49 protein-coding genes, 1 other RNA gene and 3 pseudogenes (2 of these 53 running past the window's edge) are annotated in these 57,158 nt (G+C 65.1%); 13 read left to right on the top strand and 40 right to left on the bottom strand.

Features of this window, described 5'->3' with window-relative positions; all coding sequences use genetic code 11:
- From ligD to OKW37_RS12950, 3 genes are all read right to left on the bottom strand, one after another.
- A protein-coding gene (gene ligD / locus OKW37_RS12960; protein WP_429406112.1) for a DNA ligase D crosses the window boundary here: on the bottom strand, positions 1 to 1,528 show its 5' portion. Its footprint begins 1,289 nt before the window's first position; the window shows 1,528 of its 2,817 coding nt (coding positions 1–1,528); its start codon is at positions 1,526 to 1,528; its stop codon lies beyond the left edge, outside the window.
- Positions 1,529 to 1,576: 48 nt separating this feature from the next.
- On the bottom strand, positions 1,577 to 2,587 hold the full coding sequence (locus tag OKW37_RS12955; RefSeq protein ID WP_429406116.1) for a Ku protein: 1,011 nt from the start codon (positions 2,585 to 2,587) through the stop codon (positions 1,577 to 1,579).
- Between the two features lie 201 nt (positions 2,588 to 2,788).
- Positions 2,789 to 4,024 (bottom strand): cytochrome P450, encoded by a 1,236-nt coding sequence (locus OKW37_RS12950; protein WP_429406118.1) that lies wholly within the window; start codon positions 4,022 to 4,024, stop codon positions 2,789 to 2,791.
- A 217-nt stretch (positions 4,025 to 4,241) separates the two neighbouring features.
- Here OKW37_RS12950 and serB point away from each other — a divergent pair, with 217 nt between their 5' ends.
- A complete protein-coding gene (serB, locus tag OKW37_RS12945) occupies positions 4,242 to 5,081 on the top strand; it encodes a phosphoserine phosphatase SerB (RefSeq protein ID WP_429406123.1) in 840 nt (279 codons plus the stop codon).
- Positions 5,082 to 5,159: 78 nt separating this feature from the next.
- On the opposite strand, the gene OKW37_RS12940 is transcribed toward serB, so the two are convergent.
- The 14 genes and pseudogenes from OKW37_RS12940 to OKW37_RS12875 form a co-directional block, all read right to left on the bottom strand.
- The gene (locus tag OKW37_RS12940; RefSeq protein WP_260321381.1) at positions 5,160 to 5,291 is read right to left on the bottom strand and encodes a hypothetical protein; all 132 of its coding nucleotides are present in this window, start codon (positions 5,289 to 5,291) and stop codon (positions 5,160 to 5,162) included.
- Positions 5,292 to 5,342: 51 nt separating this feature from the next.
- Positions 5,343 to 5,519 carry a hypothetical protein gene (locus OKW37_RS12935; RefSeq protein WP_184065081.1) on the bottom strand — a complete coding sequence of 59 codons (177 nt, stop codon included), beginning with the start codon at positions 5,517 to 5,519 and terminating at the stop codon, positions 5,343 to 5,345.
- 171 nt (positions 5,520 to 5,690) lie between these two features.
- Positions 5,691 to 6,875, bottom strand: a complete 1,185-nt coding sequence (locus OKW37_RS12930) for a cystathionine beta-lyase (protein ID WP_429406131.1) — start codon at positions 6,873 to 6,875, stop codon at positions 5,691 to 5,693.
- An 84-nt stretch (positions 6,876 to 6,959) separates the two neighbouring features.
- Entirely contained in the window at positions 6,960 to 7,640 is a 681-nt protein-coding gene (locus tag OKW37_RS12925) for a hypothetical protein (protein ID WP_429406134.1), read from the bottom strand.
- A 63-nt stretch (positions 7,641 to 7,703) separates the two neighbouring features.
- The gene (gene bktB / locus OKW37_RS12920; protein WP_184064952.1) at positions 7,704 to 8,888 is read right to left on the bottom strand and encodes a beta-ketothiolase BktB; all 1,185 of its coding nucleotides are present in this window, start codon (positions 8,886 to 8,888) and stop codon (positions 7,704 to 7,706) included.
- A gap of 87 nt (positions 8,889 to 8,975) precedes the next feature.
- Entirely contained in the window at positions 8,976 to 9,926 is a 951-nt protein-coding gene (locus OKW37_RS12915) for a sugar kinase (RefSeq protein ID WP_090804664.1), read from the bottom strand.
- 3 nt (positions 9,927 to 9,929) lie between these two features.
- Complete coding sequence (gene rimO, locus OKW37_RS12910; protein WP_184043864.1) at positions 9,930 to 11,324, bottom strand: 30S ribosomal protein S12 methylthiotransferase RimO; 1,395 nt, start codon at positions 11,322 to 11,324, stop codon at positions 9,930 to 9,932.
- A gap of 81 nt (positions 11,325 to 11,405) precedes the next feature.
- Entirely contained in the window at positions 11,406 to 12,449 is a 1,044-nt protein-coding gene (locus tag OKW37_RS12905; RefSeq protein WP_429406139.1) for a tRNA dihydrouridine synthase, read from the bottom strand.
- A gap of 275 nt (positions 12,450 to 12,724) precedes the next feature.
- Positions 12,725 to 13,371: pseudogene (phaR, locus tag OKW37_RS12900) on the bottom strand (polyhydroxyalkanoate synthesis repressor PhaR).
- 137 nt (positions 13,372 to 13,508) lie between these two features.
- A complete protein-coding gene (locus OKW37_RS12895; protein WP_187618774.1) occupies positions 13,509 to 14,249 on the bottom strand; it encodes a 3-ketoacyl-ACP reductase in 741 nt (246 codons plus the stop codon).
- 227 nt (positions 14,250 to 14,476) lie between these two features.
- Positions 14,477 to 15,658: an acetyl-CoA C-acetyltransferase gene (locus OKW37_RS12890; RefSeq protein WP_184043870.1), complete on the bottom strand. Its 1,182-nt coding sequence runs from the start codon at positions 15,656 to 15,658 to the stop codon at positions 14,477 to 14,479.
- Between the two features lie 196 nt (positions 15,659 to 15,854).
- Positions 15,855 to 17,669, bottom strand: coding sequence for a class I poly(R)-hydroxyalkanoic acid synthase (gene phaC / locus OKW37_RS12885; protein ID WP_429408413.1), 1,815 nt, complete (start codon positions 17,667 to 17,669; stop codon positions 15,855 to 15,857).
- A gap of 606 nt (positions 17,670 to 18,275) precedes the next feature.
- Positions 18,276 to 19,139 (bottom strand): peptidoglycan editing factor PgeF, encoded by an 864-nt coding sequence (gene pgeF / locus OKW37_RS12880; RefSeq protein ID WP_429406146.1) that lies wholly within the window; start codon positions 19,137 to 19,139, stop codon positions 18,276 to 18,278.
- Positions 19,136 to 20,386, bottom strand: a complete 1,251-nt coding sequence (locus tag OKW37_RS12875; RefSeq protein WP_429406148.1) for an RluA family pseudouridine synthase — start codon at positions 20,384 to 20,386, stop codon at positions 19,136 to 19,138. Before OKW37_RS12875 ends, pgeF begins: the two co-directional genes overlap by 4 nt.
- Before the next feature lie 38 nt (positions 20,387 to 20,424).
- On the opposite strand from OKW37_RS12875, the gene OKW37_RS12870 reads away from it, so the two are divergent.
- On the top strand, positions 20,425 to 21,285 hold the full coding sequence (locus OKW37_RS12870) for an outer membrane protein assembly factor BamD (RefSeq protein ID WP_090804648.1): 861 nt from the start codon (positions 20,425 to 20,427) through the stop codon (positions 21,283 to 21,285).
- Positions 21,286 to 21,378: 93 nt separating this feature from the next.
- Here the strand turns inward: OKW37_RS12870 and rlmD are convergent, their stop codons facing one another.
- The 6 genes from rlmD to surE all read right to left on the bottom strand — a co-directional run bounded on the left by rlmD (position 21,379) and on the right by surE (position 27,765).
- Positions 21,379 to 22,809: a 23S rRNA (uracil(1939)-C(5))-methyltransferase RlmD gene (rlmD, locus tag OKW37_RS12865; protein WP_429406150.1), complete on the bottom strand. Its 1,431-nt coding sequence runs from the start codon at positions 22,807 to 22,809 to the stop codon at positions 21,379 to 21,381.
- A 149-nt stretch (positions 22,810 to 22,958) separates the two neighbouring features.
- Positions 22,959 to 23,735: a 3'-5' exonuclease gene (locus OKW37_RS12860; RefSeq protein WP_429336387.1), complete on the bottom strand. Its 777-nt coding sequence runs from the start codon at positions 23,733 to 23,735 to the stop codon at positions 22,959 to 22,961.
- A gap of 4 nt (positions 23,736 to 23,739) precedes the next feature.
- Positions 23,740 to 24,828: an RNA polymerase sigma factor RpoS gene (gene rpoS / locus OKW37_RS12855; RefSeq protein ID WP_018418126.1), complete on the bottom strand. Its 1,089-nt coding sequence runs from the start codon at positions 24,826 to 24,828 to the stop codon at positions 23,740 to 23,742.
- Between the two features lie 11 nt (positions 24,829 to 24,839).
- Positions 24,840 to 25,790, bottom strand: coding sequence for a peptidoglycan DD-metalloendopeptidase family protein (locus tag OKW37_RS12850; RefSeq protein WP_184028933.1), 951 nt, complete (start codon positions 25,788 to 25,790; stop codon positions 24,840 to 24,842).
- 5 nt (positions 25,791 to 25,795) lie between these two features.
- Entirely contained in the window at positions 25,796 to 27,010 is a 1,215-nt protein-coding gene (locus OKW37_RS12845; protein ID WP_429406153.1) for a protein-L-isoaspartate(D-aspartate) O-methyltransferase, read from the bottom strand.
- Entirely contained in the window at positions 27,007 to 27,765 is a 759-nt protein-coding gene (surE, locus tag OKW37_RS12840) for a 5'/3'-nucleotidase SurE (RefSeq protein WP_184063695.1), read from the bottom strand. The genes OKW37_RS12845 and surE overlap by 4 nt, the downstream gene beginning before the upstream one ends.
- Before the next feature lie 344 nt (positions 27,766 to 28,109).
- Here surE and OKW37_RS12835 point away from each other — a divergent pair, with 344 nt between their 5' ends.
- Entirely contained in the window at positions 28,110 to 29,084 is a 975-nt protein-coding gene (locus OKW37_RS12835) for an NADPH:quinone oxidoreductase family protein (protein ID WP_090804634.1), read from the top strand.
- A 78-nt stretch (positions 29,085 to 29,162) separates the two neighbouring features.
- Here OKW37_RS12835 and OKW37_RS12830 read toward each other — a convergent pair.
- The 8 genes and pseudogenes from OKW37_RS12830 to ffs all read right to left on the bottom strand — a co-directional run bounded on the left by OKW37_RS12830 (position 29,163) and on the right by ffs (position 37,611).
- A pseudogene (locus tag OKW37_RS12830) lies at positions 29,163 to 29,988 on the bottom strand (ABC transporter permease).
- 71 nt (positions 29,989 to 30,059) lie between these two features.
- Positions 30,060 to 30,872 carry an ABC transporter ATP-binding protein gene (locus OKW37_RS12825; RefSeq protein ID WP_429355467.1) on the bottom strand — a complete coding sequence of 271 codons (813 nt, stop codon included), beginning with the start codon at positions 30,870 to 30,872 and terminating at the stop codon, positions 30,060 to 30,062.
- Between the two features lie 127 nt (positions 30,873 to 30,999).
- Positions 31,000 to 32,037 carry an ABC transporter substrate-binding protein gene (locus tag OKW37_RS12820; RefSeq protein WP_184064905.1) on the bottom strand — a complete coding sequence of 346 codons (1,038 nt, stop codon included), beginning with the start codon at positions 32,035 to 32,037 and terminating at the stop codon, positions 31,000 to 31,002.
- Between the two features lie 160 nt (positions 32,038 to 32,197).
- A complete protein-coding gene (locus OKW37_RS12815) occupies positions 32,198 to 33,439 on the bottom strand; it encodes a CaiB/BaiF CoA transferase family protein (RefSeq protein WP_429406156.1) in 1,242 nt (413 codons plus the stop codon).
- A gap of 108 nt (positions 33,440 to 33,547) precedes the next feature.
- Positions 33,548 to 34,144 (bottom strand): recombination mediator RecR, encoded by a 597-nt coding sequence (gene recR / locus OKW37_RS12810; RefSeq protein ID WP_018418135.1) that lies wholly within the window; start codon positions 34,142 to 34,144, stop codon positions 33,548 to 33,550.
- A 227-nt stretch (positions 34,145 to 34,371) separates the two neighbouring features.
- Positions 34,372 to 34,698, bottom strand: a complete 327-nt coding sequence (locus tag OKW37_RS12805) for a YbaB/EbfC family nucleoid-associated protein (RefSeq protein WP_008923976.1) — start codon at positions 34,696 to 34,698, stop codon at positions 34,372 to 34,374.
- Positions 34,699 to 34,771: 73 nt separating this feature from the next.
- Positions 34,772 to 37,330, bottom strand: coding sequence for a DNA polymerase III subunit gamma/tau (locus tag OKW37_RS12800; RefSeq protein ID WP_429406158.1), 2,559 nt, complete (start codon positions 37,328 to 37,330; stop codon positions 34,772 to 34,774).
- Positions 37,331 to 37,512: 182 nt separating this feature from the next.
- An RNA gene (gene ffs / locus OKW37_RS12795) (signal recognition particle sRNA small type) lies at positions 37,513 to 37,611 on the bottom strand.
- Positions 37,612 to 38,108: 497 nt separating this feature from the next.
- On the opposite strand from ffs, the gene trxA reads away from it, so the two are divergent.
- The 7 genes and pseudogenes from trxA (at position 38,109) to OKW37_RS12760 (ending at position 45,521) form a co-directional block, all read left to right on the top strand.
- Positions 38,109 to 38,435 (top strand): thioredoxin TrxA, encoded by a 327-nt coding sequence (gene trxA, locus OKW37_RS12790; RefSeq protein ID WP_013089343.1) that lies wholly within the window; start codon positions 38,109 to 38,111, stop codon positions 38,433 to 38,435.
- Positions 38,436 to 38,717: 282 nt separating this feature from the next.
- On the top strand, positions 38,718 to 39,986 hold the full coding sequence (rho, locus tag OKW37_RS12785) for a transcription termination factor Rho (protein WP_026225411.1): 1,269 nt from the start codon (positions 38,718 to 38,720) through the stop codon (positions 39,984 to 39,986).
- A 150-nt stretch (positions 39,987 to 40,136) separates the two neighbouring features.
- A pseudogene (locus OKW37_RS12780) lies at positions 40,137 to 40,763 on the top strand (MFS transporter); the annotation flags it as partial.
- Positions 40,764 to 40,796: 33 nt separating this feature from the next.
- Positions 40,797 to 41,630, top strand: coding sequence for a zinc-dependent peptidase (locus OKW37_RS12775; protein WP_429406160.1), 834 nt, complete (start codon positions 40,797 to 40,799; stop codon positions 41,628 to 41,630).
- A 180-nt stretch (positions 41,631 to 41,810) separates the two neighbouring features.
- Positions 41,811 to 42,074 carry a type B 50S ribosomal protein L31 gene (locus OKW37_RS12770; protein ID WP_090804621.1) on the top strand — a complete coding sequence of 88 codons (264 nt, stop codon included), beginning with the start codon at positions 41,811 to 41,813 and terminating at the stop codon, positions 42,072 to 42,074.
- Positions 42,075 to 42,381: 307 nt separating this feature from the next.
- Entirely contained in the window at positions 42,382 to 44,139 is a 1,758-nt protein-coding gene (locus tag OKW37_RS12765) for an ArnT family glycosyltransferase (RefSeq protein WP_429406162.1), read from the top strand.
- A gap of 2 nt (positions 44,140 to 44,141) precedes the next feature.
- Positions 44,142 to 45,521, top strand: coding sequence for an MATE family efflux transporter (locus OKW37_RS12760; protein WP_429406164.1), 1,380 nt, complete (start codon positions 44,142 to 44,144; stop codon positions 45,519 to 45,521).
- Between the two features lie 120 nt (positions 45,522 to 45,641).
- On the opposite strand, the gene OKW37_RS12755 is transcribed toward OKW37_RS12760, so the two are convergent.
- A complete protein-coding gene (locus OKW37_RS12755) occupies positions 45,642 to 46,052 on the bottom strand; it encodes a carboxymuconolactone decarboxylase family protein (RefSeq protein WP_429406166.1) in 411 nt (136 codons plus the stop codon).
- Positions 45,971 to 46,498, bottom strand: coding sequence for a MerR family transcriptional regulator (locus OKW37_RS12750; RefSeq protein ID WP_184028972.1), 528 nt, complete (start codon positions 46,496 to 46,498; stop codon positions 45,971 to 45,973). The genes OKW37_RS12755 and OKW37_RS12750 overlap by 82 nt, the downstream gene beginning before the upstream one ends.
- Positions 46,499 to 46,808: 310 nt before the next feature.
- Between OKW37_RS12750 and OKW37_RS12745 the strand changes: the two genes are divergently transcribed.
- Positions 46,809 to 47,384 carry a ComEA family DNA-binding protein gene (locus OKW37_RS12745; RefSeq protein ID WP_184064883.1) on the top strand — a complete coding sequence of 192 codons (576 nt, stop codon included), beginning with the start codon at positions 46,809 to 46,811 and terminating at the stop codon, positions 47,382 to 47,384.
- 102 nt (positions 47,385 to 47,486) lie between these two features.
- Positions 47,487 to 47,918, top strand: a complete 432-nt coding sequence (locus OKW37_RS12740; protein WP_018418148.1) for a YidB family protein — start codon at positions 47,487 to 47,489, stop codon at positions 47,916 to 47,918.
- A 179-nt stretch (positions 47,919 to 48,097) separates the two neighbouring features.
- Here OKW37_RS12740 and clpB read toward each other — a convergent pair whose 3' ends face one another.
- Positions 48,098 to 50,695, bottom strand: a complete 2,598-nt coding sequence (gene clpB / locus OKW37_RS12735) for an ATP-dependent chaperone ClpB (protein WP_090804607.1) — start codon at positions 50,693 to 50,695, stop codon at positions 48,098 to 48,100.
- Positions 50,696 to 50,865: 170 nt separating this feature from the next.
- Positions 50,866 to 51,396, bottom strand: coding sequence for an Rrf2 family transcriptional regulator (locus tag OKW37_RS12730; RefSeq protein ID WP_429406169.1), 531 nt, complete (start codon positions 51,394 to 51,396; stop codon positions 50,866 to 50,868).
- Between the two features lie 266 nt (positions 51,397 to 51,662).
- On the opposite strand from OKW37_RS12730, the gene OKW37_RS12725 reads away from it, so the two are divergent.
- Positions 51,663 to 52,217, top strand: a complete 555-nt coding sequence (locus OKW37_RS12725; RefSeq protein WP_429406171.1) for a group III truncated hemoglobin — start codon at positions 51,663 to 51,665, stop codon at positions 52,215 to 52,217.
- 72 nt (positions 52,218 to 52,289) lie between these two features.
- Here OKW37_RS12725 and OKW37_RS12720 read toward each other — a convergent pair whose 3' ends face one another.
- The 5 genes from OKW37_RS12720 to OKW37_RS12700 all read right to left on the bottom strand — a co-directional run.
- Complete coding sequence (locus OKW37_RS12720) at positions 52,290 to 52,766, bottom strand: molybdenum cofactor biosynthesis protein MoaE (protein ID WP_090804601.1); 477 nt, start codon at positions 52,764 to 52,766, stop codon at positions 52,290 to 52,292.
- Between the two features lie 56 nt (positions 52,767 to 52,822).
- Positions 52,823 to 53,080, bottom strand: a complete 258-nt coding sequence (gene moaD / locus OKW37_RS12715; protein ID WP_429406173.1) for a molybdopterin converting factor subunit 1 — start codon at positions 53,078 to 53,080, stop codon at positions 52,823 to 52,825.
- Between the two features lie 45 nt (positions 53,081 to 53,125).
- Entirely contained in the window at positions 53,126 to 54,361 is a 1,236-nt protein-coding gene (locus OKW37_RS12710) for a molybdopterin molybdotransferase MoeA (protein WP_429406175.1), read from the bottom strand.
- 210 nt (positions 54,362 to 54,571) lie between these two features.
- Positions 54,572 to 56,023 carry a threonine synthase gene (thrC, locus tag OKW37_RS12705; RefSeq protein ID WP_429406177.1) on the bottom strand — a complete coding sequence of 484 codons (1,452 nt, stop codon included), beginning with the start codon at positions 56,021 to 56,023 and terminating at the stop codon, positions 54,572 to 54,574.
- A gap of 8 nt (positions 56,024 to 56,031) precedes the next feature.
- A protein-coding gene (locus OKW37_RS12700; protein WP_184064867.1) for a homoserine dehydrogenase crosses the window boundary here: on the bottom strand, positions 56,032 to 57,158 show its 3' portion. It continues 205 nt past the right edge of the window; the window shows 1,127 of its 1,332 coding nt (coding positions 206–1,332); the start codon falls outside the window, past its right edge; it ends in the stop codon at positions 56,032 to 56,034.

The following is a 57,158-nucleotide window of genomic DNA, read 5'->3' as shown; positions in this document are numbered from 1 at the left end:
AGCCAGTGCCGACGCGGCCCGCGTACTGCAGCCGGCCATCGGCGTCGTAGACGCCGAGCAGCAGCGCGCCGAACGCCGAACGGCTGCCGCCTGGCTCCGAATAGCCGCCGATCACGAACTCCTGGCGGCGCCGGCACTTCAGCTTGATCCACGACGGCGAGCGGCCCGACACATAGCTGCTGTCACGCCGCTTGCCGATGATGCCTTCGAGCGCCATGTCGCACGCGCTCCTGAGCAGCTCGTCGGCGCTGAACGCGAAGTCGTTCGAAAAGCGCAGCACACGATCATCGACGCCTTCGAGCAGCGCCCGCAAAATCGCGCGGCGCTGTTCGAGCGGCACGTCGCGCAGGTCGTAGCCGTTCAGAAACGGCAGATCGAACAGATAGATCACGATGTCCTGCGGGCGATGCGCATCGAACGCGTTTTGCAGCAACTGGAAGTTCGGCACGTCGCGTTCATCGAGCACGACCGCTTCGCCGTCGAGCCACGCGCTTTGCACATCGAGTGCCGCGAGCGCCTGGACCTGCTTGCTGAACTTTGCGGTCCAATCGTTGCCGTTGCGCGTGAAAACGCTGACGGCATCGCCCTTCGCTTTCGAGGCGTGGTCGATGCGCGCGAGCACGCGGTAGCCGTCGAACTTGACTTCGTAGAGCCAGTCATCGCCTGGCGGCGCGCTGTCGACGAGCGTCGCCAGCTCCGGCTTCAGGCTCGCGGGCAAGGCCGCTGCGACCGCGCCTTCGATCGATGGCGACGCGGCGAGTTCGCGTAGCGACTGCGCGCTGCGCGTCGCGACGATGTCGGGGCGTTTTGGATCGGCTGCGCGGCGCAAGGATGCGGATTTCGCCGGCTTGCCCGCGCTCGTGGCCTTGCCGTTGCGCGAGGTTTTCGTCTGCGCTTTCGATTGCTTCGTTTTCCTGCCTTTCGAAGCCCCGTCGGCCAGCACGCTGCCCGGCAGCTTCTTCAGCACGTCGTAGTCGCTTTCGTCGCGCGCTTCCTCGTCGCGCTCCTTGATCAGCAGCCATTGTTCCTTGTCACCGCTGCCGCGCATGTGGCTCCGTACGAGCGTCCAGCCGCCATGCAGCTTCTCGCCGTGCAAATGAAACTTGAGCTTGCCGGCCGCGTACGACCGCGCGGCTTCGGCCGCGCCGCCCGCCGGCTCCCACGTGCCGCGATCCCACACGATCACGGTTCCCGCGCCGTAGTTGCCGGGCGGAATCTCGCCCTCGAAGGTACCGTATTCGACCGGATGGTCCTCGACGTGCACCGCGAGCCGCTTGACCGACGGGTCGAGGCTCGGCCCCTTCGGAACCGCCCACGACAGCAGCGCGCCGTTCAGTTCGAGCCGGAAATCGTAGTGCAGACGCCGCGCGTCGTGCTCCTGGATCACGTAGGAGAGCGTATCGGGCGCAGCACGCGTTGCGCGCTTGCCGGTCTTGCTCGCGGCGCGCTTGCGGGTCGTCGCGCCGGCCGGCTCCGGCGTGTCCTCGAAGCGGCGCTTGCGATGATAGTGCTCGAGCCGGTCGTTCATGGCGATGACTCCGGTGCGTTTGGTGCCATAGACGGCTCGGCCGCGCGCTCAGGCCGCCGCGCGCCGTTTGCGGGACGTTGCGGCGGTTTTCGACGTCGCGCGCCCGCTGCCGCCGCTACCGCTGCGACTGCGCGCCGTGCTTGCCGCGCGCGGCTTTTTGCGCGCGGGCGCGGCCGCCTCTTCATCGGACTCGGCCTCGCTATCGCTCTGATCCTCGTCCTCGTCGGCGGCGCGCTTGCGGCCCGCGGTGGCCTGCTTGCCCTTGCCGCGGCCAAGACTGCGGCGCAGCAGATCGGACAGGTCGAGAATGTCGGCGGACTTGCGCGACTCGTGCGGCGTTTCGACCTCGACGACCTCCTCGGTCTTGCCCGCCTGGATCTTGCGCTCGACGAGCGCCATGATGTCGTCGCGAAACGTATCGTGATACTGCATCGGGTCCCACGTCTCGCTCATGTCGTCGATCAGCTTTTTCGCCATGTCGAGTTCTTTCGCCGACACGCCGGCGGCCTTCATGCCTTCGGGCGGCACGTTGAATTCGTCGAAATTGCGCACCTCGTCGGCCCAGCGCAGTGTGTTCAGCGCGAGCATCGGACCGAGCGGAATCAGCGCCGCCAGATGCTGCTTGTTGTGCAGCACGACACTCGCGACGCCGATCTTGCCCGACGCCGTCATCGCCTCGCGCAACAGCGCATAGACTTTTTCACCCTTGCGGTCGGGCGTCAGGAAATACGGCGTATCGAGATAGAGAAACGAGATGTCGGGCGCGTCGACGAACGCGAGGATGTCGACCGTCTGCGTCGACTCGGGGTTCGCCGAGCGGATTTCGTCGTCCGACAGCACGACGTAGTGATCCTTCTCGTACTCGAAGCCGCGCACGATGTTGTCGCGGGTCACGTCCTTGCCGGTCCGCTTGTTGAACTGCTTGTAGCCGATCGGATCGATCGTGCGCTTGTCGAGCAGATTGAAGCCGACCTTCTCCGACTGCGTCGCCGGATAAAGCTGCACCGGTACGTGGACGAGCCCGAAACTGATTGCGCCCTTCCAGATCATGTGTGCCATCGCGCGCTCCCCTGTCCCATGGCCCTGAGATATCAGGCGAAGCAGCAAGCGTGCCCGCGTTTCGGCGCGCTCGACACTGCTGCCACGCGTAAAGCAGGAGCGGGTCGGCTCGGCGGCGTGCTGTCATGGGGTTGTAAGTCTTGCGACGAGGCGGCAAAACCTACGGTTTTCCTCGTGCGCGCGGTCTACGCGGCGCCCGCATCAAGGCTCGAGCAGGACCGGTACCGACGCAAACCCGCGAAACCGCACGCGAGCGCCCCGCGTCGGCTCACCATCGACGCGATACGCCGGGAAGCGCTGCACGAAGCGCCCGATCGCAATCCGCGCCTCCAGCCGCGCCAGCGACAGACCCGCGCACTGATGAATCCCGAACCCGAACGCGAGATGCCGGTTCGGGTCGCGGCGGATATCGAAGCGGTCCGGCTCGGCAAACTGCTCGGGATCGCGATTGGCCGCGCCGATGCACAGCGTGACCGGCGTGCCGCGCGCGAGCGCGACGCCGCCGATCTCGGTATCGACGGTGGCCATGCGATTGCCGAGCTGGTTCGAACTCTCGAAGCGCAAGCACTCCTCGACCGCGGTGCCGATCAACTCCGGCTCGCGCAGCAGCGCGGCACGCTCGTCAGGCCACTCGCTCAGCGTGACGAGACCGTTGCCGATCAGGTTGGTGGTCGTTTCGTGCCCGGCGTTCAGGATGAAAATGCAGTTCTGCAGCAGTTCGGCTTCAGATAGCTGCTCGTGCGGCCCCTCCCCCTGGATCAGCCGCGTCAGCACGTCGTGCTGCGGATCGCCCGGCTCGCGGCGGCGCCGTGCGACGAGGCCGCGCAGATAGTCGACGAATTCGCTGACCGCGCGATTGCCGCGCTCGAACTGCGCGTCGGTCAGCGACGGCTCGAGCGCGCCCAGTATCGCGAGCGACCAGTCGCGCAGCGGCGCGCGTTCATCGTGCGGCACGTCGAGCAGATTGCCGATGACCTCGACCGGAATCGTCGACGCGAATTCGCCGATCAGATCGATACGCCCGCGCTGCGCGGCCGCATCGAGCAAGCCGTCGACGAGCCGGATCAGCGCGGACTCCATCGCCGCGATCGCGCGCGCGGTCAGCGCGCCGGCGATCAGCTTGCGCACCCGCGTATGGCGCGGTGGATCGTTGAACACGAGACTCGTGGTGTGATGCGCGTAGAGCAGAGAGTCACCGTATTTCGGGCGGAACTCGACGGTCTTGTCGGAGCTGAAGGTCTTGGGGTCGCGGTAGACCGCCTGCACGTCGCGAAAGCGCGTCAGGAACAGCGAGCCGTCGGGCATGCGCCGGATTGGCTCATAGCTGCGCAGTGCGTGATAGACCGGATAGGGATCGGCGTAGAACGCCGGGCTCAGATGACGCAGATCGAAGTCGCGGGCAAGGGAGGATGCCTCGCTGGCGGTTGCCGGGGTCATGCGTTGTCTCCGTGGGGCGTCTTGTTGCGCCAGTGTGGGGTGGTGGGTTCGTGTGACCGTATTCGTTCGGCCTGCTCCGTTACGGCGATGCGCCGAACGCCCGCTTCAGCCAACGCGACGGCCAGCCGCCTGCGACGGGCCAACGCACAGAACCGATACAATAGCGGGATTTTCCGCGCGCCACGCGCCTCTTTTCTTCCCGCGTCACCGGTCGTCCATGAACCTCGTCATTCAAAGCGTCGCCCCCCTTTCCGCCGACCACCACAAAACGCTCGTCGCGCTCGCACGCGGCTCGCACGCCGCCGTCATCGACGAGCACGCGATTCGCATCGCCGGCGCGAACCTCGCGCAACGCGCCGACGTCGAAGCGTATTGCTATGCGCATCGACTCGACTACGCGTTTGTCGAAACCGGCCGCCAGTTGAGCGACTTCGGCCTCGTCGCGATGGACATGGATTCGACGCTGATCACGATCGAGTGCATCGACGAAATCGCCGATTTCTGCGGGCTCAAAGCCGAAGTCGCGGCGATCACCGAGGCTGCGATGCGCGGCGAGATCAAGGACTTCAACGAGAGCCTGATTCGTCGGGTCGCGCTGCTGAAAGGGCTCGACGCCAGCGCGCTCGAGCGCGTGTACGAGGAGCGGCTGCGGTTGTCGCCGGGCGCCGAACGCATGCTGGCCGGCGCGAAACAGGCGGGCCTGAAAACGCTGCTCGTGTCGGGCGGCTTCACGTTCTTCACCGCGAAGCTGAAGACGCGCCTTGGGCTCGATTTCACGCGCGCGAACACGCTTGAAATCATCGACGGCAAGCTGACCGGCAATGTGATGGGCGAGATCGTCAATGCCGAGGTGAAAGCGCGCACGCTGCGCGAAACCTGCGCGACGCTTGGCATCGAACCGTCGCGCGCAATTGCGATGGGCGACGGCTCGAACGATCTGAAAATGATGGCCGAAGCGGGACTCTCCGTTGCATTCCGGGCGAAGCCGGTGGTGCGGGAAGCAGCCAGCGTGTCGTTCAATTTCGTTGGACTGGACGGTTTGCTGCGGTTGGTTTGAGGCTGGCGCTCGAGGGATCCGTTATCGCTCGCGCCGGCACAACGACCGACGCGCTAGCGAGCCGCGCGAACCGTTGCGTTATCTGTTGAAAATGGCCGGCAGGAACAGCGCGAACATGCCGATGGAAATCAGGATGCTGAAGATCAACACGCCCTTCATGATGCGATCGTGATTTTTGCCTATTTCCAATGACAGGATAAATTGTTTCATAAGCTCCTCCACAAGACAGAACAAGTATAAGAGCTGCACTATCCAATAAAACTAATTGAGGTAAATGTGCAGGGCCGCGGATAGAAGCGCCGCCAGGCAGGTCATGAAAATTGACGTGCCTATCGCCCCACGTGATAGCGCGCCAACCACGGATTCGGTCTGCCGGTGATCGATAACGGCGGCAATCGGCACCGCAAGGTTCAGCAACAGCCAGAAGAAAAGATTCATCCAAGCCCCTCCCCCGAGCGCCGCAACGTTATCCGGCAAGCACACGATCGTAGCGTCGCGAAGCGGCATCGAACATTCGGGTCTGCCTGATACTCAGGGCAATAAAGAAGCCCGCCGTGAACACATCCCGGCGGGCTTCTCGAACAACGTGTCGAACAGGGCTAACGCGTGTTAAGCCAGCTTGGCCAGGCTCTGCTCGATATCCGCACGCAGGTCCGCCTCGTCTTCCAGACCGATATAGAAGCGCACCAACGTGCCGCGACGCGGCCACTGCGCGGCAGTGCGCATCGACGCGATGTCGTACGGCATCGCGAGGCTATGCGCGCCGCCCCAGCTCCAGCCGAGCGAAAACAGTTCGAGCGACTCGCAAAACGTGTCGATCCGCGCCGCGCTGTACCGTTCGTCGAACACCACCGAGAACAGTCCGCCCGCGCCGCTGAAATCGCGCTTGTACACTTCGTGCCCCGGACAGTCGGCGAGCGCCGGATGCAACACCGCGACGATTTCCGGCCGGCTCTTCAACCACGTCGCGAGCGACAGCGCCACGCGATCGTGCTGCGCGAAACGCAACTGCATGCTCGGCAGGCTGCGCAGGATCAGCGAGCAGTCGTCCGAGGACACGCCGATGCCCATGCGCATGCGCGCCGCCTTCAGCTTCACATGCACGTCGCGCTCGACCGTGATCGTCGCGCCCATCAGCACGTCGCCGCCGCCCGACTGGTATTTGGTCAGCGCCTGCACCGAGATGTCGACGCCATGGTCGAACGGCCGGAACGCGAGGCCCGCGGACCACGTGTTGTCGATCGCGGTGACGACCTTGCGCGCGCGCGCCGCCGCCGTGATGGCCGGTACGTCGGGCACTTCCATCGTCACCGAGCCGGGCGCCTCGATCCAGATCAGGCGCGTGTTCGGCTGGATCAGACTGGCGATGCCCGCGCCGATCAGCGGATCGTAGTAGCGCGCCGTGATACCGAAATCGCGCGCGAGCCAGTCGCCGTGGTCGCGGTTCGGCGAGTACACGTTATCGGGAATCAGCACGTCGTCGCCGGCCTTCACGAGCCCGAAGTAGACGTTCGAGATCGACGACAGCCCCGACGGCTGCAGCAGCGCATGATTGCCGCCCTCGATCGCGGCGAGGCGCTGAGCGAGCGCGATCTGCGTCGGCGTCGCATGCAGGCCGTAGCGCCATTGCGCGTCGTTTTTCCAGTCGAGCGCGCGCATCGCGGCGAGGTCGGGAAACACCACCGTCGACGCGCGCGTGACGGGCGTCGAGAACGATTCGAAGCCCGGCGTGATCTGGTCCTCGGCACGCACGATGCGGGTCTGCAGGCCATGTTTGAATTTGGATTCAGTCATGTGAAGCTCGATGAAAAACATAGTGAAGCGAGCCTGAAGCAACGGCCGCGCTGCGCGATTCCGGATGCCCGGCGCGCGTGCGCATCAGTAGCCCGTTTGCAGGTTGCTGACGCCGCCCACTGGGTGCCCCCCGGCAGCGGATGCCGGCGCGGGAGCCGCCGCTGCGCCGTTGGCCGCGGCCGGTTGCGGTGAGGGGGCTGCAGGCCTCGCCGCCGCACCGCCGGCCGAACCGGTCACCGGCACCGCCTGCCCTGCCGCCAGCGGCTTCAGGTTGAATTCCTGCGGGTTCGAATCGTCGACGTTCATGCGGTCGCCTTCGAGCGAGCCGTCCGCCGCGAACTTGCCGACCCAGTTGCCGGTGATATGCGTGCCGTCGTTCGATTCCTCGACTTCGAGCGTATCGCCGTCGCGATCGCCGGCGATCAGAATCACCTCGCCGCTATCCGTGTACTGATACTCGCCGTGCACGCCAGATGGATCGTCGGTCTTGGGCCCGAGCCGCAGCACGATCGGCCGCGCGCCGAGCGTGCCCACATAGCGCGGAAACTTCGCGAACTCGGGGCTCGGTTTCAGCGGCAGCTGGATCGGCGGCGGCGCGGCTAGTGCCTTGACCGCATCGCTTTCGGCCCACGCCTGCGACGGCATCCACAGCACCGTGCCCGTGCACAACAGCGCGGCGGCACTCACCACCATGCCGGCGCGCCGGCGCAAGGCGTGCGTTGCCGTGCGGGTTGCCGAACCCTTCGTCACTTTCGCTTCCTGCATCCCGTCGATCCTTGTTGCTGGTTCCTGCTTGCTACCTATGTCGCGCCGGCCTGCCGTGCGCGCTCACAGACGCTCGAAAATCGCCGCGATCCCCTGCCCGCCGCCGATGCACATCGTGACGAGCGCATAGCGCCCGCCGATGCGCTGCAGCTCGTACAGCGCCTTCACGGTGATCAGCGCGCCGGTCGCGCCGATCGGATGGCCGAGCGAAATGCCCGAGCCGTTCGGATTGACCTTGGCCGGATCGAAGCCGAGCTCCTTGCTGACCGCGCAGGCCTGCGCGGCGAATGCCTCGTTGGCCTCGATCACGTCGAGATCGGCGACCGTGAGACCCGCCCGCTCGAGCGCCTTGCGACTCGCCGGCACCGGGCCGATGCCCATATACGCCGGATCGACGCCCGCATGCGCGTACGACACGAGTCGCGCCAACGGCTTCACGCCGCGCCGCTCGGCGACGCTACGCTCCATCAGTACGACGGCCGCGGCCGCGTCGTTGATGCCCGAGGCGTTGCCCGCCGTCACCGTGCCGTTTTCCTTCGCGAACACCGGCTTCAACTTCGCGAAGTCGTCCGCTGTTGCGTTCAGCCTCGCGTGCTCGTCGGTGTCGAACACGACGTCGCCTTTCTTCGACGCAATCGTGATCGGCAGAATCTGTTCCTTGAAGTAGCCGCTCGTGATCGCGTGGGCCGCGCGACGATGCGACTCGAGCGCGAGCGCGTCCTGGGCGTCGCGCGAGATCTCGTACTTGCGCGCGACGTTCTCGGCGGTCACGCCCATGTGGATCGACTGGAAAGGATCGTTGAGCGCGCCGACCATCATGTCGACGAGACGCGCGTCGCCCATGCGCTGTCCGAAGCGCGCGGCCGGCATCGAGTAAGGCGCGCGGCTCATGTTTTCAGCGCCTCCGCCGATCGCGATATCGGCGTCGCCGAGCAGCACGCTTTGCGCGGCCGACACGATGGCCTGCAAGCCCGAGCCGCACAGCCGGTTCACGGTCAGCGCGGGCGTATGCTGCGCGACCCCGCCGTTGATCGCCGCGACGCGCGCGAGATACATGTCTTTCGGCTCGGTGTGCACGACGTTGCCGAACACGACGTGTTCGACTTCGTCGCCCGACACGCTCGCGCGCTCGAGCACTTCGCGCACCACGCGCGCGCCGAGATCGGTCGGCGCGAAATCCTTCAGGCTGCCGCCGAACGTGCCGATTGCCGTGCGCACACCACTTACCACCACTACGTCCCGTTGCATCGCTTGTCCCTCCTGTTGTCTCTCCAGTCTTCCTGGATGATTGCACCAGCGCGGGCCATGCTGCGCCGCGCGCGGCTTACGTAAAACCTAGTTCGCCAGCCGCCGCTCGACTGTCTCGCGCGACGGAATCGGCGCGACCGCGCCATAACCTTGCGTGGACAGCGCGGCGGCAACGTTCGCGTAGCGCGCGGCGGCAAATGGATCGTCGCCCGCGACGATGCGCGCGATAAAGGCGCCGCCGAAGCAGTCGCCGGCGCCGGTCGCATCGACCGCGTCGACGACATGGCCCGGCACGACGCGCCGCTCGTTCGGCGTCGCGATATACGAGCCGTCCTTGCCGAGCTTCAGCGCGACCACGCCCGGACCATGCGACAGCAGAAAATCGACGATCTCGTCACGGCCGGTCAGCCCCGTCAGTTCGGTCACATCGTCCCAGCTCGGCAGGCAGATGTCAGTCTGGCGGATCGCCTCGAGCATCACCGCGCGCGCCCGCGCCAGCGGCCACAGCTTAAGACGCAGATTGGTGTCGAAGCTCACGCGCGCGCCATTCGCGCGCGCATGCGCGATCGCTTCGAGCGCGGCGTCGCAGGCGCTGACGCTGATCGCGAGACTGATGCCGGACAGATGGACGACCTTCGCCGCCGCGAGCGCGTCGCGCGGCAGATCGGCGGGTGCATAGCGGCTCGCCGCCGAGCCCGCGCGCAGATAGTCGAACGCGTGGCCGTTGGGGCCGTGAGACACGAAATAGACGCCGGTCGACGCCTGCGCATCGATGCGCACGAACGACGTGTCGACCTGCTCGCGCTCCCACAGATCGACCAGCAGGCGTCCGAAATGATCGGCGCCGACCGCCGACACGAAACCGGTCCTCGCACCCTGGCGCGCGGCCGCAATGCAGAAGTTCGACGTGTCGCCGCCGAAGCCTTGCAGGTAGTTCGGTTGATCCTTCGCCGACTGGTTGAATTCGATCATCGCCTCGCCGAGCGCGAGGATGTCCGGTGTGTGAGCTTCAGGCTGTGCGGCCGCGCTGTGCGTCATCGCTTAGACCTCGCCCCACAAATCGTGGCCGTCCGCGCCGGTGATCTTCACCGATACGAAATCGCCGACCTTGTAGCGCTTCGACGCCTTGGCGGACGGCGCGATATAGACGACGCCGTCGATCTCCGGCGCATCCGCCGCGGTGCGGCCGATGCCGCCGTCCGCGTTGATTTCGTCGACGAGCACCTTCAACGTCTTGCCGACCTTCCTCGCGATGCGCTTGGCCGACACCTGCTCGGCCACTTCCATGAAGCGCGCGCGACGTTCCTCACGCACTTCATCGGGCAGCGCGCCGTCGAGTTCATTCGCGCTCGCGCCTTCGACCGGCGAATACGCGAAACAGCCGACGCGATCGAGCTCCGCCTCGCGGATGAAATCGAGCAGCGTCTCGAACTGCTCTTCGGTCTCGCCCGGAAAGCCGGCGATGAACGTGCTGCGGATCGTCAGATCGGGGCAGATCTCGCGCCAGGCCTTGACGCGCTCCATCACCTTCCCGGCGTTGGCCGGGCGCTTCATGCGCTTCAGCACTTCCGGATGCGCGTGCTGGAACGGCACGTCGAGATACGGCAGCACGTGGCCCTTGTACGGACCCTCGGCCATCATCGGAATCACTTCGTCGACGCTCGGATACGGATACACGTAATGCAGACGCACCCACGCACCGTATTGCGCGGCGAGTTCGCCGAGCGCGGCGACCAGATCCGTCATGCGCGTCTTGATCGGCTTGCCGTTCCAGAAACCGGTGCGGTATTTGACGTCGACGCCATATGCGCTCGTGTCCTGCGAGATCACGAGCAGTTCCTTCACGCCGGACTTGAACAGGTTCTCCGCCTCGAGCATCACTTCCGCGACCGGGCGCGACACCAGATCGCCGCGCATCGACGGGATGATGCAGAACGTGCAGCGGTGATTGCAGCCTTCGGAAATCTTCAGGTACGCGTAGTGGCGCGGCGTGAGCTTGACGCCCGCGGCGGGCACCAGATCGACGAACGGATCGTGCGGCTTCGGCAGATGGCTGTGCACCGCCTGCATCACCTCGCCGAGCGCGTGCGGGCCGGTCACCGCGAGCACCTTCGGATGCACTTCCTCGATCAGCCCCGAACCGCTCGCGCTCTTCTTCGCACCGAGGCAACCGGTGACGATCACCTTGCCGTTTTCGTTGAGCGCTTCGCCGATCGCGTCGAGGCTTTCCTGCACGGCTTCGTCGATGAAGCCGCAGGTGTTGACGACCACGAGGTCTGCGCCGTCGTAGGTGCCGGAGATTTCGTAGCCTTCGGCGCGCAACTGGGTGATGATCTGCTCGGAATCGACGAGGGCCTTGGGGCAGCCGAGAGAGACGAAGCCGACTTTCGGCGTGGCGCCCGGCACGGCCGGAGCGTTCGAGGGGGTGGAAGACATGGGGAACCGCTTGAAGACGTTAAACCCTGAATTGTAGCGGTTCGCCACCGCCACCGCTCGTAAGTCTTTGAATTCTAGTCTTCAAACGGGGATGGGTTCGGCAGGACCAGGTTGATTCAGCTCGCTATTTTCGTCGCTGGAAACGTGCTGACGCGTCGGCGCCGACGCGTCTCCGGCCGCCAGCGCCTGGCCGATTACCGTAAGAATTTCGTCAGAGTCCTGCACTCGCCGGATCGCCGCATGCAGTTCGGCGGCTTGCGGCCAGGTCCGCTGCAGGTAGCTGAGCCACTTCTTGACGCGGCCGTGCTCATGGGTCAGCGTGCCATGCGCCCGCAGCTTGTTCATGTAGCCGACGATCGAACCCAGCACCTGCTGCCATTCGTCGGCAGATGGACACGGGTCGAGGAGCCCGCGGATTCGCTGCGCGAGGAACGGATCCGACACGGCGCCGCGCCCGATCATCACGTCCGCGCAGGCGCTGACCGAGCGGCAACGCTGCCAGTCCGCCACCGTCCAGACTTCGCCGTTCGCGATGACGGGCACGTCGACGGCGTCGTCGATGCGCGCGATCCACTCCCAGTGCGCCGGCGGCCGATAGCGGTCGTCGCGCGTGCGCGCATGCACGACGAGCGAGGCCGCGCCGCCGTCCGCGAGCGCCTGCGCGCATTCGATCGCCCGCGACGTGTCGGACACGCCGAGGCGCATTTTTGCCGTCACCGCGATATCGGCAGGCACCGCGGCGCGCACGGCCGAGACGATCTGGTTCAGCAACTTCGGGTTCGCGAGCAGCATCGCGCCGCCGCCGTGCTGATTGACGACTTTGGCGGGACAGCCGAAGTTCAGGTCGATACCGTAGGGCGACAGCATGGCCGCGTACGCGGCATTGCGTGCCATCCACTCGGGATCGCTGCCGAGCAGCTGGATCACCATCGGCGTGCCGCTGGCGGTCACGCTCGCGTGCAGGATTTCGGGCGCCTCGCGCTCGTAGACGCGGGTTGGCAGCAGCGAGCCTGTGATGCGGATGAACTCAGACACGCAGCCGTCGAAAGCGCCCGCGCTCGTCAGCACGTCGCGCAGCACATAGTCAGCGAGCCCTTCCATTGGGGCGAGAAACAGCCGGCTCATGAGCGGTGTGGGTGAACGGCGGGTCAGAGCAGAATGAGCCGCGCGGCCTTCGCAACGGAAGACGCTGACGCGATCAGGGAGACGGTCTGAAACATAGGACGGGTCCAGCGGAAGAAAAACGGTAACGGCGCAAGCAGCGGTGTGCCGGCAGTGGACGCAACGGACATCGAGCCGCGGCCGGAATCCGGTTCCGACGGAAAAGCGTCCCCACGCGCGGGCCGCCATTGTAGCGCGTCGGCGGCTGCACTCCCGCGAGCTCGCCGCCATTCACTCCTTCACTTCTTCTCCGTCTCCGGATTGGCCTGCGGCGTGGCCGGCGCATTGCTCACATTGCTCGCATTGCTCGCATTGCTCGCATTGCTCGCAGTGACCGCGCCGCCCGGCGTAAACGGGAACGTGGCGAACATGGTCTTCGCCTGATTCTGCATCTGCTCCTGCATCTGCACGAACATGTTCTTCGATTGCTCGATGTAGCTGGTCATCATGCCCTGCATCATCGGCGCCTGCATGTTCATGAACTGCGACCAGACTTCGGGGTTCATCGCCTTGCCTTCATAGAGATTCTTCGACTGGTCGGCAAGCTTCGCCTGAATGTCGATGAAGGCCTGGATGTTCTTTTCCAGATACGTGCCCATCATGCCTTGCATCGCATGACCGTAGAACCGGATGATCTGCGACAGCATCGACGACGAGAACATCGGCAGGCCGCCGCTCTCTTCTTCGAGAATGATCTGCAGCAGGATCGAGCGCGTCAGGTCCTCGTTGCTTTTGGCATCGATCACCTTGAAATCTTCCTGATCGAGCACGAGTTGCTTCACATCAGTCAGCGTGATGTAGGTACTCGTCTCGGTGTCGTAGAGCCGACGATTCGGATATTTCTTGATCAGTCGTTCGGCGGCGTTTTCTTTGTAGTAGTAGTCATGTAACGCCTTTAAGCTCGAGTTAAGCAAACGCGGAAACGGCGTCCGGGCTGTGCAACGGGATCCATTGCGCAGCCGGGACGCCGGCGAAACCATCTGAGCCGAAGCGCGCCGCCTTCCGGTCCGGCGCGCCGATGGCTCAGCCCATATGCAAGCCGCCGTTCAGCGAAAAATCGGCGCCCGTGGAGAAGCCCGATTCTTCCGACGCAAGCCACGCGACGATCGAGCCGATTTCGTCCGGCTGACCGAGGCGGCGCACCGGAATCGTCGCGACGATTTTTTCCAGCACGTCGGGGCGGATCGCCTTGACCATGTCGGTGCCGATGTAGCCCGGCGACACGGTGTTGACCGTCACGCCCTTGGTCGCCACTTCCTGTGCGAGCGACATCGTAAAGCCATGAATGCCAGCCTTCGCGGTCGAATAATTGGTCTGGCCGAACTGGCCCTTCTGGCCGTTCACCGACGAAATGTTGATCACCCGGCCAAAGCCACGCTCGACCATGCCGTCGATCACCTGCTTGGTGACGTTGAACAGGCTGGTCAGATTGGTGTCGATCACCGCCGTCCAGTCTTCGTGCGTCATCTTGCGGAACACGACGTCGCGCGTGATGCCGGCATTGTTGACCAGCACGTCGATCTCGCCGACTTCGGCCTTGACCTTGTCGAATGCGTCCTTGGTCGATTGCCAGTCACCGACGTTACCCTCGGAGGCGACGAAGTCGTAGCCGAGTACCTTCTGCTCGTCGAGCCACTTCGCACGGCGCGGCGAATTCGGGCCGCAGCCGGCGATCACCCTGAAGCCTTCCTTGTGCAGACGCTGGCAGATGCTGGTGCCGATGCCGCCCATGCCGCCCGTTACGTACGCAATTCGCTGTGTCATAAACCACACTCCGTTATCGTTGTCGAGGCGCCTGCCGGCGGCCTCGTGCCTCGCCTGATGCTGGTTCGCGTTGCCGCCGGGCGACCGTCTGGCAACGCGCACTGCCGACACGAGTCACCTGTTGCAACGCGCGGCACCGCCAGTTGGCGTGCCGCGCGGCCAGATGCCTGTGCCGGCGAAGACCGCGCGCGACCGGTCGCGAGTGCGCGCGGCGTACCCAGCGTACTTTAAACGCGCTCGACCGCGAGCGCGACACCCATGCCGCCGCCGATACACAGCGACGCCAGCCCCTTCTTCGCATCGCGCTTCTGCATTTCGTGCAGCAGCGTGACGAGAATCCGGCAACCGGACGCGCCGATCGGGTGGCCGATCGCGATCGCGCCGCCGTTCACGTTGATCTTCGACGTGTCCCAGCCCATCTGCTTGTGCACGGCGAGCGCCTGCGCCGCAAACGCTTCGTTGATTTCCATCAGGTCGAGGTCGGCCGGCGTCCAGCCCGCGCGCTCGAGGCAACGGCGCGAAGCCGGTACCGGGCCCATACCCATCACCTTCGGATCGACACCCGCGTTCGCGTATGCCTTGATGCGCGCGAGCGGCGTGAGGCCGAGCGCTTCCGCTTTTTTCAGCGACATCACGAGCACCGCGGCTGCGCCGTCGTTCAGACCCGATGCGTTGGCCGCCGTGACCGTGCCTTCCTTCGAGAACGCCGGCTTCAGGCTCGCGAGTGATTCGGCCGTCACGCCATGACGCACGAATTCGTCGGTGGTGAAGCGCAGCGGCTCGCCCTTGCGTTGCGGAATCTCGACCGGCACGATTTCGTCGTTGAAGCGCCCCGCCTTCTGCGCGGCTTCCGCCTTGTTCTGCGACAGCGCCGCGAACGCGTCCTGCTGTTCGCGCGTGATGCCGTGCTCCTTCGCGACGTTTTCGGCCGTCACGCCCATGTGGTACTGGTTGTAGACGTCCCACAGGCCGTCGACGATCATCGAGTCGATCAGCTTCGCGTCGCCCATGCGGAAACCGTCGCGCGAACCCGGCAGCACGTGCGGCGCGGCGCTCATGTTTTCCTGGCCGCCTGCCACGACGATGTCCGCGTCACCGGCGATGATCGCGTTGGCCGCGAGCATCACGGCCTTCAGACCCGAGCCGCAGACCTTGTTGATCGTCATGCCCGGCACGGCCGCCGGCAAACCCGCCTTGATCAGCGCCTGACGCGCGGGGTTCTGACCGGAGCCCGCCGTCAGCACCTGGCCCAGAATAACTTCGCTCACCTGTTCCGGCTTCACGCCTGCCCGTTCGAGCACGGCGCGCACCGCGAGCGCGCCGAGTTCAGGTGCGGCAATCTTCGCCAGCGACCCACCAAACTTGCCCACTGCAGTACGAGCGGCCGATACGATCACAACATCAGTCATTTCCATATCCTCCGGGCATCCCGGCCAACTGCGCCACAGCCCGTTACGTTAAAAATTGCGTTGCAACTTGCGTTGCTCTCACGCCTTCATCAACCAGACGCTCATTCACCTGCCAAACACCTATGCACCGGCCGACTGCGCACTATGCCGACGTCGACAGCAATGCCGTCCGCGCGCGTCGAGCCTGTGCGTGAACCTACTCCCGTTGCCGCACGTAGCGGCCCGGCGCCGGCTCGATGACCGGGAATTCGTCGGAGCCCAAATTGGCGCGCGGCTTCACTTTCTTGCCGCCGTACTGATCGAGCCAGTCGGTCCATTCCGGCCACCAGCTGCCGGGCACTTCGGTCGCCGCGTCGAACCATTCGTCCGCGCTTTCGGGCAGCGTGTTCGCGTCGGTATCGAGCTTCCAGAAGCTGCGCTTCTTCTTCGCGGGCGGATTGATCACGCCGGCGATATGGCCCGACGCGCCGAGCACGAACTTTAGCGGCCCGGTGAGCAGCGGCGCCGACGCATACGCGGTTTGCCACGGCACGATATGGTCTTCGCGCGAACCGTAGATGAAGGTCGGCACGTCGATCTTCGACAGATCGATCGGCTCGCCGCAGGTGGTCAGCGCACCGGGCTCGCGCAGCTTGTTCTCGAGATACGTGTTGCGCAGATACCAGACGTACATCGGCCCAGGCAGACTGGTCGAATCGCTGTTCCAGTACAGCAGGTCGAACGGTACCGGCGTGCGGCCCTTCAGGTAACTGTCGACGACGTAGTTCCACACGAGGTCGTTCGGGCGCAGGAACGAGAACGTGTTCGCGAACTCGACGCCGCGCATCAGTCCCGGCGGCGCGCCGTTCTTGCCGCCGATGCTCTGCTCGCGCATCTGCACGTGCGCCTCGTCGACGAACACGTCGAGCACGCCCGTGTCGGAGAAGTCGAGCATCGCGGTGAGCAGCGTCATCGACGCGGCCGGATGTTCGCCGCGCGCCGCAGCCACCGCGAGCGCGGTGGCGAGCATCGTGCCGCCGACGCAAAAGCCGAGCGTATTGATCTGCTCGCGGCCGCTGATCTTGCGCACGGTGTCGATCGAGGTGAGCACACCCTCGCCGATGTAGTCGTCCCACGTCTTGTGCGCGATGGACTGATCCGCGTTGCGCCACGAAATCAGGAACACCTGATGGCCCGAATCAAGCCCGTGCGCGACGAGCGAGTTTTCGGGCTGCAGGTCGAGAATGTAGTACTTGTTGATGCACGGCGGCACGATCAGGAGCGGCCGCTCGCGCACGGTCGCCGTGCGCGGCTTGTACTGGATCAGCTGCAGCAGATCGTTCTCGAACACGACCGAGCCTTCGGTGTTCGCGAGGTTCTCGCCGACCGCGAAACGCGATTCGTCGGTTTGGGAAATCTTGCCGCGCTGCATGTCGGTGAGCAGGTTCATCACGCCCTGGCGCAAGCTCTCGCCTTTGCTGTCGAGCAGCGTTTTCTGCGCTTCGGGATTCAGCGCGAAGAAGTTGCTCGGCGAGGCCGCCGCGGTCCACTGCTGGACCGCGAAGCGAATGCGCTCGCGGGTTTTCGGCTGGGTGTCGAGCGCGTCGACCATCTGCTGCAGATAGCGCGCGTTCAGCAGATACCACGCGGCGGTGAACGCGTAGGCGGGCGCCGCGCTCCAGGCGTCCGCGCTAAAGCGCCGGTCCTTGAGCTCGGGCGCCTTGATCGCCGACGCGGTGGCCTGCTGGATCAGCTCCATCGCCTCGCGCGAATAGTCGGTCTGCAGCTTCTGCAAACGCTCGGGCGGAATCGCGGCGGTGGGAATGCTCAGCCCCGGCAACGACGGCAACGCACCGGCGGCCAGCTTGCTGAAGTCGGGCATGCCGGGAAACGCCGGTATTTGCGGGAAGCCCGCCGTTATCTGCGCGAGGTCCGGCATCTGCGGCATTGAGGGCATCTGAAATGCCGTGCCATTGGGCTGCGCGCCGAACGAACGCCAGGCGTTCATCCAGGCGTCGAGAAATTGCTGCATGCCTGCGGCTGACGATACACCGCTCGTACCGGCCTGCTGCGTCTGCTCCTTCGAGGAGTCGGTGCTGGGGGAAGCTGAGGAATGAGATGCTGCCATACCTGCTTTTGACCGGTAAGTCCTTGCGGACGGGTTGAGGGGCAGGTCCGTGCGCACGTGGCGATTGCTCGCGACTTCGTCACGCCCTGTCCCATGAACGACGAGGAGCTTAGAAGGAACATTCTTGCTCCCCATCACAAGGCATGTCAATGCTTGCTCCCGATTTTGCCGCAGTGCGATAGTTTTTTAATTATCGTTTTCCCTGTATGGCAAATCGCGCTTTAACGAATCAAATGATGCCTGCCGCGGGTAAATCCGAAAAACTCCTATGGCGCATGGCACTTAAGCAAATTTATTCGTTCGGTCGCCCACACAGCTGGCGGGCGATTCGCGCTATCGGCGGGCCTTCCGGCGGCGCAACAAAAAATGCGCGTGAAGGCCGGGGAACGGGCCGTCAGCGACGGGTCGGCAGTGGGATTCGCGAATAACGACCCGGTGCGCATTCACGCGAAATAAAACCACGGCTCGATATTAAAAGTATGACAAGATGCGCCCGCGCGCCATCCCGAATTAATCGGCAATTGATTGCGCCTGTTCGTCGATCCAGATCAACGCGGCCATGCGACCGGTCTCGCGATCACGGCGATACGAATAAAAACGCTCGCGCAACGTGACCGTGCACAGATCGCCGCCGCTGATGCGCGTAAGGCCGAGCCGCTGCAGGCGCAGGCGCGCCAGCGCCGGCAGATCGGCGAGATATTTGCCGGCATTCGCGGGATGCGCGACGAACGCCTGCGCGGTCGCGTCGCGTTGTGCATCGTCGGCGCCGGTCATGAAGGCGTCACGCACGTCTGTGCCGACTTCGAACGCGGTGGGCCCGATCGACGGCCCGAGGTACGCATGCAGCTCGCTCGCCCGCACACCCGCCAGCGCCGCGACCCGCGCGGCGGTCTGCTCGACGATGCCCGCCGCGAGTCCGCGCCACCCGGCATGCGCGGCGCCGACCGCGCGCCCCGCTTCGTCGCACAACAGCACCGGCATGCAATCGGCGACCATGACGACGCACGCGATGCCCGCGCCATCGGTGACGCTCGCGTCGGCGCGCGCCGGCGCACCATGCTCGCGCGCGTGAGCGATCGCATCCTCGGCGGGGACGATGCCGGCGCCATGGATCTGTTCGAGCCACGCGGCCTCGCGAACTCCGGCAAGCGCGACGAGCCGTGCCCGATTGCTCGCGACCGCGGCGGGATCGTCGCCGGTCTTCATGCCCAGATTCAGCCCGCCGGGCTGGTCGGCGCCGTCGCGCCAGCGGCCGAACGGCGCGTCGCTGACGCCGCCGTCGCGGGTGGTCACGAGCGCGCGCACGCGCGGCGACACGTTCCATGCGGGTTGCACGACATCGGCAAAACCCAGCTCCGGCAGATTGGTGCTCATGCGTGATCGTCCTCGTCGTGGTCGCTGTCTTCATCGTACGCGCCGTCGTCGAACGATGCATCGTAGTCCGCATCCTCGCCATACGCATCGTCGAACTCGCCCGCGTCGTCGCGACCCAGACCGAGCGCGGCCGACAACGCCTCGATGTCGGCCGGCACCTCGGCGCGCCATTGCATCGAGCGGCCGGTCTTCGGATGAATCAGGCCGAGCCGCCACGCGTGCAGCGCCTGGCGCGCGAAGCCGTCAGGCAGCGGCGTGACCGAGCGCTTGCCGCGCGCGCGTCCGTACACGGGATCGCCGAGCAACGGATGACCGATGTGCGCGCAATGCACGCGAATCTGATGCGTGCGCCCCGTCTCCAGATCGCAGTGAATCGCCGTGACCGGCTGACGCTGCCAGATCGCCGAGGCCACGCGCCGGAAATGCGTGCGCGCCGGCTTGCCGGCCGCGCCCGTCACCACGGCCATGCGCGTGCGCTCGCGCGGATCGCGGCCGATCGGCGCGTCGATCGTGCCTTCGTCGGGCAGGTTGCCCCACACGAGCGCGAGGTAGCGGCGCTTGACCGTGCGCGCCTGCAACTGGCGCACGAGGTCGGTCTGCGCCTCGAGCGTGCGCGCGACCACCATCAGCCCCGAGGTCTCCTTGTCGAGCCGATGCACGATGCCCGCGCGCGGCAGACCCGCCGCGGACTCGCCATAGCGGTAGAGCAGCCCGTTCAGCACGGTGCCGCTCCAGTTGCCAGCCGCCGGATGCACGACCATGCCGGCCGGCTTGTTGATGACGACGAGCGTGTCGTCCTCGTAGACGATGTCGAGCGGCACCGGCTCGGGCGTGAAGGCGAGCTGCTGGGGCAGCAGATCGGGCACGAGCTCGATCGTCGCGCCAAGCGGCACCGGCTGGCGGATCTTCGCCGCCTTGCCGTCGACGCGCACCCGCTGCGCCTCGATCCAGCTTTGCAGACGGCTGCGCGAGAACTCCGGGAATACTTTGGCGAGCACCTTGTCGAGTCGCTCGCCGGCCAGTTCGTCGGGTACCACGACGCTGCGCGGCGCTTCGTCGGCCGAGCGCACGGGCACGGGTGCCGCCGCGGCCGCAGAGCCTTGCGGGCTGCTTGCGGCGAGCGCGTCGCCGGAGAAATCGTCGTCGACGGAATCGGCGCCCAACGCGTCGGCCGGGTCGGCGCTTACGCTATAATCTTCGTTGCTATTCCCGGAGCCTGCGGCGCCTGGAGTATTTGAGCGGGTCATTGAATCTGGGTCACCTGGACGTAAAGCTAGACTGGAAAATGCGAGCCTTGAACACCATCACTGAAGCGGCGATCAATTTGGCGGCCATCAAGAAGGCGGCCCGGAAAGTGGCCGGATACATTGCGTGCGCCGCGGCCGTCGTCGCTGTTGCGGCTTGCCACGGCCTGCCGGAGAAGACCGACGAAACGGCCGCGTGGAACAACAACAAATTATATACGGAGGCGAACGACGCCCTGACCGGTGGCGACTGGGGCAAGTGCGCGAAGTATTTCGAGCTGCTCGAGGGCCGCGACCCGTTCGGCCACTTCGCCCAGCAGGCGCAGATCAACGTCGCGTACTGCAACTGGAAAGACAACGAAAACGCCGCCGCCGACCAGGCCATCGACCGCTTCATCCAGCTGCACCCGGATCATCCGGACATCGCCTACGCGTATTACCTGAAGGGCATGATCCACTTCAACGACGACCTCGGTCTGTTCGGCCGCTTCTCGGGCCAGGATATGAGCGAGCGCGATCCGAAGTCACTGCGCGAGTCGTATGACGCGTTCAAGGTCGTGGTGGACCGCTTCCCGAACAGCAAGTACGCGGCGGACGCCGCGCAGCGCATGCGCTACATCGTGAATGCGCTTGCATCGCACGAAGTCCACGCCGCGGACTACTACTATCGCCGCGGCGCCTATGTCGCCGCCATCAACCGTGCGCAGCTCGCATTGCGCGAGTACAAGAACGCGCCGGCCATCGAAGACGCGCTGCACATCATGATCCTGTCGTACGAGAAGCTGAACAACCAGCAACTCGCCGACGACACTCGTCGCGTGCTGGCCGGCACCTTCCCCGACAGCCCGTACGTGACCGGCCACGCACGGCCCGGCACGGCGAAGTCGTGGTGGCAGTTCTGAGCCCTCACGCGCCGACGGCACACTGACCTTCGTCTGAAAACGAAAACGCCACGACCTCGGTCGTGGCGTTTTCGTTTATGCGCGCCGCGAGACTCAATCGCGCTCGAACAGCGCAATCGATTCCACGTGCGACGTATGCGGGAACATATTGACGACGCCCGCGCCCACCAGCCGATAGCCGGCCTCATGCACGAGCAGCCCGGCATCGCGCGCGAGCGTGGCCGGCGCGCACGACACATAGACGATGCGCGTCGGCAGCGGCCCGTTGCCGCTCTGCGCGATCTCCGCGAGCGCCTTCGCGATCGCGAGCGCGCCTTCGCGCGGCGGATCGACGAGGAACTTGTCGAACTGGCCGAGGGCGCGCAAGTCATCGGCGGTGACTTCGAACAGGTTGCGGCACGCGAACGACGTATGCCCGGCGACGCCATTCAGCTCCGCATTCGCGAGCGCGCGCTGGGTCAGCACTTCGCTACCCTCGATGCCGACCACTTCCCGCGAGATTCGCGCGAGCGGCAGCGTGAAGTTGCCGATCCCGCAGAACAGGTCGAGCACGCGGTCGGTGCGTGCCGGCGCCAGCAGGCGCAGCGCGCGGCTCACCAGCACGCGGTTGATCGCGTGATTGACCTGGGTGAAATCAGTTGGCTTGAATGGCACACGGATGCCGTATTCGGGCAGCGTGTAGTCGAGCTGCACGTCGAGAGGATAAAGCGGCGTGACCGTGTCGGGACCGCCCGGCTGGATCCAGAACTGCACCTTGTGCTCGTCCGCGAACTCGCGCAGCACCTGCTCGTCCCCGGCCGTCAGCGGTTCGAGGTTGCGCACGACGAGCGCCGTGACCGACGAGCCGACCGCGAGCTCGAGCTGCGGCACGCGGTCGTAGATAGACAGCTTGCGGACCATGAAACGCAGCGGCATCAGCATCGCCGACACATGGGGCGGCAGCACCTCGCAGGTCTTCATGTCGGCGATATAGCTGCTCTTCTTCTCGTGAAAGCCGATGCGCATGCCGCCGCGCTCCGGCAGATAGCGCACCGCGAGCCGCGCGCGATAGCGATAACCCCAGGACGGCCCGTGAATCGGCCGGAACACCGTTTCGGGGCGCAGCTTCGCCAGATGCTGCAGGCTGTCCTCGAGCACGCGCTGCTTGACCGCCACCTGCGCGCGCATGTCGAGATGCTGCATCGAGCAGCCGCCGCAGATGTTGAAGTACGTGCATTTCGGCGTCGTGCGGATCACGCTTTCGCGGAACACCTGGACGACTTCGGCCTGCTCGAATTTCGGCTTGCTGCGATGCGTCGAATAACTGACGAGTTCACCCGGCAGCGCGCCTTCGACGAACACGACCTTGCCTGGCGTGCCGTCTTCGCTCGTGGTGCGGCCCACGCCGCGCGCTTCCATATCGAGCGAAACGATTTCGATCAGCGGTTCGTTGCCGGTAATGACGGGCGCCGGCGCCGGGGCGTGCGCCCTGGCATGCTTCGATGAGCGCCGCGGCGAGCGACGTTGGGGGGCAGTTCGGGACACCTGCGGACTTCCTGACAAACTATGGGGGAAAGGCGAGATTGTAGACGAAGCGCCGGGCTTGCCTGCGATGCGGTGCGGACCACACGCGGAGCGAGTGCGGATCGCGGCCCGGATTGCGGCTCCCCGGCAGAGGCTCTGCTCGCGCGCGCTTACTGCTCGAACGCCGCCAGATACTCGGCCCACTGCGGCGCGCCTTCCAGCGCGAGCGCGTTCTTCACGAGGTTGATCTCGTCAGCATACTCCGACGGCGAAAAGCCACCGCGCATCAGTTGGAAGCGGCAATACAGCAGGTACGTATTGACGACGTCGGTCTCGCAGTAATTGCGGATTTCCTCGATACGCCCTTGCTGGAACGCCTGCCACACCTGACTGCCGTCCATGCCCATCTTGCCCGGAAAGCCGCACATCTTCGCGAGCGCGTCGAGCGGCGCGTTCGCGCGCGCCTGGTACATCGCGAGCACGTCCATCAGATCGGTGTGCCGCGCGTGGTAGCGGCTGATGTAGTTGTTCCACTTGAAGTCGCGGTCGTCCTCGCCGAGATCCCAGAACCGGTAGGCGGGGATGCCGTTGACGAGCGCGCGATAGTTGAGCACCGGCAGATCGAAACCGCCGCCGTTCCACGACACGAGTTGCGGCGTGTACTTTTCGATCACGCGATAGAACGACTGCACGAGCGTCGCCTCGCCGTCCTCGGGCGTACCGAGCGAGCGCACGCGAAAACCGTTGTTGTCACGGAACACGCAGGAAATCGCCGCGACCCGCTGGAGGTGATGCGGCAGAAAATCGCTGCCAGTTTTTTCGCGGCGTGCGGCGAACGCGTGCTCGGCGACGTCGGCGTCGCTCATCGACGCGGGCAAATCTTCAAGCCGGCGGATGCCGGCGACATCGGGAATCGTCTCGATGTCGAAAACAAGAATCGGTGTCATCAGGTCAGAGAACGGCGTCTTTGCGGACACCGTTTGAGGCAAAGAAGCGCTTCAGTCGCACCAGCGCTTCCTGTTGGATCTGGCGCACACGCTCGCGCGTGAGGCCCATTTCGTCGGCCAGCTCCTCGAGCGTGGCGGGCTCGATGTGATTCAGACCGAAGCGCCGCTCGATCACATGGCGGTGCTTGTCCGACAAACGCGCGAGCCATGCGCGTGTCAGTGTTTCGAGCTCGCGATGCTGCACTTCGGCGTCTGGCGACTGGCTCTGGTCGTCCGACAGCAGATCGAGCAGGCTGCTCGCCGGATCGAGATCGAGCGGCGCATCGAGCGAGGCGGTGTGCTCGTTCAGCGCGAGGATGTCGGTGACTTCGTCGGTGGTCTTGCCGGTCAGATAAGCGATGTCGTCGATGCTCGCGTCGCGGCGCTCGGCCGCCTCCCCCGAATTCATCGAGTTCTTTTCCAGATGGCGCTTCGCGCGCAACACCTGGTTGAGCTCACGAATCACATGGACGGGCAATCGCACCGTACGCGCCTGGTTCATGATCGCGCGCTCGATGCTCTGGCGGATCCACCACGTCGCGTAGGTCGAGAAACGGAAGCCGCGCGTCGGATCGAATTTTTCGATCGCGTGCATGAGGCCGAGGTTGCCCTCCTCGATCAGATCGAGCAGCGGCACGCCGCGATTCAGATAACCCTTGGCAATGCTGACGACCAGCCGCAGATTGCGCTCGATCATCACCTGCCGCGCTTCGAACTCGCCGGCCTTGGCAAGGCGCGAATATTTCTGCTCTTCCTCGACGGTGAGCAACGGCTTCACGCTGATGCGATTCAGATAATGCTGGATCGTGTCGGCCGTGAGCTCGGCCTGCAGCAGTGCGCGGAAATCGTCGGCGTCGGGCGGAGCCTCGCCGGTGGTTTCGCGCGCGTCAGCGCTCTCGCTGTCGTCGAGGCCGCTCTGGCGTTCGTCGAGATCGCGCTCCTCCGCGACCTCTTCTTCCACTTCCGAAGCGCCGCTTTCGTCCACTGCGGCAGACGTGACTTCGCTGATCGTCTCAGACTCGGCTTGCGGCGGGCGGCGCTTCGATTTCGGCATGGTCGTATCGCTTATTGCGGCGGCAAATACTTCAGTGGGTCGACTGGTTTACCCTGTCGGCGAACTTCGAAATGCAACATCACACGGTCGGAATCGCTATTGCCCATCTCTGCGATCTTCTGCCCCTTCGTAACCGCGTCCCCCTCTTTTACCATCAAAGCGCGGTTGTGTGCATACGCGGTGAGATAAGTTGCATCATGCTTGATGATAATGAGATTGCCGTAACCACGCAGCCCATTTCCGGCATAGACGACGCGACCATCGGCTGACGCTTTAACCGGCTCGCCCGCCGAGCCGCCGATATTGACGCCCTTGTTGGTCGAGTCGTTGAACGTGTTGAGCAGCGGACCGCGCACCGGCCATGCAAATGCTACGTTGCCTGCCGCGGCGCTGCCGATGTCGGCGCTCGCCGCAGAGGGATTGGCCGGAGGCGCAGCTACCGCACCATTCGCGGGCGTACCGTTCGTCGCGCCGCCGTAGAGCGGCGGCATCGCGGCGCCGACCACGGCCGGCGCGTTGTTGTTCAGCGGTGCGCTTTGCACCGCGCCCGTGCTGCCGATCGGCGCGGTCGACACGCCCGGCGTCATGGCCGCGGTATTCGCGCCCGGCGGCACGACGCGCAGCAGCTGGTCGACTTCGATCTGATTCGGGTTGGTCAGGTTGTTCCACGTCGAGATGTCGCGGTAATTCTGGCCGTTTTCGAGCGCAATGCGGTACAGCGTATCGCCCGGCTTCACGCGATAGTAGCCGGGCGGCGGCGGGCCGAGCGGCACCGCCGGTTGCGCCGCGCCCTGCGCGGTGGCGAGCGTGCCCCCGCCGGAGCGGTCGACGACGGGCGCCTGGTCGAGCCGGGATGCACAGGCCGTCATCAACAGGGACAAGGCGAGCACGCACACGCTGCGCTGGGTTACGGTCAGGGGGGTATTCGGGGTGGTTCTCTGCATCGCGCGCAACATACTCATCGGTGTCAAATCACTCCGGATTTTAAGGGTACAAAGAAAACGCGATCAAGCCGCGACTCGCGCCATTGCGCGGGGCCGAGGCGTTCGATCAGCGTCAGCACCTGGCTCTGTCCTTCCTGCGAGCCGACCGGCGCAACCAGACGTCCGCCGATCGCAAGCTGCTCGAGCAACGCCTGCGGCACGTCGAGCCCGGCCGCCGCGATCACGATCGCGTCGAACGGGGCCGCCGACGGCAAACCGAGCCGCCCGTCGCCGTAGTGCAGCCGGATATTCGGAATGCGCAACGGACGCAGATTCGTCTTCGCGCGCTCGGACAGCGGCTTGATGCGTTCGATCGAATAAACCTCGCGCGCGACCTGGCTCAGCACCGCCGCCTGATAGCCGCAACCGGTGCCGATTTCGAGCACCGTGTTCAGCGCGCGCCCGGCCGCCGCGAGTTCGATCATTCGCGCAACCACCGACGGCTTCGAGATAGTCTGGTGATGACCGATCGGCAGCGCGGCATCTTCGTACGCCTGGGCCGCAAGACCCGGATCGACGAACATGTGGCGCGGCACCGCCGCCATCGCGTTCAGCACACGCTGATCGCTGACGCCATTGGCTCGCACGCGTTCGACCATGCGTTCGCGAACCCGTTCCGAGGTCAGCGCCAAGGCGTTGTTCATCGCGCCGCTGGTCGCGCCGCCGAATGCGCCGCTCATTGCACCGGCCAACGCAGCGTTCGGCGCGGGTTTCGCGCTTTGCTGCAGTTGCGACTGGAGTGGCGATGGCGTCGCGCGTGCGCTGTGGCCAGACGCATGCGTCGAGTTTTTGCCTGGCTTGACCGACGACTTTGGTGCTTGCTTGACAGGCTGCCCCGCCAATGCACCAGCCAACGAGTTCGCCGTTGTCTTTGCGACTGGCGCGGCCTGCGGCTTTGGCGGCATTGCACCGGTCGCCGCCGTTGACGTACCGAACGAAGCGCTTTGCGTCTTCGCCTGGGGAATCACCTGGGGTCGCGTCGCCGGCGTAGCTTGCGCAGCAGCTGAGGTCCTCGCTTGCGCCCGTGCGGCCGCGCCGCCGCCCTGCGTCGGTTTCGCCGACTGCTGCCGTGCGTTCAACGCCGCGCTCGCCGCGAGCGCCGCCGCGCGCATCTCACCCGGACGTCCCTCGGGCCGGCGCGGTTCGCGCACCAGGTCCTCGAGACCTAACGGAAAGCGCTTCGCGCGCTCGCCGGTCATGAACTGCCGCTCCCGGCGCGCAGCCAGTCGCGCGCCGCAGGCAGCATTTGCGTGTAGGTCAGATCGAGCTGCAGCGGCGTGATCGACACGGCGCCGTTGGCCACCGCATGGAAGTCCGTGCCTTCGCTCGCGTCGCGCGCCTGGCCCGAGGCGCCGATCCAATAGATCGGTTCGCCGCGCGGATTGGTCTGGCGGATCACCGGCTGCGACGGATGACGTTTGCCGAGTCGCGTGATCTGCCAGCCGCGCAGTTCGTCATACGGCAGGTTAGGGATATTGACGTTCAGCAGCGGATGTCCCGGCAACGGCCGCGCGAGATAATGCGCGACGATTTCGGCGGCAACGCGGGCCGCGTCTTCGAGATGCGCCCAGTCCTTGTCGACGAGCGAGAACGCGATGGCCGGCACCCCGAACATGATGCCTTCGGTGGCGGCTGCGACAGTGCCGGAATACAGCGTGTCGTCGCCCATGTTCTGGCCGTTGTTGATACCCGACACGACCAGGTCCGGTGTATGGTCGAGCATGCCGGTCAGTGCGATGTGCACCGAGTCGGTCGGCGTGCCGTTCACGTAGTAGAAACCGTTCGCCGAACGCAGGACCGACAGCGGCCGCCACAGCGTCAGGGAATTCGACGCGGCGCTGCAGTTCTGTTCGGGAGCCATCACGGTGACGTTGGCGATCGGCTTCAGCGCTTCGTAAAGCGCGGCGAGGCCCGGCGCCAGATAACCGTCGTCGTTGCTGAGTAGGATTCGCATGCGCCGATTGTAACCGAGGAAAGATGGCACGCGAACGACATGGACGGCGTGTCTGCGTGGCGTGCACAAGCGTCGTGCGAGCCAGTATTTTCCAGGTGCGCGAATGCTTGTATCGAACGCAAAGATGCAGCTTCGCACTCAACGCGCGGCCGTGCGCGCTCGTCGATGAAATCGGATCCTGTGCGTGCTTCGCGCTGTGCAATGCAATACGGCTTGCGCGAGAAGCGCGCGCGACGCATCGAAAGCGCGCTGCAAGTTGTAACCCGCAGCGCAATAAATCGCACGGTCGTGCGCTTTGTTTTACACTCGAAAACGGTGCCAACCCTGAACGATACGGAGACACGATGCGCGCGATTCGCTGCAAGCAGTACGGGCCGCCCGAGAGCCTGGTCGTCGACAACCTGGCGGATCTCGAAGCGCCGCCTGGCCACGTCGTGATCGACGTGAAGGCCGCGGCCGTCAATTTTCCCGACGTGCTGATCATCGAGAATAAATACCAGTTCAAGCCGCCGCTGCCGTTCACGCCCGGTTCGGAAGCCGCGGGCATCGTGCGCGCGGTGGGCGAAGGCGTCACGCAATTCAAGCCTGGTTCGCGCGTGGCCGCGTTCACCGGCTCCGGCGGTTTTGCCGAGCAGGCGCTTGCGCCCGCCGCGGCCTGCGTGCCGCTCGACGATGACGTGTCGTTCGAACTCGCGGCCGCGTTCACGCTCGCGTATGGCACCTCGCATCACGCGGTGGTCGATCGCGGCGCGCTGCAGCCGGGCGAGACGATGCTCGTGCTCGGCGCGGCCGGCGGAGTCGGGCTGGCGGCGGTCGAAATCGGCAAGGCGCTCGGCGCGCGCGTGATCGCGGCGGCATCGAGCGACGAAAAGCTCGCGACCTGCGTGAAGCACGGCGCGGACGCGACGATCAACTACAACACCGAGGATCTGCGCGAGCGCATCAAGGCGCTCACCGACGGCAAAGGTCCGGACGTGATCTACGACCCGGTCGGCGGCGTGTATGCGGAGCCGGCGTTTCGCAGCATCGGCTGGAGGGGGCGTTATCTGGTGGTCGGCTTTGCGAATGGCGAGATTCCAAGGCTGCCGCTGAACCTGATGTTGCTCAAGGGCGCAAGCGTGGTCGGCGTGTTCTGGGGCGACTTCGCAAAGCGTGAGCCGCAGCGCAATCGCGCGGCATTCGAGCAGATGACCGGCTGGATTCGTGAAGGCAAGCTCAAGCCCTACGTGTCGGCCCGCTACTCGCTCGACGACACCGGCCGCGCGTTGCGCGACATGGCCGAGCGCCGCGTGATCGGCAAGGTGGTCATCACGCCGTAGCACGACCAATAAAGCAGCATCAAAAACGGCGCGGCGGCCGACTGCGATTTCGGCCGCCGGACCGCTTGCGATCCACGTTCACAGCTTCTCGGTATCCCCGGTGCGCGGCTGCCACTTCATCAAACGCCGCTCCGCGGTCCCGACGATCGCATCGAGAATCAGCGCGAACGCGGTCAACACCAGAATCCCCGCGAACACCGTGTTGATATCGAAGGTGCCCTCGGCCTGCAGGATCAGATAGCCGACGCCGCGCGCCGAGCCCAAGATACTCGCCCACCACCGAGCCGACGAACGCAAGCCCCACCGACGTATGCAGGCTCGAAAACACCCAGCTCATCGCGCTCGGCAGATAGACGAAACGCAGCAGCTGTTTGCGGTTCGCGCCGAGCATGCGCGCGTTCGCGAGCACGACCGGGCTCACTTCCTTCACGCCCTGGTAGACGTTGAAGAACACGATGAAGAACACCAGCGTGACGCCGAGTGCGACCTTCGACCAGATGCCGAGGCCGAACCACACGCCGAAGATCGGCGCGAGAATCACGCGCGGCATCGAGTTCGCGGCCTTCACGTACGGATCGAACAGCGCGCTCGCGGTCGGCGCGAGCGCGAGCCACAGGCCGACGCCGAGCCCGATCGTGGTGCCAAAGACGAACGCGAGCACGGTCTCGACGAGCGTGATCCACAGATGCAGATAGATCTCGCCGCCCGTGAACCATTCCCAGATCCGCTGCAGTACTTTCTGCGGCTCGCCAAAGAAAAACGCCGCCTTGTTCGGATCGTCGAAATAGAACGGCGGTATCAGCGTCGGGCTCGTCAGCACGTACCACAGCACGAAGCACAGCACGAGCAGCAGCCACTGCCAGATCACCAGATTCGCCCGGCTCGGGCGCAACGTCTTCCACATGACTTGGTTTGCCTTGGACGATTATTGAACACGTCTTCTTTTCGATGCGCAGGCGGGGATGCGCGGCACATTTAAACAGCGGTCAGTTGCTGCTGATAGCCCTTGAGCACCTCATCGCGCAGCACACCCCAGAGCTGCGCATGCAACTCGACGAAGCGCGGATGCGAACGGATTTCGGCGACATCGCGCGGCCGCGGCAGATCGATCCGGAACTCGCCGATCGGATGCGTCGCAGGCCCGGCCGACAGTACCACCACGCGGTCCGACATCGCGATCGCTTCGTCGAGATCGTGCGTAATGAACAGCACGGCCTTGCGCTTCGCGGCCCAGAGATCGAGCAGCTCGTTTTCCATCAGCTGCCGCGTTTGAATATCCAGCGCGGAAAACGGCTCGTCCATGAGGATGATGTCGGGGTCGAGGATCAGCGTCTGCGCCATCGCGACGCGCTTGCGCATGCCGCCCGACAGCTGATGCGGATAGCGGTCGCCGAAGCCGCCGAGACCGACACGCTTCAACCACTCCTCGGCCTTCGCGCGCGCTTCCGAGGCCGGCACGCGGTGAAACGACAGGCCGGCCATCACGTTGTCGAGCGCCGAGCGCCACGGCATCAGCGCATCTGCCTGGAACATATAGCCCGCACGGCGATTCAGGCCACTGAGCTGTTCGCCGAACACGCTGACGCCGCCCGACGACGGCTGGAGCAGCCCCGCGCCGATGTTCAGCAGCGTGGACTTGCCGCAGCCAGTCGGCCCGACGACCGACACGAACTCGCCGGGCTCGATACGCAGCGTCGTGTCCTTAACTGCCGTGTAGCGCTGTGCGCGGTTGTCACGCGCGGCGAACGTGCAGGTGATGTTTTCGAGCGCCAGGGCAGCAACGGTCATCGTACGGCTCGCTTCGGGAATCGGGTTAGCGGGGAGTTGTCGCGGCGACGCTGGGGCGACGGCTGTGGACGCGGCGAATCGCCCTGTCCACGTCCCATTCGATGCGCCTGTGCGCGCGCCGCGTCGTTTATGCCTTGACGGTCGCGAGCGCCTTCTTCACGAAGTCGTTGGTCCACGTCTTCGACAGATCGATCTGCGCGTTCTGGATCACCGGATCGAACGCTTTCAGCGTCTTCAGCGACGTCGCGGGACCGTCGGCGGGCATCAGGCCGTCGGGCGACATCGCTTCGCGCACGTGCTGCCACGCGTCGAGATAGAGCGCGCGGTCGCCGAGCAGATAACTCTCCGGCACCGTGTTGATCAGTTCGCTGCCGCTCGCGTTCTGCAGCCACTTGAGCGCGCGCACCATCGCATTGGTCAGCGCCTGCGTGGTGTTCGGGTTCTTCGTGATGAACGACTGCGATGCGTACAGGCAGCCCGCCGGCATGTCGCCGCCGAACACGATGTGCGTATCGGTGAGCGTGCGGGTATCCGACACGACGCGCACGTCGCCGGCGCGCTCGAGGCGAGTGACGACCGGATCGAGATTGGCGATCGCGTCGATCTGCCCGGACTGCAGCGCGGCGATCGCGCCGGCACCGGCGCCCACGCCGATGAACGCGACGTCCTTCGGACTGAGCCCCGCTTTCGCGAGGACGAAGCTCGCCATGATCGACGTCGACGAACCCGGCGCGGTCACGCCGATCTTCTTGCCCTTCAGATCGGCGATCGACTTGTAGTTCGGCATCGTCTTCTTCGACACCGCGAGCACGATCTGCGGCGCGCGGCCCTGCAGCACGAATTCGCGGAACATCTGCTTTTGCGCCTGCAACAGCAGCGTGTGTTCGAACGCGCCGGAGACCACGTCGGCGCTTCCGCCGACTGCCGCCTTCAACGCCTGCGAGCCGCCCGCGAAGTCGGAAATCTCGACTTCGAGCCCCTCGTCCCTGAAGTAGTTGCGGCGCTCGGCGATCGTCAGCGGCAGGTAGTAGAACAGGTTCTTGCCGCCGACCGCGATGGCGACCTTGGTGGTCTCGGGCTTGCCCTGCGCGAAAGCGAACGGCGTGGCAGCGAGCGAGGCGCCCGCGAGCGCCGCACCGCCGGCGAGGAAGGTTCTGCGTTGCATGGTCCGTTGTCTCCAGATTTTTTGTCGTCCGGCTTTTTGACCGCCCGTGCGCGCGTTGCGCAAGCGCTTGGCCACGGTGTGGGGCTGCCGGTCGCAAGGCGCGAATCGTGCGTCAGCGCCGCGCTTTACGCGCCTTTCTCTACGCGTTGCGCTGTGCGCATCAGACGATCTGTTGCGCCCGCAACCGCGCGATGCCGTCAGCATCATAACCTAGCGATTGCAGGACTTCATCGGTATGTTCACCCAGTTCCGGCCCCAGCCAGCGCGTCTCACCGGGCGTCGCCGACAGCTTCGGCGTAACCGCGGGCAGCGTGATTTCCTTGCCGTCCTGCCATTTGAACCGCTGGATCATCTGCCGCGCGATGAACTGCGGATCGGTGAACATATCGGCGACGCTGTAGATGCGGCCCACCGGCACGTCGGCCGCGTTCAGCACCGCGAGCGCTTCGTCGATCGTGCGCGTGGACAGCCACGCGCCGATCGCGGCGTCGATTTCCTGCGTGCGCAGCACGCGGCCATCGTTATGCGCGAGCGCCGGATCGTTGGCGAGATCGTCGCGTTCGATCGCGATCATCAGGCGCCTGAAGATCGGATCGCTATTGCCGCCGATCACGATGCTGCCGTCGCGGCACGGATACGTGTTCGACGGCACGATGCCCGGCAGAGACGCGCCGGTACGCTCGCGCACCATGCCGTAGACGCCGTATTCGGGCACCACGCTTTCCATCATGTTGAAGACGGCCTCGTACAGCGCGACGTCGACCACCTGCCCCTTGCCGCCGTTCATCTGCTTGTGATGCAGCGCCATCAGCGCGCCGATCACACCGTGCAGCGCGGCGATCGAATCGCCGATCGAAATGCCGATGCGCGGCGGCGGCAGATCCGGATAGCCGGTGATATGGCGCAGACCGCCCATCGACTCGGCGATCGCGCCGAAGCCGGGCCGGTCGCGATACGGGCCCGTCTGGCCGTAGCCCGACAGACGCACCATCACGAGGCCGGGGTTCTCGGCGGACAGCACGTCGTAGCCGAGCCCGAGCTTTTCGAGCAGACCGGGCCGAAAATTCTCGACGACGATATCGGCCTCTTTCGCGAGGCGCCGCACGATCTCCTTGCCCTCTTCGGCTTTCAGGTTGATCGTGACGGACTTCTTGTTGCGCGCCTGCACGGCCCACCACAGCGACGTACCGCCGACTTCCGGGTACAGCTTGCGCCATTTGCGCAGCGGGTCGCCGCCTTTGGGGTCTTCGATCTTGACGACGTCGGCGCCGAACTCGCCGAAAAAACGCGCGGCGAACGGCCCGGCGATCAGCGTGCCGAGTTCCAGCACCTTGACGCCGGCGAGCGGACCGCACGCGTCATGCGGTGCGGCGCTCGCGCCTGATTCGGGGGTGGCGCTCATGAGTCTCCTTGGTTCTGCATCGTTGTGTACCCGGTCTGTCTGGTTTGCAACGACTTGCGACGATGCGTGCCTGGACGGATATGGCGGCGGCCAACGAAAGCCGCGTGGCTACATCGAACGACGGTCGAGCATCGCGCGCGCGATCGTGCCCGCGTCGACATACTCGAGCTCGCCGCCCACCGGCACGCCGCGCGCGAGACGCGTCACGGCAAGGCCGCGCGCCTTCAGCGTCTGTCCGAGGTAATGCGCGGTGGCCTCACCCTCGTTGGTGAAATTGGTGGCCAGCACGACTTCCTTGACGACGCCATCCGACGCGCGCTTCACGAGCCGGTCGAAATGGATTTCCTTCGGGCCGATGCCGTCGAGCGGACTCAACCGCCCCATCAGCACGAAATAGAGGCCGCGATAGGTCATCGTCTGTTCGAGCATGATCTGGTCGGCCGGCGTTTCGACGACGCACAGCAGCGACGGATCGCGCTCCTCATCGAGGCAGACCTCGCAGATCTGCGCTTCGGTAAACGTGTTGCACTTTTCGCAGTGACGCAGATGCTCGGTCGCGAACAACAGCGAGCGCCCGAGCTTTTCGGCGCCTTCGCGATCGTGCTGCATCAGGTGATACGCCATGCGCTGCGCGGACTTCGGCCCGACACCGGGCAGCGCGCGCAGCGCTTCGACGAGCGCCGACAGGGCGGAAGGTTGTTTCATGCGGATCGGCGTCGACGTGGGTGGTGCTCGGGTGGGCGAATTGGGATGCGGGGGTGTTGCTCGAACCGGGCCGCGCTTTCACGCCGTGACGACGCTTTCACGCGCGGCTGCAGGTTCGATGTTTCCAGCCTGCACGCGGCGCGCGGCGGCGAGCGTCTGGGTTCGCACCGCGGCAATGAACCGCCGCGGCGCTCACCCGCTTCAGCCCGTTCTCAATCAGAACAGGTTCAGAACGGCAGCTTGAAACCCGGCGGCAGCGGCAGGCCGGCGGTCATGCCGCCCATCTTTTCCTGCGCGGTCGCCTCGGCCTTGCGCACGGCGTCGTTGAACGCGGCGGCGACGAGATCTTCCAGCATGTCCTTGTCGTCGGCGAGCAGGCTCGGGTCGATCGACACGCGGCGCACGTCGTTCTTGCAGGTCATCGTCACCTTGACGAGACCGGCACCCGACTGCCCCTCGACTTCGATCTGCGCGAGTTGCTCCTGCATCTTCTTCATGTTTTCCTGCATCTGCTGGGCTTGCTTCATCAGCCCGGCGAGTTGGCCTTTCATCATGGACGTGCTCCTTCTAGATAGCGTGGAATCTGGCATTCCGGCGCCGCGCTGCGACGACGCCGCGAACGATGGATCAGTGGGCCGGCGACGCGCCGTTGGGGGCGGCGTCCGGGGTAATCGGGCGGATCGAGCCCGGCACGATGCTCGCGCCGAACTCGCGAATCAGCGACTGCACAAACGGATCGGCGCTGATCTCGCGCTCGGCTTCCTGCTGGCGCTGCGCGCGCAGCTTCGCGTCGTGCGCGGCGGCGGTACGGCGCGCCGGGCCGACTTCGACCTGCACGTCGACGTTCTGGCCGAGCCGCTCGACGAGCGCTGCCTTCAGTTTAGCGACCTGCGACGCTTCTGCGTATTGCGGCACCGGCACGTTGAGCTTCAGCGTGCTGCCGTCGAGCGCCATCAGTTCGCTGTTGAACGCAAGCTGATACGAGATGCCCTTCAGCGGCAGATCGACGGCGAGCGCCGGCCAGTCGCCGGTGAAACGTAGCGGATCGAGCGGCACGGCAGGCGGCAGCGGGCGCGTATCGGCGACCGGCGCCGGCGCGGCGGCCTGCGCGGCCGCGCCGTCCATGCGGACGTCGTCGGGGCCGCGGTCGAACACCGGCACGAAGTCGTCGTCTGGCGGAATGAAGTACGCGTCGTCCGCGGCCGACAACGGCAGGTAGTCGTCGGGCGGCATGTCGTCCCATGGTGAGATCGACGGGCTGTTCTGCTGCGCATTGCTGCTCGCGCCGCTGTTTGCGTCGCGAGCGGGTGCAGCCTGCGCGGCGGTGTCCTGCGACACGCGGCGTGACGCACCGGGCGTCGGCACCGGCACGACCATACGCGGCGCGGCGGGTTTCGGTGCGGCCGGCTTCGGTGCGGCGGGTGCGGCCGGCTTCGCGGACACGTCCGTGTTAGCACGGCCACGGTCGGACGATACTTTCATGCCGGCGTTGCGCAGCACGTCGAGCGCGGCGCTGGCGCCGCCCGCGCGGCGCGGCGCGGAGTCGGCTGCGGCCGCCGGTGCCGCCGTTGAAGCGGGCGCCGCCAATTCCGGCCGCGCTTCCGGTTCCGGTGACGTGGCCTCTTCCGCGCGACCAGGCGCGGCAGTTGCAAGCGCGCTCGGTGCGGACGAAGGTGCGATGTCGGAAACTTCGTTCGAGACCGGCGCGCTCGAGTTGTCGATCGTGGCGACGGCATTCGCGGGCGCGTCTTCCCACGGCGCCAGCGGGGGTGCCGTAATGGCAGGCGCTTCTGTCACGCGGGCGACTTCTGCGTTGGGCGATTGCGGTGCTTCTTCAGATTGCGCGGAGTCGGCTGCGGGCTTCGCGATCGGCTTTGCAGTCGGCGCGGTCGATTTCATCGCGTCGCCCTGCTCCTCGCCGGCAACGCCTACCTGAGGTCCACGAACGGGCGCAGCAGCTGCCATGGCCGTCGCGGACGACGGTGACAGCGCGCGCAGCGCGGCAACCGTCGGTGCGCCCGAGCGCTGCGCACCGGCGCCGGCGCCGCCCGCACCGCTCTGCGTGCCAGCGGCTCCCGCCGCTCCGCCACCGCCGCCTGTCGGCGCCGGCTCGAACGCGAGCATGCGCAGCAGCGTCATCGTGAAGCCCGCGTATTCGTCGGGCGCGAGGCCCAGTTCGCTTCGGCCGATCGTGGCGATCTGATAGAACAGTTGCACCTGCTCGGCGCTCAACGCGTCGGCGAAACGGCGCAAGTCGGCCGCCTCCGGCCATTCGTCGAGCACCGACGAAGGCGCGAACTGCGTCCACGCGATCCGATGCAGCAGGCTCGCCAGGTCTTGCAGCGCCGTCGAGAACGACAGGCTGCGCAAGGCCATCTCGTCGGCGACCGCCAGCACCGCCGCGCCGTCGCCCTGCCCGAGCGCGTCGAGCAGGCGGATCAGATAGCTTTGGTCGAGCGCGCCGAGCATGCCGCGCACCGCGTCTTCACTGACCTGGTTCGCCGAATAGGCGATCGCCTGATCGGTCAGCGATAGCGCGTCGCGCATCGAACCGTCGGCCGCGCGCGCGAGCAGGCGCAACGCCTGCGCCTCGTGAGGCACGCTCTCTTCGCCGAGAATGCGTTCGAGATGCGACACGATATGGCCGGCCGGCATCTGCTTCAGATTGAACTGCAGACAGCGCGACAGCACGGTGACCGGAATCTTCTGCGGGTCGGTGGTCGCGAGGATGAACTTGACGTGCGGTGGGGGCTCTTCGAGCGTCTTCAGCATTGCGTTGAACGCGTGGTTCGTCAGCATGTGCACTTCGTCGATCATGTAGACCTTGAAGCGCGCATCGACGGGCGCGTACACCGCGCGCTCGAGCAGCGCGGCCATTTCATCGACGCCACGATTACTCGCCGCGTCCATTTCGACGTAATCGACAAAGCGCCCTTCGTCGATCTCGCGACACGCACGGCATACGCCGCACGGCGTCGACGTCACGCCGGTCTCGCAATTGAGCGCCTTCGCGAAGATGCGCGACAGCGTGGTCTTGCCGACGCCGCGCGTACCTGTAAACAAATAGGCATGGTGCAGACGGCCGCCGTCGAGCGCATGGGTGAGCGCGCGCACCACGTGCTCCTGTCCGACGAGCGAAGCGAAATCCTTCGGCCGCCATTTGCGTGCGAGAACTTGATAGGTCATCCGGAAATTGTATCAGTAACAATGGCGCGCAAAACCGATTCGGGAAGACGCGTGAAATGCGCGAAACGGCCACGACGACGCTCCATCCGAAGACGGCGAACGATCAATACAAAAGCTGGGAATGACTGAGGAGAAACTGCGCAGAAGCCGTGAGCACGGCCGCGGAGAAAAAAGCAAGGAAAGGTGACGAGCCCGACCCTCGGCACTGGTGGAAAACGGCTGTGGCTGCTTCGTTCCCGACCTGACCAGATTGACCATCCCTCCATGCGAGGAGGCCCGTCACGAAGGATTCTATCATTGCCGCGCGCATTGTGCGACTGTTGACACGGGCAAAGCGCGAACGACGCTCCGCTTCGAACGGCTTCGCGCGGTTTGCGGCCGCTTTCTGCACGCCGCCAGACACCCTCCCGGCCACCGCGGCGACGCCCGCCACGCGCGTCACTTGAGTTCGCCGCGCGCGACACCATTTAGATTGCAACGCGGTCGCCGTGAGCCGCAGAAACCGGCCGACGCTGCGGCGGTGGCCTATTAGCCCCACTGCCTTGATGAGTACTATCGCCATCGGCAACGCATAGCGAATTAAGCTACACTGCCAGTTGAAAGACCCGCATACGCGACTCTTTCCGTGCATTGCGTGAAAATCCGGCGGTTTTTCTGATTTTCACAGGCATGCGCGGCGAGGCTCCGGATGCGGCAAAGCGAACAGAAGTTTTCCCAGTTTTTGACGTATCGTGGCGAGCAATTCAGGCGGGCCTCGAACCGACAGAGGTATTCATAAATGAGCGAACAAATCAAGCATATTAGCGACGCATCATTCGAACAGGACGTCGTGAAATCCGATAAACCCGTGCTGCTCGATTTCTGGGCCGAATGGTGCGGTCCGTGCAAGATGATCGCGCCGATCCTCGACGAGGTCGCGAAGGACTACGCCGATCGCCTGCAAGTCGCGAAGATCAATGTCGACGAGCATCAGTCCACGCCGGTCAAGTTTGGCGTGCGCGGCATCCCCACATTGATCCTGTTCAAGAACGGCGCCGTTGCCGCTCAGAAGGTCGGAGCTCTGTCGAAGTCGCAACTCACCGCGTTCCTCGACGGCAACCTGTAAAGCAAGCAGTACGCCGCGGCGCTCGCGGGTCCATCGCGCGCCGCAGGCAGTTGGAGAATCGGGCGCATCGGGTGAGCAAACCACCGCGCCCGCCGGTCAAGCGTGTTGTCAGCTGGCAACACGCTTTGCAACAAAGATGCCACGCTGCCGCACTGGCTTAGATTGGCGTGTGCTATGCTAGAATCCACAAAACGTCGAAAAGACGTGTAAGTCTTTGAGCGGTTCCGCTCACCCCTCCTCCCAGATTTCATTTCGTCGCACCTTCTCCTGCGGGTTCTCCGTATGCATTTATCCGAGCTTAAGACTCTGCACGTGTCCCAATTGATCGAGATGGCCAATGGCCTCGAGATCGAAAGCGCGAACCGCCTGCGCAAGCAGGAATTGATGTTCGCCATTCTAAAAAAACGAGCCAAAGCGGGCGACACGATCTTCGGCGACGGCACCCTCGAAGTGCTGCCGGACGGTTTCGGCTTCCTGCGTTCGCCGGAAACCTCCTACCTCGCCAGCACGGATGACATCTACATCAGCCCGTCGCAAATCCGCCGCTTCAATCTGCATACGGGCGACACGATCGAAGGCGAGGTGCGCACGCCGAAAGACGGCGAACGCTATTTCGCGCTGGTGAAGGTGGACAAGGTCAACGGCCAGCCGCCGGAGGCCTCGAAGCACAAGATCATGTTCGAAAACCTGACGCCGCTGCACCCGAACAAGGTGCTGCTGCTCGAACGTGAAATGCGTGGCGAAGAGAATGTGACCGGCCGCATCATCGACATGATCGCGCCGATCGGCAAGGGCCAGCGCGGCCTGCTCGTCGCGTCGCCGAAGTCGGGCAAGACCGTGATGCTTCAGCACATCGCGCACGCGATCAAGCAGAACCATCCCGACGTCGTGCTGTTCGTGCTGCTGATCGACGAGCGTCCGGAGGAAGTGACGGAAATGCAGCGTTCGGTGGCCGGCGAAGTGATCGCCTCAACGTTCGACGAACCCGCCGCGCGTCACGTGCAGGTCGCCGAAATGGTGATCGAGAAGGCCAAGCGCCTCGTCGAAATGAAGAACGACGTCGTGATTCTGCTCGACTCGATCACGCGTCTCGCGCGCGCTTACAACACTGTGGTACCGGCCTCGGGCAAGGTGCTGACGGGTGGTGTCGACGCGAACGCGCTGCAGCGCCCGAAGCGGTTCTTCGGCGCGGCGCGCAACATCGAGGAAGGCGGATCGCTGACCATCATCGGCACGGCGCTGATCGAAACCGGCAGCCGCATGGATGATGTGATCTACGAAGAGTTCAAGGGCACCGGCAACATGGAAGTGCACCTCGAACGCCGTCTCGCCGAGAAGCGCGTCTACCCGTCAATCAACCTGAACAAGTCGGGCACGCGCCGCGAAGAGCTGCTGATCAAGCCCGAAGCGCTGCAGAAGATCTGGGTACTGCGCAAGTTCATTCACGACATGGACGAAGTCGAGTCGATGGAATTCCTGCTCGACAAGATCCGCCAGACGAAGAGCAATTCCGAGTTCTTCGACATGATGCGTCGTGGCGGCGGCAGCTAACGCGCGACGTTCGTGCTGGCCGTATTAGTCGGCAACTGCAACGCATGAAAAACCGCTCGCAAACTGCGAGCGGTTTTTTTTCGTCCATCGTCCGCAGAGACAATGCGCCGCCTCAACATCAGCGTGAACGTACACGCGGTTTCTCGGAGGGGCCTCGGCTATCCCGTCGAGAACACCGGGCGGCTCGTCGGCGCCACGTCGCTGATTTCGGCGAGCGCGCTGTTCGTCTATCTGCGTTTTGCGAAGCTGCTGCCGCGCAAGAAGTGGATCATCGTGCCGGGCTTCGGGGTGGCCGCGTTCGCCGCCGGGTGGATCACACGCATGTCGCCGGACGTCGGCGAGGCGGCGCTCGCCCTGCCGCTGCTGCTGCGCGGCCTGCTGTTGCTGTTCATCGTGCCGCCGGTCGCGAATCTGACGTGCAGCATCTTCTTGATCGAGGAGGAGTTCACGCACTGCTACCGGCTGAAAAACATCGTCCGGCAGTTGACCATCTCCTTCGCGACCGCCTCGGTGATCATCGTCGAGCAGCACCGGCTCGCGCTGCATCAAAGTCGCCTCGCGGTGTCCGTGAATCCGTACAATCCGGTCTACCAGGACACGCTCGCGACGCTGGCGCGCGGCTCCGCCGCCGCCGGTCATGCGGCGAGCGAAGCGCACGCGCTCGCGATCGCGTCGATCAGCCGGTCGATTGGGCAGCAGGCCAGTTTGCTCGCGTCGCTCGACGGTTTCTATTTTCTGATCGGCGTCGCGATATGCGGCGGCCCGTTCGCCGCGTAGCAAAAACAGATCGACTGAAGGTGGGCTCCAAGCATGCTGTCGAAACTCACGAACTGGCTGGGCGCACGGCGTCGCGAGCGCGCGCTGCGCGACTACGCGATCGACGATTCCTTGTGGCAGACGATACTCGCCGGCCTACCCTTTCTCACGCATCTGGAAGCGCCGGATCTCGCGCGGCTGCGCGAGATGACGACTCTCTTCCTCGCGCAGAAGGAGTTCTCGACCGCGCACGAGCTCGAGCTGACCGATGCGATGACGGTCGGCATCGCCGCGCAGGCGTGCCTGCCGGTGCTGAACCTGAGCCTCGATCTGTATCGCGGCTGGGTCGGCGTGATCGTCTATCCGGGCGAGTTCGTGATCCGCAAGACCGTTGAGGACGAAGATGGCGTCGTGCACGAGATCGAACACGACGCCAGCGGCGAGGCGTGGGAAGGCGGCCCGGTGGTGCTGTCGTGGGAAGACGCGCAGATGACCGATGGCAGCGACGCATACAACGTCGTGATCCACGAGTTCGCGCACAAGATCGACATGCTCAACGGCGAAGCGGATGGCCACCCGCCGCTGATGCGCCGCTGGCACGCGCCGCTCGATGCGCAGGCATGGGCCGATGTGTTCGACCATGCATACGATCACTTCTGTGCGAAAGTCGACGCGGTGCCCGAGCGACGCTGGGCGCGTTTCGAACGCGAGTCGCTGATCGATCCGTATGCGGCGGACCATCCGTCGGAATTTTTTGCCGTATGCAGCGAGGCGCTGTTCGTGCGGCCCCAAGCGTTCGAGGCGGAGTATCCGGAACTGTACCGACTGCTCGCGCGCTACTACCGGCAAGATCCAGCGCGCGTCGGTTTGACGTTCATGCCCATTTGAGACGCCGCGAATGTGGGCGCCGCTTGCGCCGCAATAGAATCCGCTGGCAGAAAAATCGCCAAGCGACTGATTTTCTGGCATAATCGCGGTTTTTCGACCGTAGGCAAGTGGCTCGCGCCTGAAGGCAGTCCCATTCGAGGCTGCACGCGGGTTGGCTACCGCCAGATTAAAGGAAAGACCATGAAAGAAGGCATTCACCCGAATTACCGCGAAGTCCTGTTCGTCGACATGTCGAACGACTTCAGGTTCGTGACGCGCTCGACCATCCAGACGCGCGAAACCGCGGAATTCAACGGCAAGACCTACCCGCTCGCGAAGATCGAAGTGTCGTCGGAATCGCATCCGTTCTACACCGGCCAGCAAAAGATCATGGACACGGCCGGCCGCGTCGAGAAGTTCAACAAGAAGTTCGGCGCACGTGCTTCGGGCAAGGCAGTAAAGTAATACCGCAACGGTGCCGGCTGCCGGCCGGCAACGGAGCAAACAGAAAGGGCAGCGCGAGCTGCCCTTTTTTGTCGCCTGCGCTTGTGCGCCCGCTGGGTCGCACGCCGCGCGAAGCCTTCAGCCGGAAGTAGCACGCCGCGCTTTCGCGACACTGTGTTACAGCTTGTCCGTTGACGTTGCCGGGCGTTACCGGCCGTGACGTGCATCGCACGGCACGACTACAATGCCGGATGCTCGAAACGGGCCCTCGCGCCCTGACCTGCCGGGCCGCTCCGGCTGCATCGTTTATCCAGACTCCACACACCGCATGAGACCTGTCGTTCGCCTCACTGCCTCTGCGACCAGTGCGTTGCCGCGCTGGCTGCTGCTGGCCATCTGTATCGTCTACGCCTCGTTCGGCCTGTTCGGCCGCGATCCGTGGAAGAACGAGGACGCAGCCGGCTTTGGTGTGATGTGGACGATGGCGAACGGCGGCGCGCACGACTGGCTGCTGCCGAATCTGGTCGGCAAATATCTGACCGAGGACGGCCCGCTCGGCTACTGGCTCGGCGCGAGCGCGATCCGCGTCCTCGCACCGTGGGTCGACGCGAGCAACGCGTCGCGCGTGTTCACGGGCCTGCTGTTCTGCGCGGGCTGTGCGTTCGTCTGGTACGCGGCGTATCTGCTCGGCCGGCGTCCCGAAGTGCAGCCATTCAAATATGCGTTCGGCGGCGAGCCGGAACCGCGCGACTATGGCCGCACGCTCGCCGATGGCGCACTGCTGATCCTGCTCGCGTGCTTCGGCCTCGCCGAGCGCGGTCACGAGACCACGCCGCAGCTCGCGCAGTTCGTCTGCATCGCGATGCTCGTGTACGGCCTCGTGCGCATGATCGACAAGCCGATTCAGGGCGCGCTGATCTGGGGTCTCGCGATCGGCCTCGTCACACTCGCGAGCAGCCCGGTGCTGGTCGGCGCGCTGCTGCTCGGCACGCTCGCGATGACACTGATCGTACGCGAAACGCGATCGCGCTGGCTGCTGCTCGCGGGTCTGCCCGTGGCGCTCGTGCTCGCGGTGTCGTGGCCGATCATCGCGCTCACCGCGTTCCCGGACGACGCTGTCTGGTATCTGAACCAGTGGCTGCACGTGAGCCTGAGTTCGTTCGCGGGCCCGCCCGGCTCGGTCGCCGCGTATGCGCTGAAAAACCTGCCGCTCTTCACATGGCCCGCCTGGCCACTCGCGCTGTGGTCGTGGTTCAGCTGGCAGGGACTGCGGCGCGCGCCGCACGTGGCGATTCCGCTGTCGGTGATCGGGCCGCTGTTCGTGCTCGTCGTGCTGCAAAGCCATCAGTCGAACCGACTCTACATGCTGCTGCTGCCGCCGCTCGCGGTGCTCGCCACTTTCGCGCTGCCGACGCTCAAGCGCGGCGCGATCAACGCGATCGACTGGTTCGCGCTGCTGAGCTTCACGATCCTCGGCAGCTTCGTATGGCTCGTGTATGTGGCAGGCCTGACCGGCTTTCCGCATCCGCTCGCGCGCAATCTCGCGCGACTCGCGCCCGGCTTCGTGCCGCAGTTCAAGATTCTGTCGTTCGTGTGCGCGGTCGCGGTGACCGTGTGCTGGTTCCTGCTGGTGCGCTGGCGCCTCGCGCGTCATCCGAAGGTGCTGTGGCGCAGCGTCGTGCTGTCGAGCGCCGGCACCACGCTGATGTGGGTGTTGCTGATGACGCTGTGGCTGCCGGTCGTCAACTACAGCCGGACCTATCGCGACGTCGCGCAGCAGATCGCCGCCCACTTGCCCGATGACTACACGTGCATCGCGCCGGTCCGTCTCGGCAATGCGCAGATCGCGACATTCGCGTATTTCGGCGACATGCATTTCTCGTTCGACCAGGACTGCGACGTGATCCTGCGTCAGGACTCGCAGGACTACGGCAACCCGAGCGCGATGCCCGACTACATCTGGAAGCTCGTGTGGGAAGGCCGCCGCGCCGCCGACCGCGACGAGCGCTTCCGCCTGTACGTGCGCATCGACCGTCCCAAGCCGCCGCCCGGCAAGCGCCGCAACTGGCACAAGAAGCGCGACTGACCATGTTCGCCGACGTACGGAAGATCGCCGCGCTCGCGTGGCCCGTATTGATCGGCCAGTTGGCCATCATCGCGTTCGGCGTGATCGACACGGCGATGGTCGGGCGCTACTCGGCCGTCGATCTGGCCGCGCTCGGCCTCGGCTCGTCGATCTACGTCTCGGTCTATATCGGCCTGACCGGCATCCTGACCGCGCTGCAGCCGATAACCGCGCAGCTGTACGGCGCGCGTCGCTACGGCGAGATCGGCGAAGAGGTCCGCCAGTCATGGTGGCTTGCCGCCGCGCTGACCGTGATCGGCTTTCTGATCCTGTTCTTCCCCGGACCGCTGCTGGCGTTGTCGCGGGTGCCCGACGCGCTGCACGAGCGCACGCTCGCGTACCTGCGGATTCTCGCGTTCGGGCTGCCCGCCGGCCTCGCCTTCCGGGTCTACGGCTCCGTTGCCAATGCGCTCGCCAAACCGCGGCTCGTGATGTTCCTGCAGGTCGCCGCGCTGCTGCTGAAAATTCCGCTCAATACCTGGTTCATTTTCGGCGGCCTCGGCGTGCCCGCGCTGGGCGGTCCGGGCTGCGCGCTCGCGAGCACGCTGCTCAACTGGGCACTCGCGGCGCTCGGCATGCTGCTGCTCGCGCGCGTCGACGATTTCAAGGCACTCGGCATCTTCACGCACTTCTGCTGGCCGGTCTGGAAGCGCCAGGCCGCGCAACTGCGGCTCGGTATTCCAATGGGGCTGTCGTATCTGATCGAGGTCACGTCGTACACCTTCATGGCGCTTTTCATCGCGCGTTTCGGCACGACGACACTCGCCGGACATCAGATCGCCGGCAACGTCGGCGCGGTGCTCTATATGACGCCGCTGTCGATCGGCATCGCGTCGTCGACGCTGGTCGCGCAGGCGCTCGGCGCGCATCGGCCGCAGGCGGCGCGCACGCTGTCGCGTCACGGCATCGCGATGGCGGTTGCGATCGCGTGCTGCTATGGCGCGCTCGTGCTCGTGCTGCGGCCGTATATCGTCGCCGGCTATACGACGAACGCGCAGGTGGCGGCGAAGGCGTTGCCGCTGGTGCTGATCGTCGCCTGCTACCACCTGTTCGACGCGTTGCAGATCTCGACCGCGTTCGTGCTGCGCGCCTACAAGGTCGCGGTCGTGCCGACCATCATCTATGCGGTGGCGCTGTGGGGAGTCGGGCTCGGCGGCGGCTATGCGCTCGGCTTCGATACGACCGGCCTCACGCCGCCCTGGCTGACCGGCGCGCGCGGCTTCTGGGTCGCGAATACCGCAAGTCTCGCGATTGCCGGGCTCGGCTTGCTCGTGTATTGGCGAATCGTGAGCCAGCGCTATTTGCGCGAGGCCGCGGCGGCGCTGGTTGATTCGGCTGTTTGAGGGGATGGAGGGTTGGGAAGGCCACGAATAGCACCGACCGGACCGTCAGTTGCGCCCAAGCCGGGGTGAGAGACGACCTGTTCTGCATCCGCCTTTCCTTTTCCACGCAGCTCAGCCCGCTCACGCCGCGTATGCGGCCTGCCCCTCCCGATCCTTGGCCTCGAAAATTTCCCGCGCCGCAAACAGCGCATTGAGCGCGGCCGGAAAGCCCGCATAAAGCGACATCTGTATGAACACCTCGACGATCTGCTCGCGCGTGCAGCCGACGTTCAGCGCCGCCTCGATATGTACCTTCAGCTGCGGCTGCGCGCAGCCGAGGGTCGCGAGCGATGCGATCGTCGCAATCTCACGCGTGCGCAGATCGAGCTGCGGCCGGCTGTAGATGTCGCCGAAGCCGAATTCAATCAACAGGCGTCCGAATTCCGGCGCGACTGGCGCGAGCGCGGCGATTACCTGCTCGCCCGCCGAACCGTCGATTTCCCTGAGCTTGTCCCAGCCCCGCGCGTAGCGGTCGTTGTGTGCGTAGTCCATTGCGAGTCCTTGTCGGGGTGTGAGGGCGACGAGGCTTCGTCGTCCTGTCGTGCCGGATCGGGCTCAAGCGCGCCGCTCGTGGCCGCCTCGTAGTACGCGATCTTGTCGTCGATCGCGCCGAGGTTGCTCTGCAGATCGGCGATCCGCGCGAGCAGCGCGGTGCGATGCGCAACCAGCAGGTCGCGGCGTGCGCGCATCGTCGGATGGCCTTGCGCGCGCAGCGCGGCGATCTGCTGCATGCCGGAGATCGACATGCCCGTTGCCTTCAGACGCATCACGAAGCGCAACCAGTCGAGATCGGCCGGCGAGTACAGCCGGTGCCCCGTCTGCGTGCGTCCGACCGGCCGGATCAGGCCGGCCTGTTCGTAATAGCGCAGCGTGTGCGTGGACACGCCGATCGTTCCGGCGACCTGACCGATGGTGAGCGCGGTTGAGTGTTTCGACATGACGGACTCAGGTTAGGACTTCGAGTGCACTCTAAGTCAAGCGTCGGACGCTGTCATTCCTTTGCGTTGCTCATTCTTTATCGCAGACGAGTTATCGCGATCGATATCGACCGATAAATTCACCGGCACTGCATGCCGCTAAAAGCTTTAAATATTGTGTGGTGGATTTACTTGTCATCAATCGATCGGTATAAATCGTCCGCTATCTCAAATCGGGCCTGCGATTTGTCCTATGCTTAAACGCAGCGCCCGCTGACAGGATAGGTCGTCCGTTCCCGGCTAACTTTTTGCCCTCAATGGAGTGCTTGCCATGCTGAAGAAGCTTTTCATGCTTTGCGTCGCTGTGGCTTTGTCGCTGTCGGCCGGATTTGCCGCGGCCGTGGAAGTGAATACCGCCGATCAGGCCGCGCTCGAATCGGTCAAGGGCATCGGCCCCGTGCATGCGAAAGCGATTGTCGACGAACGCGCCAAAAACGGCCCGTTCAAGAACGCCGACGATCTCGCCGCGCGTGTGAAGGGCATCGGCCAGAAATCGGTCGAGAACCTCGAAGCGGCCGGACTGACGATCAACGGCTCGTCGGCACCGCCGACCGGCGCGAAGACGTCCACCAAGCCGGCCACGAAGACCACACCGGCGGCTCCCGCGGCAACCACCGCCGCCGCGCCCGCTGCCACGACGGCAGCGCCGGCCGCGGCTGCCCCCGCCTCGGCCGCGAAGCCGTCGAAGTCGAAGAAGAAGGACAAGGCCGCAGCATCCGAAGCGGCAGCCGCTTCGGCTCCGGCCGTCGCGGCTAGCGCACCGGCCGACGCGTCCGGCACCAAGGCTTCGAAGAAGAAAGCGAAGAAGAGCAAGGCGGCATCCGCCGCGGCTGCGTCCGGCGCTTGAGCCCGGCGGGGCTGCCGCCCTTGCGTTTCACCGCGACGCGCAACCGCGCGTCGACGTCACCCGCCCGGCCGTCATACGCGCCGGCATTGAAGAGAGACCGTCATGAGCCTACTCGACACCATCGGTTCCCTGCTTGGCAAATCGCCAGAAGGCGGCGGCCAGCAAGCGCTGATCGCCGCCGCGCTCGAATTCGTCAACAACCAGCCTGGTGGCCTGAACGGCCTGATCCAGCGCTTCCAGGAAAAAGGCCTCGGCGACGTCGTGTCGTCGTGGGTCGGCAATGGAGAAAACCAGCCGATCGCACCCGACGCGCTGCATAACGTGCTGGGCTCGGAAGCCGTGACCGGTCTCGCCGCCAAGGCCGGCGTCCAGCCGGATCAGGTGACGGGTCTGCTGTCGCAGATCCTGCCGCACGTCGTCAACGCGGCCACGCCGGAAGGCGAAGTGCCGGCCGATGGCAAGCTGAACGCGACCACGGTGCTCGGCGCGCTCGGCGGCCTATCGGCGCTGCTCGGCAACAAGGGCAACGCTTAAGCACGCTGTGCGCCATGCGCTGGCGGCTTGCAGAGACCTTCGCTCCACGGTGATGCCACCGGTTTGAAATCGGCGGGCAAAAGAAAACCGGCAACGAAGTCACCTTCGTTGCCGGTTTCTTAACGTTGGCGGGAACGACTCGCCTGCCGTCGTCCCTTAACATCATCAAGCCATCGCCTTCAGTGCACGACGCGCTCGAACAGCAGCTTGCCGTCGTCCACTTCGACCGGAATTACATCCTTCGGACCGAACTTGCCGGCCAGAATCAGCTTCGCGATCGGGTTCTCGATCTCCTGCTGGATCGCGCGCTTCAGCGGCCGCGCACCGAACAGCGGGTCGTAGCCGACCTTGCCAATGTGCTCGAGCGCCGCGTCCGACACCACCAGCTGCATGTCGAGCTTCGCGAGCCGCTCGTGCAGACGCTGCAACTGGATCCGCGCGATCGACTGGATGTTCGAGCGATCGAGCGCATGGAACACGACGACGTCGTCGATCCGGTTCAGGAACTCGGGCCGGAAGTGCAGCTTCACCTCTTCCCACACGGCGTCCTTCACGGCTTCCTGCGGCTCGCCGACCATCGCCTGGATGACCTGCGAACCGAGGTTCGAGGTCATCACGATCACCGTGTTCTTGAAGTCGACGGTGCGGCCCTGGCCATCGGTCATGCGGCCGTCGTCGAGCACCTGCAGCAGCACGTTGAACACGTCCGGATGCGCCTTCTCGATTTCGTCGAGCAGGATCACGCTATACGGCTTGCGGCGCACGGCCTCGGTCAGATAACCGCCCTCCTCGTAGCCGACGTAACCCGGCGGCGCGCCGATCAGACGCGCGACGCTGTGCTTCTCCATGAACTCGCTCATGTCGATACGGATGAGATGCTCTTCCGAATCGAACAGGAACGACGCCAACGCCTTGCACAGCTCGGTCTTGCCGACGCCGGTCGGCCCGAGGAACAGGAACGAGCCATACGGACGGTTCGGGTCCGACAGACCCGCGCGCGAGCGGCGAATCGCATCGGCGACCGCGCTGATCGCCTCGTCCTGGCCGACCACGCGCTCATGCAGCTTCGACTCGATCTGCAGCAGCTTTTCGCGCTCGCCCTGCATCATGCGCGACACCGGAATGCCGGTGGCCCGCGACACGACCTCGGCGATTTCTTCCGCGCCGACCTGCGTGCGCAACAGACGCGGACGCTTCGGACTGTTCTGCTCCTCGGCCTCGGCGCGCGTGACTTCCTTCAGCTGCGCCTCGAGACCCGGCAGCTTGCCGTACTGCAATTCGGCCACCTTCTCGAGCTTGCCCTCACGCTGCAGACGCACGATTTCCGCACGCGTCTTCTCGATCTCTTCCTTCAGCTGCGCGCTGCCCTGCACCGCCGCTTTTTCCGCGGTCCAGATTTCATCGAGGTCCGAATATTCGCGGTTGAGCCGCTCGATTTCCTCTTCGATCAGTTGCAGACGCTTCTGCGACGCTTCGTCCTTCTCCTTCTTCACTGCTTCGCGTTCGATCTTCAACTGGATCAGACGACGGTCGAGCCGATCCATCTCCTCCGGCTTCGAGTCGATTTCCATCTTGATCTTCGACGCGGCTTCGTCGATCAGATCGATCGCCTTGTCGGGCAGGAAGCGGTCCGTGATGTAACGATGTGACAGCTCGGCGGCCGCGACGATCGCCGGGTCGGTGATGTCGACGCCGTGGTGCAGCTCATAGCGCTCCTGCAGACCGCGCAGGATCGCGATGGTCGCCTCGACCGACGGCTCGTCCACCAGCACCTTCTGGAAACGGCGCTCGAGCGCGGCATCCTTTTCGATGTACTTGCGGTATTCGTCGAGCGTGGTCGCGCCGACGCAATGCAGCTCGCCGCGCGAGAGCGCCGGCTTCAGCATGTTGCCCGCGTCCATCGCGCCTTCGGCCTTGCCGGCGCCGACCATCGTGTGAATCTCGTCGATGAAGACGATGGTTTGCCCTTCGTCCTTCGCGATGTCGTTGAGCACCGCCTTCAGGCGCTCCTCGAACTCGCCGCGATACTTGGCGCCCGCGAGCAGCGCGGCCATGTCGAGCGACAGCACGCGCTTGTTCTTCAGCGTTTCCGGCACCTCGCCGTTGACGATGCGCTGCGCGAGCCCCTCGACGATCGCGGTCTTGCCGACGCCCGGCTCGCCGATCAGCACCGGGTTGTTCTTGGTGCGGCGCTGCAGGATCTGAATGGAACGGCGGATTTCGTCGTCGCGGCCGATCACGGGGTCGAGCTTGCCTGCGCGGGCGCGCTCGGTCAGGTCGATCGTGTATTTCTTCAGCGCTTCGCGCTGGCTTTCGGCGTCCTGGCTATGCACCTGCGAGCCGCCGCGCACCGCGGCGATCGCGGTTTCGAGCGCCTTGCGCGACAACCCATGCTCGCGCGCGAGACGGCCGGCCTCGCCTTTGTCGTCGGCGACCGCGAGCAGGAACATTTCGCTCGCGACGAACGTGTCGTTGAGCTTCTGCGCTTCCTTGTCGGCCTGGTTCAACAGACCGGTCAGTTCGCGGCCGATCTGCACGTTGCCATCGGTGCCTTGCACTTGGGGCAGCCGCGTGACCGCGTCGTTCAGTGCGGTTTGTAGAGGTTGTACATGCACGCCGGCGCGCGACAGCAGCGAGCGAGCGGAGCCGTCCTGCTGCGCGACGAGTGCCGCGAGCACGTGGACGGGTTCGATGTACTGATTGTCGTGGCCAACCGCCAGACTCTGGGCGTCCGCGAGCGCTTCCTGGAATTTAGTGGTGAGTTTGTCGATTCTCATCAAGAGACCTCCAATTTCGATTACCACCAAAATGAGGCGTTTTATTAGCGTTTCAAGCGCTTTTTTGGCCTCGGTCGCAACTATTTAACATTTGAGCGCAAGAACTGCCGCGATCCTTCCCCAGTGGCGCGGCCGGGCGGGTTTGCGCACCCGGGAGCCGGCCGGATGTTCTAGTTCTTGTGGCCCAGCGTCGCCGGACTGCCGCCGCGCGTGCTATCCGATACCACCGTAATCGGCAGCGGCACCATCTGAATCGTGGAGCCTAACCCGAGCAACGCCGCGAGCGGACTTTTCGGTTGCGCGACTTCGCCGATCGTAAAACGATCGAGCTCGGCGAGAAAAGCGAGGTTCGCCGCCTGCAACGCGCCACGCAGCCGGCACTGCGTCGTGATGACGCAAGGCCGCTGTCGGCCCTGCCGGTCCGGCAGACAGCCGACCAGCGCAAAGTCGCTTTCCGTGACCCGCACCACGTCGCCGACGGTCAGCGACAGCGATTGCGCGCCGAGCCGCAAGCCGCCGTTGCGGCCGCGCACGGTTTCGACCCAGCCGAGCTCGCCCAGCTGCTGCACGACCTTCATCAGATGGTTCTTCGAGATGCCGTAGGCTTGCGAAATGTCCTGAATCGTCGATAATCCGTCGCCCCGCACCGCGAGGTACAGCAGCACGCGCAGCGCGTAATCCGTATAGTCGGTAAGTCTCATAGGTCCCGGTATAGCTTGAAAGGCTGCGAGCAAGTGCCTTGAACGTCCCGATAACCGCGTCGAGGCAAGGGTTGCCGGGAACGAGCGCTACGCCCTAGCATGACTGGCTGGCATGACTGGCGGGCGGGCGTCGTTCCCCGAATCGCGCTGCAATACTGTTTCGGATAGCAATAGTAGCTTTTTCCGCATCAACCGTTTGTTAGAAAAACGGGGGGGTCAAGGTTCAGTTCAGCCGTCATCGGCAACCGCAATTTTCTGGAATCCGCATGAATCCGTCTTTCCCCGCCGCGCCGCCGGTCGAACGCGCGGCCGAACCCACCGACGCCAATATCCGCGACCTCGTCTATGGCTTTTACGATCGCGTGCGTGCCGACCCGCTGCTCGGTCCGGTCTTCGACGCGAAGCTCGCGGGCTGCTGGGACGACCATCTGCCGAAGATGTGCGCATTCTGGAGCAGCCTCGTGCTCGGCGCGAAGCAGTATCGCGGCAACGTGCAGCAGGCGCATCAGCCGCTCGAAGGCATCGAGCCGCAGCATTTCAGCCGCTGGCTGTATCTGTTCCTAGATACGGTCGAATCGCGCTATCAGCCGGCCGCGGCGGTCCGTTTCATGGAGCCGGCGCTGCGGATCGCGCAGAGTCTGCAACTGAGCCGTTTCGGCTGGGATTACAAGATCCCGCCGGAGCAGCAGGCGCTGCTCGAGCGGGTGGCGCCGAAGCGTCGGCCGCGAGATGGCGACGTTGACGACGATGGCGAGCATCCGTCGCGACCGGCTGGGGAGCCGTTCCCGGTGCCGATCATCGGACGCTCGCGGGACGAGTGAACGTCGGCCGGCGCCGACGCCTCACACAAAGACGCCGCGTGCGCCGTCGCAACTCCGCGGCCCGCGACTCGTTTACTCCGGAGTCCGATTTCCCGAATCGATTCCCCAGCGCGCGAGCGCGGCATCGTCGGTCACGCGCGCGTCGACCCAGCGCTCGCCCGCGTCGGTTTTCTCCTTCTTCCAGAATGGCGCTTCGGTCTTCAGATAGTCCATTACGAATTCACACGACGCAAACGCGTCGCCGCGATGCGCGGCCGTCGTCGCAACGAGCACGATCTGATCGAGCGGATACAGCTTGCCGACGCGATGCACGATCAGCACCTCGATGCCCGGCCAGCGTTCGCGCGCACGCTCGACGATCGCCTCGAGCGACTTCTCCGTCATGCCCGGATAATGCTCGAGCTCCATCGTCTCGACCGCGCTGCCCTCGTTGAGATCGCGCACGGTGCCGACGAAGCACGCGAGCGCGCCGATCCTCGGATTGCGCGCGCGCAGCGCGGCCACCTCGGCGCTGAGGTCGAAGTCTTCGGTCTGGACGCGAACGGGCATGGACGGCTCCTGAGGGCTTTTGTCGCGGGCGTGAACGTGATGTGCGAGAGCGCGGTTCAGCCGCCGGTGACGGGCGGAAAGAACGCGACCTCGCAGCCCTCGGTGATGCGGGTGCTCGCGCCGGTCATCACGTGGTTGCAGGCCATGCGCAGCGCGCGGCCTTCGGCGAGCGTCTCGGCCCAGATGCCGCCACGCACGCGCAGCCACGCGCGCACCTCGCCGACGGTCGCGATGCCGTCGGGCACCTCGACGCTTTCGTCGGACGTATTGAGCGCTTCTCGCACGCTCGCAAAATATCGGAGTTCAATCTTCATCGGGATACCGCCGGTCTACGCCGCGCATGCCGCGCACGACCGGCCTCAGTTCAACAGTTCGGAAAACGGAATGAAGCGCACGGTTTCGCCGGCGCTGATCGCGTGGTTCGGCGGATTGTCGATCAGACCGTCGCCCCACACGGTCGACGTCAACACGGCCGAACTCTGATTGGCAAACAGATCGAGCCCTCCCGCCACGTTGACGCGCGCGCGCAGGAACTCGTTGCGGCGATCGGCCTTGCCCTGCGCGAAGTCCGCGCGCAGCGACAGCGCGCGCGGCGCGACCGCCTGCACGCCGGCCAGCCGCAGTACGAACGGACGCACGAACAGCAGGAACGTCACGAAGCTCGACACCGGATTGCCGGGCAGGCCGATGAAAAACGTTTCGGCCGGCTCGCCCCCATTTGCACCACCCGCACCACCCGCACCACGCCGCACCGCGCCGAACGCGAGCGGCTTGCCCGGCTTCATGGCGATCTGCCACATCGACAGACGCCCTTCGGCCTCCACCGCCGGCTTCACGTGATCCTCCTCGCCGACCGACACGCCGCCGCAGGTGAGAATCAGATCGTGCGCCTCGGCGGCTTCGCGCAGCGTCGCGCGGGTCGCGTCGAGTTGATCGGCGACGATGCCATAGTCGGCCACGTCGCAGCCGAGCTTCTCGAGCAGACCGCGCAGCGTGAAGCGATTCGAGTTGTAGATCGCGCCGGGCTTCAGCGGCTCGCCGGGCATCGTCAGTTCGTCGCCGGTGAAGAATACGGCGACCTTCACGCGCCGGCGCACCTCGAGCCGCGCGCATCCGACCGACGCGGCAAGCCCCAACGCCTGCGGCGTGAGCCGCGTGCCGGCCGGCAGGATCACCGAGCCCGCGCGAATATCGGCGCCCTGTGCGGTGATCCACTCGCCCGCCTGCGGACGATGCACGATCGTCACCTCGTCGCCAGCCGCCTCGGTCTGCTCCTGCATCACGACCGCGTCCGCGCCGGCGGGCACCGTCGCGCCGGTGAAGATGCGTGCCGCGCTGTTGGGCGCGAGCGGCGTCGGCGCATGGCCGGCCGGAATGCGTTGCGAGACCGGCAGGCGGCTACCGTGCGCGAGATCGGCGATGCGGACCGCGTAGCCGTCCATCGCGCTCGTGTTCATCGGCGGCACGTCGAGCGGCGACGTCACGTCGGTGGCGAGCACGCGATTCAGCGCGTCGAGCGTCGGCAGCGTTTCGATACCGTCGAGCGCGCGCGCGGCGTCGAGCAGGATCGCCAGCGCATCGGCAGTGGCGAGCATCGGGGCGCGGGGCGTGGGTGTGGACATCTGGAGGGTGGAAGCCGCAGGTTAAAAGAACATTGTAGCGGCCGATGCCGTTAGCCTGGGCGGCCGGGCGTTATGGGGAGCTTTTGGTGTTTTTCGATGCGTGGCCGCGGAAGTGCGGCCAGCGTTTTCTCGTAGTGCGGGCGTGGGCGTCGATCAACGTGAAGCGACGCGGCCCGCTCGCCCTTATTCGCCGGTATTCGCGACAATGAAGTCCTTCACCCGCTGCGCATCCGCGGGCACGACCTCGAAGCGCTGCGGCAGCGACTCGAGCCCCGAGAACGCCGCCGGCCGCTGCGGCTCGCGCAGCAGCGCCTCGCGGATCGTCTCGCCGAACTTGATCGGCTGCGCGGTCTCGAGCACGATCATCGGAATGCCGGGCTGCAGATGCTCGCGCGCGACCTTCACGCCGTCGGCCGTGTGCGTGTCGATCATCGTGTCGTAACGCTGGAACACGTCGCGGATCGTGTCGACGCGGGTGTCGTGGCTGCTGCTGCCCGACACGAAACCGAACTCCTTTACGCGCGCGAAGTCGCCACTTGCCGCGAGATCGAAACCGCCCTTCTCCTCGACGTCGCGGAACAGTTGCAGCACGCGCGCCGGATCGCGGCCGAGCAGGTCGTACACGAAGCGCTCGAAGTTCGATGCCTTCGAGATGTCCATGCTCGGGCTGCTCGTGTGATACGTCTCGGCCGCCTTGCGTACGCGGTAAATACCAGTGCGGAAGAACTCGTCGAGCACGTCGTTCTCGTTGGTCGCGACGACGAGCTTCTCGATCGGCAGACCCATCATGCGCGCGATATGACCCGCGCACACGTTGCCGAAGTTGCCCGACGGCACCGTGAACGACACGCGCTCGGCGTTCGACTTCGTCGCGGCAAAGTAGCCCTTGAAGTAATAGACAACCTGTGCGACGACCCGCGCCCAGTTGATCGAGTTGACCGTGCCGATCTTGTACTTCGCCTTGAACGCGTGATCGTTCGACACCGCCTTCACGATGTCCTGCGCGTCGTCGAACACGCCTTGCACCGCGAGGTTGAAGATGTTCGGGTCTTGCAGGCTGTACATCTGCGCGGTCTGGAACGCGCTCATCTTTTTGTGCGGCGACAGCATGAACACGCGGATGCCCTTCTTGCCGCGCATCGCGTATTCAGCGGCGCTGCCGGTGTCGCCCGACGTCGCGCCGAGAATGTTCAGCGTTTCGCCATGCTTCGCGAGCGCGTACTCGAACAGGTTGCCGATCAGCTGCATTGCCATGTCCTTGAACGCGAGCGTCGGACCGTTCGACAGTTCGAGCAGCGACAGCGGCGCGCCGTCTTCGACGCCGAGCGTCTTCAGCGGCGTGATCTGCGCGGCGCTTTCGTCGTCGCGCACGTTGCAGTAGGTCGCGGCCGTGTAGGTTTTGCGCGTCAGTGCGCGCAGGTCGTCGGCGGGAATGTCGTCGCAGAACTTCGACAGGATCTCGAAGGCGAGATCCGCGTACGGCAGCGTGCGCCAGCGCGTGAGTTCGTCCGGGGTGACGCGCGGATAGTCGGCCGGCAGATACAGGCCGCCGTCTTTCGCGAGACCGCCGAGCAGGATCTCGGAGAAGGTATGGCGCTCGCCGGCTCCGGCGCCGCGCGTGGAGAGGTAGTTCATAGTTCGGCCTAGTTCAGCGCTTCCATGCGCAGCTTCGTGACTTGCGAGACGACGGTCTCGAGCGCCTCGATCGACCTGATCGCGGCATTGACCTGCTTTTCGACCGTCTCGTGCGTGATCAGCAGAATGTCGGTTTCGCCCTTGCCGTTCGCGTCGACGAGCTCCGATTCCTTTTGCAGCAGTGCGTCGATCGAAATGCCGGTGTCCGCCAGAATGCGCGTGATGTCGGCGAGCACGCCGGTCACGTCGGCGACGCGCAGGCGCAGGTAGTAGCCGCACGTGACTTCTTCGATCGGCAGGATCGGGGTGTTCGACAGGCTGTCCGGCTGGAACGCCAGATGCGGCACGCGGTGCTCGGGGTCGGCCGTGTGCAGACGCGTCACGTCGACGAGATCGGCGACCACGGCGGAAGCCGTCGGCTCGGCGCCCGCGCCCTTGCCGTAGTACAGCGTCGTGCCGACCGCATCGCCATGCACGACGACCGCGTTCATCGCGCCTTCCACATTCGCGAGCAGGCGCTTTTCCGGAATCAACGTGGGGTGCACGCGCAGCTCGATGCCCTTGTCGGTGCGGCGCGTGATGCCGAGCAGCTTGATGCGGTAGCCGAGCTCCTCGGCGTATTTGATGTCGATCGCGGCGAGCTTGCTGATGCCTTCGACGTACGCGCGGTCGAACTGCACCGGCACGCCGAACGCGATCGCGCTCATGATCGTCGCTTTGTGCGCCGCGTCGACGCCCTCGATGTCGAAGGTCGGGTCGGCTTCCGCGTAGCCGAGCTCCTGCGCGGCCTTCAGCGCGGTCGCGAAATCGAGCCCACGGTCACGCATCTCCGACAGGATGTAGTTCGTCGTGCCGTTGATGATGCCCGCGATGTACTGGATGCGGTTCGCCGTCAGCCCTTCGCGCAGTGCCTTGATGATCGGAATGCCACCCGCCACCGCCGACTCGAACGCGACCATCACGCCGTTCGCGCGCGCCGCCTCGAAAATCTCCGTGCCATGCACCGCGAGCAGCGCCTTGTTGGCGGTGACCACGTGCTTGCCGTTGTTGATCGCGCGCAGCACGAGGTCGCGCGCGATGCCGGTGCCGCCGATCATTTCCGCGACGATCGCGATCGAAGGATCGTCGACGACCG

The sequence above is a fragment of the Paraburkholderia sp. MM5482-R2 genome, assembly GCF_050436125.1.
Taxonomy (GTDB): Bacteria; Pseudomonadota; Gammaproteobacteria; order Burkholderiales; family Burkholderiaceae; genus Paraburkholderia; species Paraburkholderia tuberum.
This window is presented reverse-complemented; position numbering and strand designations above follow the sequence as displayed.

Bases quoted from the DNA above. Each gene is read 5' to 3' on its own strand.
- bktB (WP_184064952.1), bottom strand. From the start codon at position 8,888: ATGCAACGGGACGTAGTGGTGGTAAGTGGTGTGCGCACGGCAATCGGC.
- OKW37_RS12835 (WP_090804634.1), top strand. From the start codon at position 28,110: ATGCGCGCGATTCGCTGCAAGCAGTACGGGCCGCCCGAGAGCCTGGTC.
- surE (WP_184063695.1), bottom strand. From the start codon at position 27,765: ATGCGAATCCTACTCAGCAACGACGACGGTTATCTGGCGCCGGGCCTC.
- phaC (WP_429408413.1), bottom strand. From the start codon at position 17,669: ATGCAGCAATTTCTCGACGCCTGGATGAACGCCTGGCGTTCGTTCGGC.
- OKW37_RS12915 (WP_090804664.1), bottom strand. From the start codon at position 9,926: ATGACGCACAGCGCGGCCGCACAGCCTGAAGCTCACACACCGGACATC.
- rimO (WP_184043864.1), bottom strand. From the start codon at position 11,324: ATGTCTTCCACCCCCTCGAACGCTCCGGCCGTGCCGGGCGCCACGCCG.
- thrC (WP_429406177.1), bottom strand. From the start codon at position 56,023: ATGAACTACCTCTCCACGCGCGGCGCCGGAGCCGGCGAGCGCCATACC.
- OKW37_RS12950 (WP_429406118.1), bottom strand. From the start codon at position 4,024: ATGACCCCGGCAACCGCCAGCGAGGCATCCTCCCTTGCCCGCGACTTC.
- OKW37_RS12895 (WP_187618774.1), bottom strand. From the start codon at position 14,249: ATGACACAGCGAATTGCGTACGTAACGGGCGGCATGGGCGGCATCGGC.
- OKW37_RS12845 (WP_429406153.1), bottom strand. From the start codon at position 27,010: ATGACCGGCGAGCGCGCGAAGCGCTTTCCGTTAGGTCTCGAGGACCTG.
- OKW37_RS12730 (WP_429406169.1), bottom strand. From the start codon at position 51,396: ATGAGACTTACCGACTATACGGATTACGCGCTGCGCGTGCTGCTGTAC.
- OKW37_RS12890 (WP_184043870.1), bottom strand. From the start codon at position 15,658: ATGACTGATGTTGTGATCGTATCGGCCGCTCGTACTGCAGTGGGCAAG.
- OKW37_RS12825 (WP_429355467.1), bottom strand. From the start codon at position 30,872: ATGACCGTTGCTGCCCTGGCGCTCGAAAACATCACCTGCACGTTCGCC.
- OKW37_RS12760 (WP_429406164.1), top strand. From the start codon at position 44,142: ATGTTCGCCGACGTACGGAAGATCGCCGCGCTCGCGTGGCCCGTATTG.
- OKW37_RS12740 (WP_018418148.1), top strand. From the start codon at position 47,487: ATGAGCCTACTCGACACCATCGGTTCCCTGCTTGGCAAATCGCCAGAA.
- OKW37_RS12925 (WP_429406134.1), bottom strand. From the start codon at position 7,640: ATGCAGGAAGCGAAAGTGACGAAGGGTTCGGCAACCCGCACGGCAACG.
- rho (WP_026225411.1), top strand. From the start codon at position 38,718: ATGCATTTATCCGAGCTTAAGACTCTGCACGTGTCCCAATTGATCGAG.
- OKW37_RS12755 (WP_429406166.1), bottom strand. From the start codon at position 46,052: ATGGACTACGCACACAACGACCGCTACGCGCGGGGCTGGGACAAGCTC.
- OKW37_RS12940 (WP_260321381.1), bottom strand. From the start codon at position 5,291: ATGAAACAATTTATCCTGTCATTGGAAATAGGCAAAAATCACGATCGC.
- OKW37_RS12860 (WP_429336387.1), bottom strand. From the start codon at position 23,735: ATGACACCGATTCTTGTTTTCGACATCGAGACGATTCCCGATGTCGCC.
- trxA (WP_013089343.1), top strand. From the start codon at position 38,109: ATGAGCGAACAAATCAAGCATATTAGCGACGCATCATTCGAACAGGAC.
- OKW37_RS12770 (WP_090804621.1), top strand. From the start codon at position 41,811: ATGAAAGAAGGCATTCACCCGAATTACCGCGAAGTCCTGTTCGTCGAC.
- OKW37_RS12850 (WP_184028933.1), bottom strand. From the start codon at position 25,790: ATGAGTATGTTGCGCGCGATGCAGAGAACCACCCCGAATACCCCCCTG.
- OKW37_RS12870 (WP_090804648.1), top strand. From the start codon at position 20,425: ATGCGAGCCTTGAACACCATCACTGAAGCGGCGATCAATTTGGCGGCC.
- OKW37_RS12800 (WP_429406158.1), bottom strand. From the start codon at position 37,330: ATGACCTATCAAGTTCTCGCACGCAAATGGCGGCCGAAGGATTTCGCT.
- moaD (WP_429406173.1), bottom strand. From the start codon at position 53,080: ATGAAGATTGAACTCCGATATTTTGCGAGCGTGCGAGAAGCGCTCAAT.
- OKW37_RS12905 (WP_429406139.1), bottom strand. From the start codon at position 12,449: ATGAGCCGGCTGTTTCTCGCCCCAATGGAAGGGCTCGCTGACTATGTG.
- pgeF (WP_429406146.1), bottom strand. From the start codon at position 19,139: ATGAGCACCAATCTGCCGGAGCTGGGTTTTGCCGATGTCGTGCAACCC.
- OKW37_RS12805 (WP_008923976.1), bottom strand. From the start codon at position 34,698: ATGATGAAAGGCCAACTCGCCGGGCTGATGAAGCAAGCCCAGCAGATG.
- OKW37_RS12765 (WP_429406162.1), top strand. From the start codon at position 42,382: ATGAGACCTGTCGTTCGCCTCACTGCCTCTGCGACCAGTGCGTTGCCG.
- OKW37_RS12955 (WP_429406116.1), bottom strand. From the start codon at position 2,587: ATGGCACACATGATCTGGAAGGGCGCAATCAGTTTCGGGCTCGTCCAC.
- recR (WP_018418135.1), bottom strand. From the start codon at position 34,144: ATGAAACAACCTTCCGCCCTGTCGGCGCTCGTCGAAGCGCTGCGCGCG.
- rpoS (WP_018418126.1), bottom strand. From the start codon at position 24,828: ATGCCGAAATCGAAGCGCCGCCCGCCGCAAGCCGAGTCTGAGACGATC.
- OKW37_RS12720 (WP_090804601.1), bottom strand. From the start codon at position 52,766: ATGCCCGTTCGCGTCCAGACCGAAGACTTCGACCTCAGCGCCGAGGTG.
- OKW37_RS12775 (WP_429406160.1), top strand. From the start codon at position 40,797: ATGCTGTCGAAACTCACGAACTGGCTGGGCGCACGGCGTCGCGAGCGC.
- OKW37_RS12815 (WP_429406156.1), bottom strand. From the start codon at position 33,439: ATGAGCGCCACCCCCGAATCAGGCGCGAGCGCCGCACCGCATGACGCG.
- OKW37_RS12935 (WP_184065081.1), bottom strand. From the start codon at position 5,519: ATGAATCTTTTCTTCTGGCTGTTGCTGAACCTTGCGGTGCCGATTGCC.
- OKW37_RS12930 (WP_429406131.1), bottom strand. From the start codon at position 6,875: ATGACTGAATCCAAATTCAAACATGGCCTGCAGACCCGCATCGTGCGT.
- OKW37_RS12745 (WP_184064883.1), top strand. From the start codon at position 46,809: ATGCTGAAGAAGCTTTTCATGCTTTGCGTCGCTGTGGCTTTGTCGCTG.
- OKW37_RS12710 (WP_429406175.1), bottom strand. From the start codon at position 54,361: ATGCTCGCCACTGCCGATGCGCTGGCGATCCTGCTCGACGCCGCGCGC.
- OKW37_RS12875 (WP_429406148.1), bottom strand. From the start codon at position 20,386: ATGACCCGCTCAAATACTCCAGGCGCCGCAGGCTCCGGGAATAGCAAC.
- serB (WP_429406123.1), top strand. From the start codon at position 4,242: ATGAACCTCGTCATTCAAAGCGTCGCCCCCCTTTCCGCCGACCACCAC.
- clpB (WP_090804607.1), bottom strand. From the start codon at position 50,695: ATGAGAATCGACAAACTCACCACTAAATTCCAGGAAGCGCTCGCGGAC.
- OKW37_RS12750 (WP_184028972.1), bottom strand. From the start codon at position 46,498: ATGTCGAAACACTCAACCGCGCTCACCATCGGTCAGGTCGCCGGAACG.
- OKW37_RS12820 (WP_184064905.1), bottom strand. From the start codon at position 32,037: ATGCAACGCAGAACCTTCCTCGCCGGCGGTGCGGCGCTCGCGGGCGCC.
- OKW37_RS12725 (WP_429406171.1), top strand. From the start codon at position 51,663: ATGAATCCGTCTTTCCCCGCCGCGCCGCCGGTCGAACGCGCGGCCGAA.